47 protein-coding genes and 2 pseudogenes (2 of these 49 only partly in view) are annotated in these 57,671 nt (G+C 62.3%); 35 read left to right on the top strand and 14 right to left on the bottom strand.

The window, feature by feature from the left end; translation table 11 throughout:
* Together PSH76_RS03175 and pbpC are read right to left on the bottom strand one after the other, a co-directional pair.
* Positions 1-159: the 5' portion of a MazG-like family protein gene (locus PSH76_RS03175; protein ID WP_003188211.1), read on the bottom strand. 150 nt of this gene lie to the left of the window's left edge; the window shows 159 of its 309 coding nt (coding positions 1-159); its start codon is at positions 157-159; its stop codon lies beyond the left edge, outside the window.
* A 116-nt stretch (positions 160-275) separates the two neighbouring features.
* Complete coding sequence (gene pbpC, locus PSH76_RS03170; RefSeq protein WP_370874659.1) at positions 276-2,588, bottom strand: peptidoglycan glycosyltransferase PbpC; 2,313 nt, start codon at positions 2,586-2,588, stop codon at positions 276-278.
* Positions 2,589-2,812: 224 nt separating this feature from the next.
* Here pbpC and PSH76_RS03165 point away from each other — a divergent pair, with 224 nt between their 5' ends.
* Positions 2,813-3,106, top strand: a complete 294-nt coding sequence (locus tag PSH76_RS03165) for a hypothetical protein (RefSeq protein ID WP_056782809.1) — start codon at positions 2,813-2,815, stop codon at positions 3,104-3,106.
* A 132-nt stretch (positions 3,107-3,238) separates the two neighbouring features.
* On the opposite strand, the gene PSH76_RS03160 is transcribed toward PSH76_RS03165, so the two are convergent.
* Positions 3,239-8,134, bottom strand: coding sequence for an alpha-2-macroglobulin (locus PSH76_RS03160; RefSeq protein ID WP_305493586.1), 4,896 nt, complete (start codon positions 8,132-8,134; stop codon positions 3,239-3,241).
* Between the two features lie 705 nt (positions 8,135-8,839).
* Between PSH76_RS03160 and PSH76_RS03155 the strand changes: the two genes are divergently transcribed.
* Complete coding sequence (locus PSH76_RS03155) at positions 8,840-10,183, top strand: MATE family efflux transporter (RefSeq protein ID WP_305493585.1); 1,344 nt, start codon at positions 8,840-8,842, stop codon at positions 10,181-10,183.
* Between the two features lie 111 nt (positions 10,184-10,294).
* Here the strand turns inward: PSH76_RS03155 and speA are convergent, their stop codons facing one another.
* The 4 genes from speA to PSH76_RS03135 all read right to left on the bottom strand — a co-directional run bounded on the left by speA (position 10,295) and on the right by PSH76_RS03135 (position 14,636).
* The gene (speA, locus tag PSH76_RS03150) at positions 10,295-12,208 is read right to left on the bottom strand and encodes an arginine decarboxylase (protein ID WP_003188203.1); all 1,914 of its coding nucleotides are present in this window, start codon (positions 12,206-12,208) and stop codon (positions 10,295-10,297) included.
* A gap of 143 nt (positions 12,209-12,351) precedes the next feature.
* Positions 12,352-12,723 (bottom strand): translation initiation factor Sui1, encoded by a 372-nt coding sequence (locus tag PSH76_RS03145; protein WP_032893757.1) that lies wholly within the window; start codon positions 12,721-12,723, stop codon positions 12,352-12,354.
* Positions 12,724-13,029: 306 nt separating this feature from the next.
* Entirely contained in the window at positions 13,030-13,566 is a 537-nt protein-coding gene (locus PSH76_RS03140; RefSeq protein ID WP_305493584.1) for an NUDIX hydrolase, read from the bottom strand.
* 2 nt (positions 13,567-13,568) lie between these two features.
* Entirely contained in the window at positions 13,569-14,636 is a 1,068-nt protein-coding gene (locus PSH76_RS03135; RefSeq protein WP_032893759.1) for a DUF2333 family protein, read from the bottom strand.
* 298 nt (positions 14,637-14,934) lie between these two features.
* Here PSH76_RS03135 and PSH76_RS03130 point away from each other — a divergent pair, with 298 nt between their 5' ends.
* The 13 genes and pseudogenes from PSH76_RS03130 (at position 14,935) to PSH76_RS03070 (ending at position 32,482) form a co-directional block, all read left to right on the top strand.
* A complete protein-coding gene (locus PSH76_RS03130) occupies positions 14,935-16,605 on the top strand; it encodes a PleD family two-component system response regulator (RefSeq protein ID WP_169918268.1) in 1,671 nt (556 codons plus the stop codon).
* Between the two features lie 1,499 nt (positions 16,606-18,104).
* Positions 18,105-18,620: pseudogene (locus tag PSH76_RS30670) on the top strand (methyl-accepting chemotaxis protein); the annotation flags it as partial.
* Positions 18,621-18,883: 263 nt separating this feature from the next.
* On the top strand, positions 18,884-19,339 hold the full coding sequence (gene aroQ, locus PSH76_RS03120; RefSeq protein ID WP_014716732.1) for a type II 3-dehydroquinate dehydratase: 456 nt from the start codon (positions 18,884-18,886) through the stop codon (positions 19,337-19,339).
* 24 nt (positions 19,340-19,363) lie between these two features.
* A complete protein-coding gene (accB, locus tag PSH76_RS03115) occupies positions 19,364-19,828 on the top strand; it encodes an acetyl-CoA carboxylase biotin carboxyl carrier protein (protein WP_003188191.1) in 465 nt (154 codons plus the stop codon).
* A 17-nt stretch (positions 19,829-19,845) separates the two neighbouring features.
* Complete coding sequence (gene accC / locus PSH76_RS03110; RefSeq protein ID WP_003188188.1) at positions 19,846-21,207, top strand: acetyl-CoA carboxylase biotin carboxylase subunit; 1,362 nt, start codon at positions 19,846-19,848, stop codon at positions 21,205-21,207.
* 284 nt (positions 21,208-21,491) lie between these two features.
* Positions 21,492-22,370, top strand: a complete 879-nt coding sequence (gene prmA / locus PSH76_RS03105; protein ID WP_034134793.1) for a 50S ribosomal protein L11 methyltransferase — start codon at positions 21,492-21,494, stop codon at positions 22,368-22,370.
* Positions 22,371-22,400: 30 nt separating this feature from the next.
* Positions 22,401-23,651, top strand: coding sequence for a DUF3426 domain-containing protein (locus PSH76_RS03100; protein ID WP_305493582.1), 1,251 nt, complete (start codon positions 22,401-22,403; stop codon positions 23,649-23,651).
* A gap of 185 nt (positions 23,652-23,836) precedes the next feature.
* Positions 23,837-24,850: a tRNA dihydrouridine synthase DusB gene (gene dusB / locus PSH76_RS03095; protein ID WP_034126416.1), complete on the top strand. Its 1,014-nt coding sequence runs from the start codon at positions 23,837-23,839 to the stop codon at positions 24,848-24,850.
* The gene (fis, locus tag PSH76_RS03090) at positions 24,847-25,167 is read left to right on the top strand and encodes a DNA-binding transcriptional regulator Fis (RefSeq protein ID WP_002555375.1); all 321 of its coding nucleotides are present in this window, start codon (positions 24,847-24,849) and stop codon (positions 25,165-25,167) included. The genes dusB and fis overlap by 4 nt, the downstream gene beginning before the upstream one ends.
* An 82-nt stretch (positions 25,168-25,249) precedes the next feature.
* A complete protein-coding gene (gene purH, locus PSH76_RS03085; RefSeq protein WP_305493581.1) occupies positions 25,250-26,857 on the top strand; it encodes a bifunctional phosphoribosylaminoimidazolecarboxamide formyltransferase/IMP cyclohydrolase in 1,608 nt (535 codons plus the stop codon).
* 151 nt (positions 26,858-27,008) lie between these two features.
* Positions 27,009-28,301: a phosphoribosylamine--glycine ligase gene (gene purD, locus PSH76_RS03080; protein WP_014716727.1), complete on the top strand. Its 1,293-nt coding sequence runs from the start codon at positions 27,009-27,011 to the stop codon at positions 28,299-28,301.
* Positions 28,302-28,417: 116 nt separating this feature from the next.
* Positions 28,418-31,189 carry a hybrid sensor histidine kinase/response regulator gene (locus tag PSH76_RS03075; protein ID WP_305493580.1) on the top strand — a complete coding sequence of 924 codons (2,772 nt, stop codon included), beginning with the start codon at positions 28,418-28,420 and terminating at the stop codon, positions 31,187-31,189.
* Between the two features lie 696 nt (positions 31,190-31,885).
* Positions 31,886-32,482, top strand: coding sequence for a MarC family protein (locus tag PSH76_RS03070; RefSeq protein WP_003171467.1), 597 nt, complete (start codon positions 31,886-31,888; stop codon positions 32,480-32,482).
* Here the strand turns inward: PSH76_RS03070 and PSH76_RS03065 are convergent.
* The 5 genes from PSH76_RS03065 to cobG all read right to left on the bottom strand — a co-directional run bounded on the left by PSH76_RS03065 (position 32,479) and on the right by cobG (position 37,829).
* Positions 32,479-33,258, bottom strand: a complete 780-nt coding sequence (locus PSH76_RS03065; protein WP_305493579.1) for a hypothetical protein — start codon at positions 33,256-33,258, stop codon at positions 32,479-32,481. The two genes, PSH76_RS03070 and PSH76_RS03065, sit on opposite strands and share 4 nt — an antisense overlap.
* Positions 33,259-33,495: 237 nt before the next feature.
* Positions 33,496-35,133 (bottom strand): precorrin-3B C(17)-methyltransferase, encoded by a 1,638-nt coding sequence (cobJ, locus tag PSH76_RS03060; protein WP_305493578.1) that lies wholly within the window; start codon positions 35,131-35,133, stop codon positions 33,496-33,498.
* Entirely contained in the window at positions 35,133-35,864 is a 732-nt protein-coding gene (locus tag PSH76_RS03055) for a precorrin-2 C(20)-methyltransferase (protein WP_138763150.1), read from the bottom strand. The genes cobJ and PSH76_RS03055 overlap by 1 nt, the downstream gene beginning before the upstream one ends.
* Complete coding sequence (locus PSH76_RS03050) at positions 35,864-36,490, bottom strand: precorrin-8X methylmutase (RefSeq protein ID WP_003188162.1); 627 nt, start codon at positions 36,488-36,490, stop codon at positions 35,864-35,866. Before PSH76_RS03050 ends, PSH76_RS03055 begins: the two co-directional genes overlap by 1 nt.
* Positions 36,483-37,829 carry a precorrin-3B synthase gene (gene cobG, locus PSH76_RS03045; RefSeq protein ID WP_305493577.1) on the bottom strand — a complete coding sequence of 449 codons (1,347 nt, stop codon included), beginning with the start codon at positions 37,827-37,829 and terminating at the stop codon, positions 36,483-36,485. The genes PSH76_RS03050 and cobG overlap by 8 nt, the downstream gene beginning before the upstream one ends.
* Positions 37,830-37,867: 38 nt before the next feature.
* Between cobG and cbiE the strand changes: the two genes are divergently transcribed.
* From cbiE to ureC, 20 genes and pseudogenes are all read left to right on the top strand, one after another.
* On the top strand, positions 37,868-39,073 hold the full coding sequence (gene cbiE, locus PSH76_RS03040; RefSeq protein WP_305493576.1) for a precorrin-6y C5,15-methyltransferase (decarboxylating) subunit CbiE: 1,206 nt from the start codon (positions 37,868-37,870) through the stop codon (positions 39,071-39,073).
* Entirely contained in the window at positions 39,070-39,789 is a 720-nt protein-coding gene (locus PSH76_RS03035; RefSeq protein ID WP_305493575.1) for a cobalt-precorrin-6A reductase, read from the top strand. Before cbiE ends, PSH76_RS03035 begins: the two co-directional genes overlap by 4 nt.
* A 287-nt stretch (positions 39,790-40,076) precedes the next feature.
* Positions 40,077-40,334, top strand: coding sequence for a hypothetical protein (locus PSH76_RS03030; RefSeq protein ID WP_305493574.1), 258 nt, complete (start codon positions 40,077-40,079; stop codon positions 40,332-40,334).
* A gap of 726 nt (positions 40,335-41,060) precedes the next feature.
* Entirely contained in the window at positions 41,061-41,453 is a 393-nt protein-coding gene (locus PSH76_RS03025; RefSeq protein WP_305493573.1) for a DUF2946 domain-containing protein, read from the top strand.
* 47 nt (positions 41,454-41,500) lie between these two features.
* Entirely contained in the window at positions 41,501-41,983 is a 483-nt protein-coding gene (locus tag PSH76_RS03020) for a copper chaperone PCu(A)C (protein ID WP_032893776.1), read from the top strand.
* 10 nt (positions 41,984-41,993) lie between these two features.
* On the top strand, positions 41,994-42,395 hold the full coding sequence (locus PSH76_RS03015; RefSeq protein WP_098949702.1) for a DUF2946 domain-containing protein: 402 nt from the start codon (positions 41,994-41,996) through the stop codon (positions 42,393-42,395).
* 93 nt (positions 42,396-42,488) lie between these two features.
* Positions 42,489-44,549 (top strand): TonB-dependent copper receptor, encoded by a 2,061-nt coding sequence (locus tag PSH76_RS03010; RefSeq protein ID WP_305493572.1) that lies wholly within the window; start codon positions 42,489-42,491, stop codon positions 44,547-44,549.
* Between the two features lie 139 nt (positions 44,550-44,688).
* Positions 44,689-46,050, top strand: coding sequence for a PepSY domain-containing protein (locus tag PSH76_RS03005; RefSeq protein ID WP_278918711.1), 1,362 nt, complete (start codon positions 44,689-44,691; stop codon positions 46,048-46,050).
* Positions 46,051-46,244: 194 nt separating this feature from the next.
* Positions 46,245-47,510, top strand: a complete 1,266-nt coding sequence (urtA, locus tag PSH76_RS03000) for an urea ABC transporter substrate-binding protein (protein WP_003188149.1) — start codon at positions 46,245-46,247, stop codon at positions 47,508-47,510.
* Between the two features lie 107 nt (positions 47,511-47,617).
* Positions 47,618-49,120 carry an urea ABC transporter permease subunit UrtB gene (gene urtB, locus PSH76_RS02995; RefSeq protein WP_032893781.1) on the top strand — a complete coding sequence of 501 codons (1,503 nt, stop codon included), beginning with the start codon at positions 47,618-47,620 and terminating at the stop codon, positions 49,118-49,120.
* Entirely contained in the window at positions 49,120-50,187 is a 1,068-nt protein-coding gene (gene urtC, locus PSH76_RS02990; RefSeq protein ID WP_014716711.1) for an urea ABC transporter permease subunit UrtC, read from the top strand. Before urtB ends, urtC begins: the two co-directional genes overlap by 1 nt.
* Positions 50,184-51,017 (top strand): urea ABC transporter ATP-binding protein UrtD, encoded by an 834-nt coding sequence (urtD, locus tag PSH76_RS02985; RefSeq protein WP_169918267.1) that lies wholly within the window; start codon positions 50,184-50,186, stop codon positions 51,015-51,017. Before urtC ends, urtD begins: the two co-directional genes overlap by 4 nt.
* Positions 51,018-51,081: 64 nt before the next feature.
* On the top strand, positions 51,082-51,780 hold the full coding sequence (urtE, locus tag PSH76_RS02980) for an urea ABC transporter ATP-binding subunit UrtE (protein ID WP_032893783.1): 699 nt from the start codon (positions 51,082-51,084) through the stop codon (positions 51,778-51,780).
* Between the two features lie 31 nt (positions 51,781-51,811).
* The gene (locus PSH76_RS02975; protein WP_305493571.1) at positions 51,812-52,651 is read left to right on the top strand and encodes an urease accessory protein UreD; all 840 of its coding nucleotides are present in this window, start codon (positions 51,812-51,814) and stop codon (positions 52,649-52,651) included.
* A 2-nt stretch (positions 52,652-52,653) separates the two neighbouring features.
* Positions 52,654-52,764 (top strand): annotated as a pseudogene (locus tag PSH76_RS02970) (outer membrane lipoprotein carrier protein LolA); the annotation flags it as partial.
* 45 nt (positions 52,765-52,809) lie between these two features.
* Positions 52,810-53,112, top strand: coding sequence for an urease subunit gamma (ureA, locus tag PSH76_RS02965; RefSeq protein WP_003171437.1), 303 nt, complete (start codon positions 52,810-52,812; stop codon positions 53,110-53,112).
* A gap of 9 nt (positions 53,113-53,121) precedes the next feature.
* Positions 53,122-53,634 (top strand): GNAT family N-acetyltransferase, encoded by a 513-nt coding sequence (locus tag PSH76_RS02960; RefSeq protein ID WP_305493570.1) that lies wholly within the window; start codon positions 53,122-53,124, stop codon positions 53,632-53,634.
* A 5-nt stretch (positions 53,635-53,639) separates the two neighbouring features.
* Positions 53,640-54,173 (top strand): GNAT family N-acetyltransferase, encoded by a 534-nt coding sequence (locus PSH76_RS02955; protein WP_305493569.1) that lies wholly within the window; start codon positions 53,640-53,642, stop codon positions 54,171-54,173.
* Positions 54,170-54,475 (top strand): urease subunit beta, encoded by a 306-nt coding sequence (locus PSH76_RS02950; protein WP_034134776.1) that lies wholly within the window; start codon positions 54,170-54,172, stop codon positions 54,473-54,475. The genes PSH76_RS02955 and PSH76_RS02950 overlap by 4 nt, the downstream gene beginning before the upstream one ends.
* Before the next feature lie 111 nt (positions 54,476-54,586).
* Complete coding sequence (gene ureC, locus PSH76_RS02945; protein WP_032893788.1) at positions 54,587-56,287, top strand: urease subunit alpha; 1,701 nt, start codon at positions 54,587-54,589, stop codon at positions 56,285-56,287.
* Positions 56,288-56,350: 63 nt separating this feature from the next.
* On the opposite strand, the gene PSH76_RS02940 is transcribed toward ureC, so the two are convergent.
* Both PSH76_RS02940 and PSH76_RS02935 read right to left on the bottom strand, forming a co-directional pair.
* Positions 56,351-57,289, bottom strand: coding sequence for a DnaJ C-terminal domain-containing protein (locus PSH76_RS02940; protein ID WP_032893790.1), 939 nt, complete (start codon positions 57,287-57,289; stop codon positions 56,351-56,353).
* 230 nt (positions 57,290-57,519) lie between these two features.
* Positions 57,520-57,671 carry the 3' portion of a dermonecrotic toxin domain-containing protein gene (locus tag PSH76_RS02935; protein WP_305493568.1) on the bottom strand. It continues 6,796 nt past the right edge of the window, so only the last 152 of its 6,948 coding nucleotides appear in the window; the start codon falls outside the window, past its right edge; it ends in the stop codon at positions 57,520-57,522.

The raw sequence follows: 57,671 nt of genomic DNA, 5'->3' as shown, positions 1-57,671 counted from the left end.
TTGGCGGGATTGGTCTTCGGTGAGCCATTGGAAGATCTCCACCAGCTCGGCCATTTCCACGCTGGCGGCCATGGCCAGGTTTTTCGGGCTGTGGAACTGCTTCCAGTCGTTGGTATCGCGGATGCGGTGCAGGCGTTCGGTGAGGTGTTCGAGGTTCATGCGGGGGCTCCTGAATGGGTATAGCTTACCCCATGACGGGACGCGGAGCGTCCCAGGCGGCGTTCCCACGCAGAGCGTGGGAACGATCAGCAGAGCGTGGGAACGATCAGCAACGATCAGTCGACGACGCTGAACTCGATCCTGGCGGTTTGGCCGGCCTCATCCAATACGCTGAGCTGATAGCGCCCCAGCCGTTCAAAACTGGCGTTGATGCTGTCCTGATTGGCACTGTCCCCCAACGGCGCGCCATTAAGAAACCACCAACGCCGGCCACTGCCGCCCAACGCCGAGATTTTCAGGCGCAAGGCTTGTTGACTGGCAGCGGGCAGACGCAATTGATCGCCTTCGCGCACGCCCACAATGGACAAGGGCGACGCCGCAGCCAGCGCCGGTGGTGGGCAATCCGGGTCAGCCGCCGGGATGCGTGCTTCACGGCGTTCAATCCTTGGCAACCAGGGCTCCAACGGCGCCGGCCACAGGGCAATGTTTTGCGGGGTTGCGCCAGGGCAATGGGCATCGACCCGCAAGCCTTTGGCGTTAACCCAGATGCTTTCCATCAAGCCCACGCTCAAGGGTTGATCCAGTGCCTGCAAGGTCGGCGGCGTGGTGTTGTCCAGGGTCCAGGCAAAACGCTGGCGGCGGCAGTTCGGGTCGCTGCGGCTCATGGGCTGGCCCAGCGGCCAACAGATCGCCGCCACGCCGATATTGGCCGGCACCGGTTTGACCGGCGCACTGATGCCGCGCTGGCTGTCGCGGTTGGTCAGTACGTCATGCACCTGCAACATCAGCGGCGCTGCCGACGCCAGGCCGAATTGCCCCGGTACCGGCGTGCCATCGGGCCGGCCGATCCATACGCCGATCAGATAACGCGGGCCCACGCCAATCGCCCAGGCATCACGAAAGCCATAGCTGGTACCGGTTTTCCACGCCAGCACCGGGCGTTGGACCAACTCGGCGCGCGGGTCGCGATCGGGGCGCGCCTGGCCGCTGAGGATGCGCCGCACAATCCATGCGGCGCCGGGCGACAGCAACGGCCGCTCTCTGAGCGTATCGTCCGGCTGTAACCGCAGGGTGGCGCTCTTACCATCGCGGGCCAGGGCGCTGTAGCCGCTCACCAGATCTTCCAGGCGACTGCCCGCGCCGCCGAGGATCAGCGCCAGGTTCGGCTCGGCCAACGCCGGCAACGCCAACGGCATGCCACCGATGCGCATCTGTGCGGCAAAGCGCTTGGGCCCGTAGGCTTCCAGCAGTTGCACCGCCGGCAGATTCAACGAGCTGGACAACGCCGTGCTCGCCGGCACCGCCCCGGTAAAGCCCATGGAAAAGTTGCCTGGCCGGTAATCGCCATAACGTCGAGGCACGTCCTGCAACAGCGATTCGGAGTGAATCAGGCCGTCATCCAACGCCATGCCGTAGAGGAAGGGCTTCAAGGTGGAACCGGGCGAACGCAGCGCGCTGATCATGTCCACATGGCCAAAGCGCTTGGTGTCGTTGATATCCACCGACCCCAGGTAGGCGCGTACCGCCATGCTTTCTTCTTCCACCACCAGAATGGCCGCCGAGGTGTGTTCCGGCAGGCGTGCGCGCCAGCCCAACAGCAGGTCTTCGAGACGGCGTTGCAGAGTGGCATCAAGAGTGGTGCGGATCAGTGGCGGGCTGTCGGGGCGGTTCAGGCGGCGCGCCAGCAAGGGCGCCAGGCTCGGTTCCAGGCGTGGGGCGAGCAACAGGGGCTCTTCCAGGGCTTCATCAACCGCCGATTGTGGCCACACCTTAAACTCGGCCAGGCGGCGCAGCACTTTGTCGCGGGCCTCTTGGGCGCGCTGCGGATGACGGTCCGGGCGCAAACGGCTCGGCGCCTGGGGCAACACCGCGAGCAACGCGGCTTCGGCGTGGGTCAGCTGTGACGGTGACTTGCCCAGGTAGGCCCAACTCGCCGCCGCCACGCCCTGCAGCGTGCCGCCGAAAGGCGCGCGGTTCAGGTACAGGTTGAGGATTTCGTCCTTGGACAGGTGCCACTCCAACTGCGCGGTACGCCACAGTTGGCGCAACTTGCCGTGCAGGGTGCGTGAGTGCGGGTCGAGCAGGCGCGCCACTTGCATCGACAAAGTGCTGCCGCCGGAGACCACCCGCGCGCCGCTCAGGTTTTGCCAGGTCGCCCGCACCAGCGCCAACGGGTTTACGCCGGGGTGCTGGTAGAACCAACGGTCTTCATAGGTGAGCAGCGCGTCGAGGTAATACGGTGAGACATCACTGGTGTGTACCGGGTAGCGCCATACGCCATTGGCATCGGCAAATCGCCACAGGGGTGTGCCATCTTCGGCCAGCACCACTCGGGCCAGGTCGTCCTGGGGCAGAGGTAAGGGCCAGATGCGATCGGCCAGCCATAGCAGGGCAACCACCAACACCACACCACCCAAAGCCCAGCGCAATAACTGTGGGAGCTGGCTTGCCTGCGATAGCGCAGGATCAGTCACCTTATCCACAACTGCCCCACCGCTATCGCAGGCAAGCCAGCTCCCACATTGAACTGAGTACATCCGCAGGTGATTAAACTAAAACTCAAACGGGCAAACCTCTATGCTTGCAGGGAACTCGCCTGCGTTATCGACAACCAAAGGCACAGTTACGCCCACCTTCTTATCAGGACACGCACATGCAGGTAGAAAGCTTTTTCGAATGGTTGGGCCAGGCGCTCGGTTCCGTCATCCGTTTTATCGTCGACGGGCTCAGCGGTTTGTTCGGGGCCTTGACCCATGCCGGCGGCAACTTTATCGATGGCCTGTCACGCACCTTGGGCATGGACACCTCGATCATCAGCATCATCACCCTGATCGTCGGCCTGTTGTTCCTCTACTCGGCGGTACGCGCCTTTATGCGGGCCTCGATTATCGCGGGGATCATCTGGTTGATGCTGGGCCTATGGTTGCTGAGCTGGGTCGTACACTGACATTACAACCACTCGATTCCCCTCCTGTAGGAGCGAGCTTGCTCGCGAAAAACTCACAGACGCCGCATTGATTCAGGAAACCGGCGTTATCGTTGACGTTTTTCGCGAGCAAGCTCGCTCCTACAGTGGCTTTCAGCGGCCCTTGATCACCATATCCACTGGCGTCTCACCCACTGCCTGCCAGTTCGGCCGATACATCGACTCCACCTGCGGCGGCGGCACGCGGTAGGTTCCCGGGGTCACCGCGCGCGCCAGGTACAGCAAGTGCGTGGTGCCATAGCCATCCAGATTCATCGCCGCCACATAGCGGTCGTCCCTGAATTCCTGATGCTTGAGCGAGGCATTCTGCATCGACTCACGCCATTCCTTCACCTGGCTGCTGGCGTTCTCAAGGCTCGCCGCGCTTTGGGCCAGGTTCTGGTTTTCCAGCTCCAGGCCGGCAGGCAACAGGTCGACCACCAGAGCATCCGGTACGCGTTGCTTGGCGCTGACCGCCAAGTGCACCAGCACCAGATCACCGCTGTTGAGGTTACGCAGGTTCAACGGCTGGCCGTTCATGCCCAGGTATTCGCGTCGGATACTCAGGTTGTTGCCACCGGCCGCTGGCGGCACTTGTGGGTAACCCGAAACCGTCAATTGTTGGTACACCGGCGCTTCACCCTGATTGCTCAAGGCCAGGTCGCTGGACAACAACTTGCCGTCCAACTCCAACGTCGATTGCTGGTTGTTCAACTCACGCACACCGCCGCTGCCGGTGAGCGACACTTGCCAGTTCGTTTCCGGCTTGGCGAACCCGAGGCGCCCGGCCAGGAACAGCGAATTACGCTCCTGGGTAGACAGGTACGGGCTGGCCGCCAACTGATCCGACAGGGTGAACAACCGCTCCTCGCGCTGGCCCTTGGCCAAGTCGTTCTCCTCCAGCAACGCCAGGATCATCGCCTGGTCGCGCAGCGGGCTGCCGTAGTCGGCCAGCCACTCATTGGCATTGCGCTGCGCCGCCAACCCGGCCAACAGCGCCTGATCCGAACGCGGCTGGTCACCCATTTTCTGCAGCGCAATGGCCAACTGCACCAGCGGCAAGCCGGAGCGTGCGTCGCTGCGCCGTTCGAACAGGCTGCGCAACGCACCCAACGGCGCCTGCTGACTGCGCGCCAACACCATGCCGGCATAGGCCTGCACGGCAAACCGGGTGTGTTCGGCGTTTTCGCTGTACTCCACCTCGATCAGGTTACGTTCCTGCACATACCGCAACAGGCGCTCGCTGGCCTTCTTCAAGGCTTCAGGCGGTACGGCAAAACCCTGGTCGCGGGCGCGCAGCAAGAAGTCGGTGACATAGGCGGTCAGCCAATATTCTTCCTCGCCATCGGCGCCCCACAAACCGAAGCTGCCGTTGTAGCGCTGCATGCCCAGCAGGCGCTCGATGCCCAATTCGATCTTGCGCTTGCGCTCGGCATCCGGCTCGCCCTTGATGCTCAGGCGCTTGAGCAGCGCGTCGTCGGCGTACAGCGAGGGGTACAAGCCACTGGCGGTTTGCTCCAGGCAACCGTAGGGGTAAGCCTTGAGTGCACTGATCTGCGCGCCCAGGTTCAACGGCGGCCGGCTCGACAGGCTCAACAGCGCCTCGCGCCCAGATGCATCGAATTGGTCCAGTGCGCCCGATGGCAAGCTCCACGGCTTGTCCTTGAGCACTGCGCGGTAATGCTTGAGCAAGGCCGGGTACGCCGGGCGTACGCCCAGGGTCCATTCGCGGCTGAACGGCGGCAGGTTTTCACCCGGCAGGTCCAGGCCGTTGACGGTGACCGTGACCTTGCCCTGGCCGAGCCCGCCCCAGGCTTGTACCGGAATACGCAAGGTGGTGCGCTGGCCTTGCTTGAGTTCAACCGACTGCGCGCCGCTGTTGACCAACTGCAACTGACCTTGCGCGGTCAACTGCACATCGAGCTTCTGGGCCTTGCCCGACAGGTTGGAGAGGTCCAGGGCCAAGGTGGTCTGGTCGCCTCCTGCCAGGAAGCGCGGTGCCGACAATTCGGCAATCAGCGGGGCGGCGATCACCGTCTTGCCTTCGGCCATGCCGTAGCGATCCTCGCTCCAGGCTTGGGCCATCAGGCGCAGTTCGCCGTTGAAGTCGGGGATATTGACGCTGACTTCACCCTCGCCTTTCTCGTTCAAGGTCACCGGCGCGCTTTGCAGGGCGACGATGGTTACGCTGGTGTCCGGGCGCTTGCCGCCTTTGGCCAACGCCGCGTCGCCACCAAATGCCAGGCTGGCCAGGCGCCCCTGGCCGGCTTCAATCAACTGGCCGTAGATGTCGAATTGGTCGACGCCATAGGCTTTGCGGCCAAACAGGCTGGCGTACGGATCGGGCGTTGGGTATTCAGTGATATTGAGGATGCCCACGTCCACCGCCGCCAGCAGTACGTGCACCTGTTGGGGCACGCTGCCATCGGCGTTCTTGGCGGCGATCTTCACCGTCAGCGGTTGTTTGGGGCGCATTTTTTCTGGCGCGGTAAGGGTCAGGCCGAGTTTGCGCTGGGTGCGATCCAGCGGCAGGTGCAGCAAGCCCACGGCGCGTTTAGGCGTGATATTGGCTTTGCGCTCGCCGGGGCGAATGACCAGGGCGCTCACATACAGATCGTGGCGCGACCATTTCGGGTCGAGCTTCACCGCAAAGCTTTTGCCTTCGGCCGGCACGTCGATTTCCTGCCACCACAGCGGCCCTTCGGCGGACTCCACCAACAGGTAGCCTTTACCGGCCGCCGGTGGCGTGACGGTGACGTTGGCGGTGTCGCCATCGCCATAGGCGGGTTTGTCCAACGCCAGCTTGACTTGGTCGGGGCGCACGGCGCCGCCTTCGGTGTTGTCCTGGGCCTGGTAGCCGGCCCAGAAGCGCAGGCTGCTGACCAACCCGGTCTGCGGGTCTTCAACCTCCACACGGTAAGGGCCCCACTCCACCTGGAAGCTGACCTTGGCGGTGTCGCCCGCCTTGATGTTCAGGCTCTGCTCATCGAGGTTGAGAAATTTCTCGTTGAAGTGGTAGCTCCAACCGTCATTCTCCGAGTAGTTCCAGTAGTAGTCGCGGCGCTCACGCACCAGGCGCACCTTGAGGTCTTGGGCGGCCAGCTTCTGACCGTCCTGGTTGGCCACCAGCACTTCGAACTCCACCGGGCCATCGCCGTTGGTTTCCTTGCCGTCAAACAGGCCACGCAGGCCCGGCAGTTGCTCGGCCGGCCAGATCGGCTGCACCAGGCGCCGGGTGATCGGCCGCCCGCCGGACTCCTGCAGGCTGGCTTGCACGATCAGTTGCAGCGGCGATTTGGCCTCGGCCCACTTGCTTTCCAGGGTCAGCGCTTGCTCGCCGTTAGCGTCGAGTACACTTTCGTCCAGTTCGAAATCCTGGCTCAGCTCTTCTTCAGTGACAGAACCGAACTGGTAGCCCGGCAGGGATTTGACCGCCTCACGCAGCGGGCGCACATACACTTGGCCACTGACGCGGTTACCGGATGCGGGCGCGCCGTAGAGGTAACGACCGTTGACCTGGATGACCGGGTTTTCCTCCGGGCTCAGCGCCGTGTCACTGCCCTTGAGCTCCAGCGCCAGGCGCTCGGGCAGGAAGTCTTCGACGAGAAATTCATAGAGTTGCGGCTTGCCGTCGCCGAGGTCGAACACCAACTGCCAACGCCCGGTCGGCGCTTCGCCAGCCAGCTGCAACGGGTATTGATACAGGCCGGACGCGTCGGCCTCCCACACGAACTTGCGGCTCACCTGTTCATCCGGGCGCCGCACTTCGACGCTCACTGGCTGAGGCTTCACCGCCTTGCCATCCTTGTCACGCAACAGCGCGTTGAGCAGCACGGTTTCGCCAGGGCGATACAGGTCACGCGGGCCGAACACAAAGAACTGCAACGGGTGGGACGGTTGCCCGCCGATATCGAACTCCGCCAGGTCCAGCGCGGCGCTGTCCAGGCGCAGCAAGCTGGTTTGCTCGCCCTGCTTGGCCAGTAACACCTGGGCTTTTTTCGGCAGCGGCAACTCGGCGTGGCCACCGTCTTCGGTCTTACCCTGGCCGAGCACGCGGCCTTCGGCATCGAGGATTTCCAGTTCGACGCCGTTGAGTGCCTTGCCGCCTTCCAGGGCCTGGGTAAACACATCCAGGCGATTGGCATAGCGGTGCACCGACAGGCCGATATCACTCAAGGTGAACAGGGTGGCCGGTTGCGAATAGTTGTAGGTGCCTGAAGCGCGCATCACCGCCAGGTACACGCCGGGTTGCTGCAGTTGTTTGAGGCCGGCAATCGGCAGCAGCAGGGTTTCGCGGGTGTTGCGCGCCGGGTTCAGGTCGAAACGCCCGCCGTAGACTAGCTCGGCCATCGGCAGCAGTTCACGGGACTCATAGCTTTGCAGGCTGGTATTGCGCCCCCACTGCGCCAGGAACGACGGCAGGGATTCGGGTTTGATCCGGAAGAATTCCACGTCGATCTTGTCGACATTCAACGCGATCACCGGCAGGCCCTCGGCCAGGCGCGTCGGCAACAACGTGCCACGGCTGGCGAAGCCAACGGTGGCTTGCAGGTCGCGGGTTTCCAAGCGGGCGCTGTATTCGGCGGCGAGGCTGTTGCCGTTGACTGCCTTCACCCCGGCGTCCACGGTCAGCACCAGCTTGCGCTGCGGCTCAAGGTGGCGCAGGCGCACTTCCATCAGGTTATCGGACAGTTCCCAGGCGCCATCGACCTTGCCGGACGTGCTGTCTACCAAGTGCAGCTTGTCGGCGAATTTCTGATCGGGGTCCAAGGGGATGGAAAAACTCACCGACAAGGTGCTGGCCCCGTCCAACTGCACCTCAGACACGTCCACCACGCTCAGCTCACGCCCGGCATAACGCTGCTTGAGCGCTGCCACATCTACCGCGGCTTTCACCGGCTTCGGCGCTGCCGCCACGGTGGGCGCAGGCGGTGCAGCGGGTTTATCGGAAGAATCGCAAGCGCTCAGCAGGGCCAGCGCGCAGGCCAGGAACAGTCCTTTGTTAAGCATGGGGCACTCATAGTCAGAGGGAACCGAGGGGTGAACTATATATCAGCGCCGACCAAGCCGCTGCGGTGCCGGTCACATTGACCGACGGAGGGGCGGTTGGTTCTAGGTAGGCATGAAGCCGAGCCAAATCCCACAACCATTGGCGATCAAGATCAACATGTGGGAGCAACTGGCTTGTCTATCCACACAACTTTGCAGCCTGTAGCACCCGACGGTAACCACGATGCGAAGCGAGCCGCTCTTGATCTGCTCTCGATCTGCTTTTGATCTTGATCTTAAGCGCCCCGTCAAACCACGCTGGCCGGAATTCGACAGGGATTTGGGGGGTAAACCGGCAGGGATGCCGGTTTAGCCGCCCCGCGCCATGGATGGCGCGTGGCGGCGGCCCCCCAAATCACTGGCGGATTACGGGCACACCGAGCCTAGGCGAGGTGCCGAGTGGTGGGGCAAGAGCGTTTTGCTTACTTTTGCGCTTTTCAAAAGTGAGCCGCCGTCAGGGCGGAACCCTAAGTAGCCGTTACCGCAGCAATGGATATATACCCAATCCAACTGTGTCGCCTGCCAGGCCGCCTTCGCGAGCAAGCCCGCTCCCACATTTGGATCGCGGCGCGCCAGGTAGAAAGCCGTCGGCTGGGAGGCCGCCATCGCAGGCAAGCCAGCTCCCACATTGGCCGGTTACAATGCCGCTCCCCCGAAGGAGACTGCATGTCCACCTTATTGACCGACTGGCGCCACCGCCCCACCCATCGCCGCGTCTGGGCCCTGGCCGCGCCGATGATCCTGTCGAATATCTCGGTGCCGTTGGTGGCCCTGGTGGACAGCATGGTCATCGGCCACCTGCCCCACGCCCACCAACTGGGCGCCGTGGCTGTCGGCGCCAGCCTGTATACCTTCCTCGCCTGGGCCATGGGCTTCCTGCGCATGGGCTCCACCGGGTTCGCCGCCCAAGCCGCCGGGCGCAACGATGGGGCGGCGTTGCGGCAGATCCTGTTGCAAGGCTTGTTGCTGGCGCTGGGCCTGGCAATGCTGCTGGGCACGGTGGGTATTCCCCTGAGCCACCTGGCCTTGGAATGGATGCAGCCCTCGCCCGAACTGAACCAACTGACCCGGGAGTTTTTCCACACCCGCCTGTTCGGCCTGCCCGCCGCCCTCGCCAGCTATGCGCTGGTCGGCTGGTTCCTCGGCACCCAAAATGCACGAGCGCCATTGGCGATCTTGCTGACCACCAACCTGGTCAACATCGCGCTCAACCTATGGTTCGTCCTCGGCCTGGACTGGGGTGTGGTCGGCTCCGCCCGCGCCTCGGTAATCGCCGAGTGGACCGGCGCCCTGCTCGGCCTGGCGCTCACGCAAAAAGCCCTGCGCGCCTACCCCGGGCATATCGCTTGGGCCGCCTTGAAACTGTGGCAAAGCTGGCGCCCATTGCTGGCGGTCAACCGCGACATCTTCATCCGCAGTCTGGCGTTGCAGTCGGTGTTCTTCATGATCACGGTACAAGGCGCACGTTTGGGCGATGCCACCGTGGCAGCCAATGCGCTGCTGCTTAACGGCCTGTTACTGACGGCTCATGCACTGGATGGCTTGGCCCATGCGGTCGAAGCCCTCTGCGGCCACGCCATCGGCGCCCGTGACAGGCAGGCGTTGCGTCGCTCATTGGTGGTGGCCTGCGGTTGGTCACTGATCGCCAGCGTCGGCTTCGCCCTGCTGTTCACCTTCGGCGGCCATCTATTTATCGCCATGCAAACCGATATTCCCAGCGTGCGCGAAACCGCCGACATCTACCTGCCTTACCTCGCGGTATTGCCGTTGATTGCAGTGTGGAGTTATCTACTTGATGGCTTGTTTATCGGCGCAACGCGCGCGCGGGAGATGCGCAATGGAATGTTGCTGACGGTGCTGCTGGTACTGCCGGTTGCCTGGGCCTTGCAGGGGCTGGGCAACCACGGGTTGTGGATCACCTTCCTGCTGTTCATGGCGGTGCGCAGCCTGACGCTGTGGGCGATAGCCTGGCGCCTGAATCGGCAAGGACTGTGGCTGGGAACAGCCTGAAGGAATACAAACCCAATGTGGGAGCTGGCTTGCCTGCGATGGCGGTGTGTCAGCCCCTTAACTGTTGCCTGACACTCCGCCATCGCGGGCAAGCCCGCTCCCACATTTTTATTACGAGGACAGGTACGAAGAACGGGTCAGGCCCAGGCGCAACGCATCCAGGAACTGGGTGCGCTCCGAGGCCGAGATCTTCGCACTGGCACACTTGTCACGGTAATGCGTCATCAACTCCTCCGGCGACAAGTGCACATAGCGCAGCATGTCTTCGATGGTGTCGTGGGTCTCGATCCCGGCGCTGTACACCGAACCGTCTTCACGCTGGTAGATGTTCACCGAGTCGGTGTCGCCGAACAGGTTGTGCATGTCGCCCAGGATTTCCTGGTACGCGCCGACCAGGAAGATACCCAGCAGGTAGTCCTCGCCTTCGTTCAAACCGTGGACCGGCAGGCTGGTCTCGATGCTCTGCTCGTCGACGTACTGCTTGATCTTGCCGTCGGAGTCGCAGGTCAGGTCTTGCAGCACGGCGCGGCGCAGCGGCTCTTCGTCGAGGCGGTGCAGCGGCAGGATCGGCAGGACCTGGCCGATAGCCCAGGTGTCGGGCAAGCTCTGGAATACCGAGAAGTTGCAGATGTACTTGTCGGCCAGCTTGTCGTTGAGTTCGTCCAGCACCTGGCGGTGCGAGCGCTGGCGGGCTTTCAACGAGTTGTGCAGGCGACGGCACACCGCGAAGTAGCACTGTTCGGCCAGGGCTTTTTCCGCCAGGGTCAGCTTGCCATCGGCGTACTGGGCCGCTACGTCGCTCATGTAGTGGGTGGCGCGCCAGTAGGTTTCGGTGACCATCTCGATGTCGGTCGGGCCCAGCAGGTCCACCAGCCATTGCACGGTTTCGGGCAGGCTTTCCTTGTTTTCGATGGTCGGGATTTCGTCGTTGTGCTTCTCGACGTCCGTCACCTGCACCACCAGCATGGCGTGGTGAGCGGTCAGGGAGCGGCCGCTTTCAGAGAAGATGTTCGGGTGCGGCAGGCTCTGCGCGTCGCAGAATTCCTTGAGCATGCCCACCACCACGCCGGCGTAGTCGTCCATGTCGTAGTTGATCGAACTGGCGTTGCGCGAGTGGGTACCGTCGTAGTCCACGCCCAGGCCACCGCCGACGTCGATGTGGTCCACCGGCAGGCCGAGGTTGCGCAGTTCGCCGTAGTAACGAATGGCTTCCTTGAACCCGTGCTGGTAGTCAGCCAGGTTGGCGATCTGCGAGCCCATATGGAAGTGCAGCAGGCGAATGCCCTGGTCCAGGCCGGCCGCACGGAAGCGCTCGACCACCGACAGCAGCTGCGCCGCCGACAGACCGAATTTGGATTTTTCGCCACCGGTGTCGGCCCACTTGCTCGATGCCAGGGACGACAGGCGCACACGCAGGCCCACCTGCGGCTTGACCTTGAGGCTCGCCGCCTCTTCGATCACCAGCCCCACCTCGGACTCTTTCTCGATCACGATGAACACGTTGTGGCCGAGCTTCTGGCCCATCAGCGCCAGGCGGATGAACTCACGGTCTTTATAACCGTTGCAGACGATGGTGCCGCCCTTCGGCGCCAGGGCCAGCACGGCCAGCAGCTCAGGCTTGGAGCCGGCTTCCAGGCCGATGGAGACGTTCTGGGTAGCAATGATGTTCTCGATCACTGCTTCCTGCTGGTTCACCTTGATCGGGTACAGCGCGGTGTACTTGCTCTGGTATTCCAGGCGCTCGATGTTGGCATCGAAGGCACCGGTCAATTGGCGCACGCGGTCTTGCAGGATATCGGGGAAGCGCACCAGCAGCGGCAACGACAGGCCGCTTTTGCGCAACTCATCGACTTGCTCGTACAGGTCGACGGGCGTGCTGTTCGGGCCGTTCGGACGAACTTCTACGCGACCGGCTTCATTGATCGCGAAATACCCGGCCCCCCAATGGCGAATCCCGTAAACACTGCGGCTGTCCGCAACTGTCCATTGGCTGCCATCGTCTTTGCGTGTGCGTCGTACGGACATCGAAGTCCCCTATAAATGAAGGCGAAGGCGCCACCTCTCGTTCGAGGCTGGCGCAGTCTAAAGAATGAAAATGACGATTTGCCTGCAAGGGAAGTAGACCCCATTGGCAGGACAGAGTTTAGCCACAGGTTGGGAAGAGGCTTTCAGCCGCCGGACTTCTTGGCCTTGTACCCGAGCTTGATCAGCTCGGCCAACAGCAACTCGACGTGATCGCCCTGGATCTCGATGACCCCGTCTTTCAACGCGCCACCGGTGCCACAGCGCTTTTTCAGCGAGGTGGCCAATTCCTTCAGGGCGTCTTCAGCCAGGGGCACGCCGGTGATGGTAGTCACCGTCTTGCCGCCACGGCCTTTGCTCTCGCGACGCACGCGGGCAATACCGTCGCCTTCGGGGATCAGGGTCTGTTTGCAGGTGCACGAATCCACGGGCTGACGACAGTCCGGGCAGTGTCGACCTGCGTCGGTGGAAAATACCAGGCCACCAAGGGCGGCGAAGGATGCGGCTTTTTTGGCCACCGGCAATCCTCTTGGGAGGATGAAGACTGATCGGCGCCGCACAAGGCAGTGACCGACCGCGAAGCCCCACTCAGGCAGGGGCAGCGCTACCGAACCGTCAAGGTAACATCCACTGTAGGAGCGAGCTTGCTCGCGAAAATCGTCAACGATAACGCGGCCATTCAGGCAGCACGCAGTGTCTTGGCGTTTTTCGCGAGCAAGCTCGCTCCTACAGGGTGAAACAATAGCGGTTCGGGTGAAAAGGCGCGCAGTGTAACGGCAAAAAGCCAAGTTGCTAAGAGCCAAATGGCGCCAATTTATACAACTTTAGCGACGCGAGGCCAGATAGCGCCGCAAGCCCTCTTGGGCGTCCGGGCAATAAGGCTTTTGCTCGGCCTCTGCAAGCACCGCTTCGATGGTTAGAAAACGCGCTTCCATGACCTCTTCAGGCTGTAACCGCAGGGGCCCGTCCCAGACCGCCGAGTAGGACTTGCACCAGAGTCGGCTGCCGCCATCCTCAAAGTAGAAATGGTCATGTTCGACCAATTCCACGCCCGCAACCCCCAATTCTTCTTCCAGCTCTCGTGCTGCCGATAACGCATAGGACTCGCCCGCCGCCACCATCCCGCCCGCCGCCGTATCCCAATATCCTGGATACAACGCCTTACTCAGCGTGCGCCGGTGCACACACAGCTCGCCTTTGGAATTGAACAGAAAGATAAAGGTGCAACGGCCAATCAAGCCGCGCTGGCGCAGGTCGGACCTGACCAAGTGGCCGAGCAGGTGGTCCTGCTCGTCGACCCAGCAGATAAGTTCAGCATCGGAAGCCGCTCGGTGTGCGGCCTCCTTTTGAGTAGCGTCCATCATCAACCCTGGTTGAGGAGCTGACGCAAGTCGATCACTGCAGCGTTTGCCCGGGAAATGTAGTTGGCCATCACCAGCGAATGGTTCGCCAGTACACCGAAGCCACTGCCGTTAAGAATCATAGGACTCCATACCGGTTCCTGCGAGGCCTCCAGCTCACGAATGATCTGGCGCACGCTGACGGTGGCGTTTTTCTTGGCCAGCACGTCGGCAAAGTCGACTTCAATGGCACGCAGCAGATGAGACAGGGCCCACGCCTGGCCGCGCGCTTCGTAGAAAACGTTGTCGATCTGCATCCATGGGGTTTCCACCACTTCTTCATCGACCTGGGGCACTTCGCCCGGCGCCAGCGCCTCGGTTTTCAGCGCCGTGTTCAACTTGACCCGGCCCACGCTGGCGGACAGGCGCTGGGACAACGAGCCCAAACGGGTGGCCACATCGCCCAGCCAGTTGTTGAGGTTGTCGGCACGCGCATAAAACAGCGCGCCGCGCTGGTTCGGGTCAGACAGGCGCGCTTCGTAGCGGCTCAGGGAGTTGATGCCTTCCTGGTATTCCGACTCACTGGACGGCAGCACCCAGCTCTTGTTATCGAAGTTGAAGCGCGGCTCGGCCTTGGCTAGGTCCGCGTCTTCAGCCGACTGCGACTGGGAGCGGGCAAAGTCTTTACGCAGGGCACGGGTGAGGTCACGCACCTGCACCAGCACGCCATATTCCCAGCTCGGCATGTTGTCCATCCACAAGCCCGGCGGGAAACGGTCGTTGGAAATATAACCGCCCGGCTTGTTCAGCAAGGTGCCGACCACGGTCTTGAGGGTTTCGACGGTGGTGTAGCCCACCACTATCTGCTTGCCTTCCTTCTCGGCGGCAAGCTGGGCGGTTTGCTGGACCGGAAACAGCGCCGGCTCCTGGCTCCAGTACCAACCCAGGCCACCGGTGACCAGCAGGTACAGGCCGATGATGCTGAGCAAAGCCCGGCTCATCAGCAGGTTGCGAAAATAGCTGCGGTTGGCCGACTTGGGCTCAGGGGCGGGGCCTTTGGCACTGCCTTCGCGGTTTTTCCAGTCCAGCATGGCGATATCCTTTCAATCACTTGAGTTCATGCACGTCAATTGTCCGGGTGCGTTCAGACATTCCGACCACAACCCTACCCCATCGTGCCCATCGGTGCGGGGCTTTTACACGAAAGTGGCGCACCGGGCCGCTTGGACTATAAAGGATGCACACCTTTTACGCTGGGCGACCAGCCGGTCAATAACTGAATCTCAGGCATGCAGACTTAATTGACGTATGACACTCATCTATCAGAAAAGAGGTGCTAGCATAGCGCCATCAGTCGACCTCAGCATGCACCCTCACAGTAGTCAGGATATGACCGAGTCAGAAGACCCCAGCCGCGAGCGTCTCAAGCAGCACTTTGCCCAGCGGGTAATTCATCAGGCACGTCAAATTCTTGAGATCTGGCAGCGCCTGCAGCGCAGCGAGTGGTCGAACGCCGACTTTTCCGAACTCAGCGAAGCCAACCTGCGCCTGCAGCGCTTCGCCGAACGCTTCGAACAGCCCGAACACACGCAACTGGCACGGCATATCAGTCAATCCCTGCAAGCCGTGGACGAGAACCGTGGCCGCCTGAGCAGCCAACTGATCACCGAGCTCAACCGCTTGATGCAACGCCTGTCGCGCACCGGCCTGCGCCAGGGCGATCAGCTTGAGCAAACCTTCCTGCCGCCGATGCGCAAGCCGATCTACGTGATGCTCGCCGACCATGACCGCGCCGAGCGCCTGGCCAAGCAGCTCGAATTCTTTGGCATGAGCGCCCACGCCCTGGACAGCGTCGCTGCCTTTCACGCGGCCATGGCCGAGCGCTTGCCGTCGGCGATTGTGATGGACGTGGACTTCTGCGGTACGGGCCTGGGCCTGAAGCTCGCCGCAGAAGCCCAAGAGGGCCTGGAGCACAAGCTGCCGCTGTTGTTTTTCAGCCTGCACGAAACCGACACCCCGACGCGCCTGGCCGCCGTGCGCGCCGGTGGCGAAGAGTTCCTGACCGGCACCCTGGAGGCTTCAAGCCTGCTGGAAAAGATCGAAGTGCTGACCTGCGCGGCCCAGTATGAACCGTACAAAGTGCTGATCATCGACGACTCGCGGGCCCAGGCGCTGCACACCGAACGCCTGCTCAACAGTGCCGGGATTATCACCCGCACCTTGATCGAACCGATCCAGGCCATGGCCGAGCTGGCGGATTTCCAGCCCGACCTGATCATCCTCGACATGTACATGCCTGCCTGTACGGGCACCGAACTGGCCAAGGTGATTCGCCACAACGACCGCTACGTCAGCGTGCCGATCATCTACCTGTCGGCTGAAGACGACCTGGATAAACAGCTGGATGCGATGAGCGAGGGCGGTGACGATTTCCTCACCAAACCGATCAAGCCGCGCCACCTGATCACTACCGTGCGCAACCGTGCTTCGCGTGCGCGCAACTTGAAGGCACGGATGGTGCGCGACAGCCTCACCGGGCTGTACAACCACACGCATATCCTGCAACTGCTCGAAGATTGCAGCTTCCGCGCCCGCCGCGAGAACAAGCCTCTTAGCTTTGCCATGCTCGATATCGACCACTTCAAGCGCGTCAATGACAGCCACGGCCACCCGATGGGCGACCGGGTGATCAAGAGCCTGGCATTGTTTCTCAAGCAGCGTTTGCGCAAGACCGATTACATCGGCCGCTACGGCGGTGAAGAGTTCGCCATCGTGATGCCCGACACCGACCTGGAATCGGCCTGCAAGGTGCTGGACGACATTCGTCGGCGCTTTGCAGAAATCCACTACCCCGCCCAACCGCAGGATTTGTGGTGCACCTTCAGCGCCGGCCTGGTGGAGCTGTGCGACGATTCCGACAGCCTGATGATGGCCGCCCAGGCTGACGAAGCGCTGTACCGCGCCAAGGACGCCGGACGCAACCGCGTGCAAGCCGCTCGCACATCAAAGCAAAGTGCCATCTTTTCACCAGAATCCACCGATTCGGTCATAACGCTGTAATACAAACGCAATAAATTCAGGCGCTTATCTCTTGCCGTCGGTTGAAACCCCGCATGCGCCTGAAGCTGCTGACCAATCTCAATACCCTTCTGCTGGTGGCCGTGTGCCTGGCGCTCGGGGCGACGCTGTGGTGGTCGCAACGGGCGCTGGAGCGCCCGTACTTGTTGATGGAGCGCTACCTGGGGTTGTCCCAGGTCTTTCAAAACCAGGCTGCCCGTAACATCGACGACTACTTGGCCAGCGGCGATGCCCTGCGCCTGAGCAGTGCCACCCAGAGCCTGGAAAGCCTGCAACTGCAGCTAGCGGAACTGCCGCCCGAATTGGCGCAAAACCTGCGCCCCAGCCTTATGGAGCTGGAAACCTTCAGCAAGACTGACTTGTTGGCCGCCGGTAAATTGGCTGGCGACCCGCAAGCCCTGCTGCTGCAAGCCGAACGTGAACTGGGCGCGAACCTGGAACAACTGAGCCAGTACGCCAGCGGCGTCAATTCCGCGGAGGCTGCGCGCTATATGCCGCCATTGCTCGCCGCCTCACAGCACCTGGGCAAACTGTCCCTGGCCCGCGACAAGCTGGTGAGCAGCGGGCGCGCCGAGTTGGCTGTGGATGTCGAGCGCGAAGTGACTAACCTGCGAACCCAGGCCGACCTGCTCGCGCAACTGCCCTTATTGGGAATAAAGGCCAGCGCAGAATCCAACACCGACGATTTTTCCGCGTTGATGGGCCTGGAAAATACCGAAAAAACCGAAGCCCAAGACACCGGCGTTGACCTCAAGCGCGAGCTCAACAGCCTGCTGACCCGCTACCCTGCTGAACTCCAACGCACCCGTGAACAGATTCAGCAACGCACTGACCTCGCCGCCAGCACCCACCTGAAAATCACCAACGTGCAACAAGCCATCGCCGGCCTCGAACCCGTGGTCCGCGCGCAACATGCGAAGATTCAGGGCGAAGTGCGTGTGATACAAGGCGTGATGATTGGCCTGATCCTGCTGATCGCATTGCTGATCGACACCCTGCAACGCCGCCTGGCGCGCGTGTTGACCAACCTGGCGCCGGCCTTGTCGACCTGGGCCGAAGGCGACTTCAGCCAGCCGATCGCCCTGGGCAAGACCAACCGTGAACTGCACGATATCGAGGCCTCCCTCAACCGCCTGCGCGCCTACCTGGTGGACTTGGTCGGCACCATCCGTGGCAATGCCGAAGAAGTGGCGGGCAGCAGCCGCGCCCTGGCCGAACTGAGCAGCGGCCTGCACGACGGTGCCGAACGCCAGGCCGGCGACACCGCGCAAATCCGTGATTCCCTGGGCGAACTGGAGGCCACCATCCAGCAAGTCGCAGGCGATGCCAGCCAGGCCGCCGGAGCCAGCCGCAGTGCGGGCCAGGCCGTGGAGCAAGGCCAGCGCGTGATCGGCCTGAGCCTCACCGGGCTGCATGCCTTGGTGGGTGAAGTGCAGCAAAATGCGCAGATGATCGAAAAACTCGCCGAAGAGTCCGCCACCATCGGCGGCGTGCTCACGGTGATTCGCTCGATTGCCGACCAGACCAACCTGCTGGCCCTCAACGCCGCCATCGAAGCCGCCCGCGCCGGTGAGGCCGGGCGTGGTTTCGCCGTGGTGGCCGACGAGGTTCGCTCCCTGGCCCAGCGTACCGCCGGTGCCACTGCCGAAATCCAGGGCCTGATCGCCGGCCTGCAAACCGCCGCGCACCAGTCGGTAGAAGGCATGCGCGCGCAGGTCGAACACGCCGAAGCCACCGCCCAGCAAGCCCAGGCGGCGGATGGCGCGCTGGATGAAATCGTCGGCGCGATCCAGACCATCTCCGACACTGCCGTACGTATCGCCGATGTGACCGCGCAACAAAGTGGAGCCGTGAGCGAGATACGCGACAACAGTGAGCGGATTCATCAATTGGGTGAGGATAATCTGCTGCGCATTGGCCAGGGCCGCAGCCAAGGCGAGCACCTACTGGTGCTGGGCGGGCAACTGACTACCGCCGTGCAAGCCTTTCGCGTCTAACCCGATCTGATGTTCCATGATGACCAAAATGTGGGAGCTGGCTTGCCTGCGATAGCGGTGGATCAGCCAACTCATCCCCCACTGATACACCGTCATCGCAGGCAAGCCAGCTCCCACACTGACCGAACGCAGGCTCTTGGTCACAAATTTTGCGCAATCCTCGCTAATCGTGCCGGCTACTGCATAGAACTGGACAGTCACAAAGGCTTTGCGGCATAGTCGCCGGGTTCTGACGCACCCACACCAATAACAAGGAACAGCCAATGGCGACCTTACTGGTTCTTCACGGACCCAACCTGAACCTGCTCGGCACCCGTGAACCGGGCGTCTACGGGGCAGTAACCCTCGATCAGATCAACCTCGACCTGGAACGACGGGCACGTGAAGCCGGCCACCATTTGCTCTACCTGCAAAGCAATGCCGAGTATGAATTGATTGATCGCATCCATGCCGCGCGTGGCGAAGGTGTGGACTTTATTCTGATCAATCCCGCCGCTTTTACGCACACAAGCGTTGCATTACGTGACGCGTTGCTGGCGGTGAGCATCCCATTCATCGAAGTGCATTTATCGAACGTGCACAAACGCGAAGCTTTCCGCCATCACTCTTACTTCTCCGACGTAGCGGTAGGAGTGATCTGCGGCCTTGGCGCCAGCGGTTACCGACTGGCCCTGGAGGCCGCCCTGGAACACATTGAAGAACAGGCTAAACGCCCCTGACCGACCCTTGGGAGTTGATGATTCATGGATATCCGTAAAGTTAAGAAACTGATCGAACTGCTGGAAGAATCCGGTATCGACGAGCTGGAAATCAAGGAAGGCGAAGAGTCCGTACGGATCAGCCGTCATAGCAAGACCCCGGCCCAACAGTTCTACGCGCCACAGATGCAAGCGCCGGCTCCAGCCGCTGCTGCACCGGCTGCCGCACCTGCCGCCGCCGCTGCACCTGCCGCCCCAGCCGCGCCTGCGCTGAATGGTTTCGTGGTCAAGTCGCCAATGGTCGGTACGTTCTACCGCACCCCGGCACCGACCTCGCCAGCCTTCGTTGAAGTGGGCAAGACCGTGAAAGTGGGCGACACCATCTGCATCGTTGAAGCGATGAAAATGATGAACCACATCACCGCGGAAAAAGCCGGCGTCATTGAATCCATCCTGGTAGAAAACGGTCAGCCGGTTGAGTACGACCAGCCGCTGTTCACCATCGTTTGAACCGCGGAGCGCCTTCGATGTTGAAACCTGCGAAGAAACTGCAAAAAGTCCTGATCGCCAACCGCGGCGAGATCGCGCTGCGTATCCTGCGCGCCTGTAAGGAAGAGGGCATCAAGACCGTCGCTGTTTACTCGACGGCCGATACCGAATTGATGCACGTGAAACTGGCGGACGAAAGCATCTGCATCGGCCCGCCACTGGCCACGAACTCGTACCTGAAAGTCTCGAACATCATCGCGGCGGCAGAAGTGACCGGCGCTGATGGCATCCACCCAGGCTACGGCTTCCTCGCGGAAAACGCCGATTTTGCCGAACAGGTGGAAAAATCCGGGTTTGCCTTCATCGGCCCCAAAGCCGAAACCATTCGCCTGATGGGCGACAAGGTCTCGGCCAAGGACGCCATGATCGCGGCCGGCGTGCCAACCGTTCCAGGCTCCGACGGCCCGCTGCCTGAAGACGAAGAAACCGCTCTGCGCATTGGTCGCGAAGTCGGCTACCCGGTGATCATCAAGGCCGCCGGTGGCGGTGGTGGTCGCGGCATGCGCGTGGTGCACAAGGAAGAAGACCTGATCGAAGCCGCCAAGCAGACCCGCTCCGAAGCGGGCGCCTGGTTCGGCAACCCGATGGTCTACCTGGAGAAGTACCTGACCAACCCACGTCACGTGGAAGTCCAGGTACTGTCCGACGGCCAGGGCCACGCCATCCACCTGGGCGACCGCGATTGCTCGCTGCAACGTCGTCACCAGAAGGTATTGGAAGAAGCCCCGGCTCCGGGCCTGGACGAGAAAGCCCGCCAGGAAGTCCTGGCACGCTGCGTCAAGGCGTGCATCGACATCAACTACCGTGGCGCCGGTACCTTCGAGTTCCTCTACGAGAACGGCCGCTTCTACTTCATCGAGATGAACACTCGCGTGCAGGTAGAGCACCCGGTTTCGGAGATGGTCACCGGTATCGACATCGTCAAGGAGATGCTGAGCATCGCCGCCGGTAACGTGCTGTCCTTTACCCAGGACGACGTGAAGATGCACGGCCACTCCCTGGAGTGCCGCATCAACGCCGAAGACCCGAAAACCTTTATCCCAAGCCCTGGCCTGGTCAAGCATTTCCACGCGCCCGGCGGCAACGGCGTACGTGTGGATTCGCACCTGTACAGCGGCTACAAGGTTCCGTCCAACTACGACTCACTGATCGGCAAGCTGATCACCTGGGGCGCCACCCGCGACGAGGCCATGGCCCGTATGCGCAACGCCCTGGACGAAATCGTGGTAGACGGCATCAAGACCAACATCCCGCTGCATCGGGACCTGGTTCGTGATGAAGGCTTCTGCGAAGGTGGTGTGAACATTCACTACCTGGAACACAAGCTGGCCAACCAGTAAGTGCTCCACCCAACAAAACCGCCTTCGGGCGGTTTTGTTGTTTCTGGGCCACCGAAACCCTGTGGGAGCTGGCTTGTGTGGGAGCTGGCTTGCCTGCGATGGCATCGCCTCGGTCTGGCAGAAAAACCGAGGTGCCTGCATCGCGGGCAAGCCCGGCTCCCACACAAGCACCACATTTTGACCGGGTGCAGTCAGTGGTGTCGTCTTCTGCCCGCTGCTCGCGTAAACTTGCGCGCTTTCGCGGCCTGCCCGCCGCACATTCATTTTTTTCAAAGGTGCCCGCCATGCCTTGGCTGCAAGTCCGTCTCGCCATCAGCCCAGAACAAGCCGAAACCTACGAAGACGCGTTCCTCGAAGTGGGCGCCGTGTCGGTGACCTTCATGGACGCCGAAGACCAGCCGATCTTCGAACCAGAACTCAACACCACGCCGCTGTGGTCCCACACTCACTTGCTCGCCCTGTTCGAAGACGGCACCGACGCCGCTGCCGTGCTGGCCCATATGGAACTGCTCACCGGCGGCCCGCTGCCCGAGCATCACAGCGAAGTCATCGAAGACCAGGACTGGGAACGCAGCTGGATGGATAACTTCCAGCCCATGCGCTTCGGCCAGCGCCTGTGGATCGTGCCAAGCTGGCACGCCGCTCCCGAGCCAGACGCGGTGAACCTGCTGCTGGACCCGGGCCTGGCGTTCGGCACCGGCACCCACCCTACCACCGCCCTGTGCCTGGAATGGCTGGACGGCCAGGACCTGACCGACAGCAACGTACTGGACTTCGGCTGCGGCTCGGGGATCCTGGCCATCGCCGCCCTGCTGCTGGGCGCCAAGGAGGCCGTGGGCACCGATATCGACGTGCAGGCCCTGGAAGCCTCCCGCGATAACGCCGGGCGCAACAACATTGCCGAAGGCAAATTCCCACTCTACCTGCCTGAAGATCTGCCCCAGGTTCAGGCCGACGTACTGGTCGCCAATATCCTCGCCGGACCACTGGTGTCGCTGGCGCCGCAACTGTCGAGCCTGGTCAAGCCGGGCGGGCGCCTGGCGCTGTCGGGCATCCTCGCCGAGCAAGGTGAAGACGTGGCTGCGGCCTACGCCAAGGACTTCGAGCTGGACCCGATCGCCAACCGTGATGGCTGGGTACGCATCAGCGGTCGTCGGCGCTAGAATGAGCGCTTGCCTGAATCGGATGGCCGCATGACCGACAGTTTCGTCACCCAGTGCCCACATTGCCAATCGCGCTTTCGCGTCAACCACGCTCAATTGAGCGTGGCCCGCGGCGTGGTGCGTTGCGGCTCGTGCCTGCAAGTGTTCAACGCCGCACGCCAGTTGCTGGAGCAACGGGCCCAGGCGTCTGCGCCGGAGCCTGAAGTGCCGAACACCGCCGAGCCGGCCGTCGAACCGACTGGCGAAACGCCTCCCGAACCACCGCGGGCCATCAGCCAGAAACAGTGGACGGCCGAAGAGCTGGACCTGGATAACCTGGACAAGGAACTGGCCAGGCTGGAACGTCGCGAGATCCAGCACACCCAGGCCGTGGGCGCCGAGCGTCGCCAGCCAGGCGCCGACCGTCGGCAAAAGGAAGAGTCCTTCAGCGCCAGCCGCGATACGGTCAAGGCCGAGGAAGAAAAATGGGCGGCCAGCCTGTTCAGTGAGCCACCCGAAGAGCGCGCCCAGGCACCAGAGCAAGAGCCCGAGCCGGCCAAGGCGCCTGCGTCCAAACAGCGCACCGAACCGTCCATGTCGGCCCACACCGACGACCTCGATGACGAACCGGCTCTGCACACCACCGCCGAGGATGAAGACCTCGACCCGCCGCTGACGCCCACCCTCGACGAGCCGGAACCCGAAGACCGCGCGCAGCCACGACGCAAGCGCGCACGAACAGAAGCCGGCGTACACGACGAACTGCTCCAGGACCTGGAAGACGACCCCCTGCACCTGTATGCGCAGAAGCGTCCGTCAGGCTGGGGCCGCCGTCTGGTCTGGATACTGTTGGTAGTACTCGCCGCCGCAGGCCTGGCCGGCCAGTACATCGCCTACCAATTCGACGACCTGGCCCGCCAGGACGCCTACCGTCCCTGGTTCCAGGCGCTATGCCCGAAACTGGGGTGCACCGTGCCATCGCGGGTCGACATTAGCCATATAAAGAGCAGCAATCTGGTGGTGCGCAGCCACCCCGAATTCGCCGGGGCGCTGGTGGTGGATGCCATCCTCTATAACCGCGCGACCTTCTCCCAGCCCTTCCCGCTGCTGGAGCTACGCTTTGCGGATTTGAACGGCAGCCTGATTGCCAGTCGTCGCTTCAAGCCCGCCGAATACCTGAGCGGCGAGTTGGCCGGTGTGAGCGAAATGCCCTCGCAGACGCCGATCCACATCTCTCTGGACATCCTCGACCCCGGCAACAAAGCCGTGAATTACAGCCTGAGCTTCCATTCGCCCGAGTGAAACGGCGTGCCCACCGAGGTTTGACGGCGGATTATTGACTTGGCCGCCGTCGACCAAACCGATGGCGATAAAAAAGTAACTGTTCAGATTTTATCCAATTCAGCCTTTAACCAGTCATCGAGAGCGGGTATCATGCCAACCCTTTTTCGAACTCTAATGATCCGGCCCCACAACAGGGAAGTCCTATGTCGGCGGTACGCATCGGCCCATACACATTGCAAAACGGCTTGATCCTCGCCCCGATGGCGGGTGTCACCGACCAGCCCTTTCGTCAGCTGTGCAAGCGTTTGGGCGCGGGTCTAGTAGTCTCTGAAATGGTTACCAGCGACATGAGTTTGTGGAACACCCGCAAGTCGCGGATGCGCATGATCCACGAAGGTGATCCCGAGCCACGCTCGGTGCAGATCGCCGGTGGCGATGCGCAGATGCTGGCGGATGCAGCCCGGGCCAACGTGGAGCTGGGTGCACAGATCATCGATATCAACATGGGCTGCCCGGCCAAGAAGGTTTGCAACAAGGCCGCCGGTTCCGCACTGTTGAAAGATGAGCAGTTGGTCGCCGAGATCCTGCAGGCCGTTGTCGGCGCAGTGGATGTGCCGGTGACCCTGAAGATTCGTACCGGTTGGGACCGGGACAACAAGAATGGCCTGACGGTGGCGAAGATCGCTGAACAGGCAGGTATTACAGCGCTGGCGGTGCATGGCCGCACCCGCGCCGACCTTTATACCGGTGAAGCCGAGTACGACACCATTGCCGCGATCAAGCAGGCCGTGTCGATGCCCGTCTTTGCCAATGGCGACATCGACAGTGCCGAGAAAGCCCGGCGCGTGCTGCACGCGACCGGTGCCGATGGCTTGTTGATTGGCCGGGCCGCCCAGGGGCGGCCGTGGATTTTTCGTGAAATCGAGCATTTCCTGCGTACCGGTGAAGTCTTGCCGGCACCAGAGTTGGTCGAGGTGGAACGTATTCTGCTAGAGCATCTGGCCGCCCTGCACGCCTTCTATGGGGACGTGATGGGAGTACGCATTGCTCGCAAGCATGTCGGCTGGTATCTCGCCACCTTGCCGGGCGCCAAGGAATTCCGCGCTCAGTTCAATCGTTTGGATGAAACGCAGGCACAGGTCGCCACCGTTCGTGAGTTCTTCGCCGGACGCGACAAGAGCCTGGGAACAGGGGATGGAGAAGGGGTGGCCGCATGACGATGATGACCGAGACTTTAGTGAGTGGAACAACACCCGTGAGCGACAACGTCAATTTGAAACAGCACCTCAACACGCCGAGCGAAGAAGGCCAGACCCTTCGCGGGAGTGTCGAGAAGGCGCTGCACAATTATTTCGCCCACCTTGAGGGCGCTTCCGTCACGGATGTGTACAACCTGGTGCTCTCCGAAGTCGAGGCGCCCTTGCTCGAAAGCGTGATGAACTACGTCAAGGGCAACCAGACCAAAGCCAGTGAGCTGCTGGGCCTCAACCGTGGCACCTTGCGCAAAAAGCTCAAGCAGTACGATTTGCTGTAAGCATTCAATCAAACCAGAAAGGCGCCCGCGTAAAACCGGTCGCCTTTTTTGCTGACTTCCTTTGCTTTTGATGGAAATTGAGATGACCGACCAGACCACCCGCCTGCCGATCCGCCGCGCCTTGATCAGTGTTTCCGACAAGACCGGGATCCTCGAATTTTCCCGGGAGCTGGAAGCCCTGGGTGTGGAAATCCTCTCCACGGGCGGGACCTTCAAACTGCTGCAGGACAACGGCGTGGCCGCAGTAGAAGTCGCGGACTACACCGGTTTCGCAGAAATGATGGACGGTCGCGTCAAGACCCTGCACCCGAAAATCCACGGCGGCATCCTCGGCCGTCGCGGTATCGACGACGCCATCATGACCGAGCACGGCATCAAGCCGATCGACCTGGTGGCCGTTAACCTCTACCCGTTCGAAGCCACCATCAACAAGCCAGGTTGCGACCTGCCGACCGCCATCGAAAACATCGATATCGGCGGCCCGACCATGGTGCGCTCGGCGGCCAAGAACCATAAAGACGTGGCCATCGTGGTCAATGCCAGCGACTACGCCAGCGTCCTGGAAAACCTCAAGGCCGGTGGCCTGACCTACGCCCAGCGCTTCGACCTGATGCTCAAGGCGTTCGAACACACCGCCGCCTATGACGGCATGATCGCCAACTACATGGGCACCGTGAATCAAGCTGCGGACACCTTGAGCACAGAAGGCCGCAGCCAGTTCCCGCGCACCTTCAACAGCCAGTTCATCAAGGCCCAGGAAATGCGCTACGGCGAGAACCCGCACCAGAGCGCGGCGTTCTACGTGGAAGCCAAGCCGGCCGAAGTGGGCATCGCCACCGCCACTCAGTTGCAAGGCAAAGAACTCTCCTACAACAACGTGGCCGACACTGACGCTGCGCTGGAATGTGTGAAGAGCTTCGTCAAGCCGGCCTGCGTGATCGTCAAGCACGCCAACCCGTGTGGCGTGGCCGTCAGCCCGGACGCTGAAGGCGGTATCCGCCAGGCGTACGAACTGGCCTACGCCACCGACACCGAATCCGCATTCGGCGGCATCATCGCCTTCAACCGCGAACTGGATGCCGAGACCGCCAAGGCCATCGTCGAGCGCCAGTTCGTCGAAGTGATCATCGCCCCAAGCGTCAGCGAAGAAGCCCGCGCCATCGTCGCCGCCAAAGCCAACGTGCGCCTGCTGGCCTGTGGCGAGTGGTCGGCAGACCGCGCCGCCGCCTGGGACTACAAGCGCGTCAATGGCGGCCTGCTGGTACAGAGCCGCGACATTGGCATGATCGGCAGCCAGGACCTGAAAGTCGTGACCAAGCGCGCGCCGACCGAGCAAGAGATCAACGACCTGATCTTCGCCTGGAAAGTGGCCAAGTACGTCAAGTCCAACGCCATCGTCTACGCCAAGAACCGCCAGACCATCGGTGTCGGCGCTGGCCAGATGAGCCGCGTGAACTCGGCACGTATCGCCGCGATCAAGGCAGAACACGCCGGTTTGCAGGTGGTGGGTTCGGTGATGGCATCCGATGCGTTCTTCCCGTTCCGTGACGGCCTGGACAACGCCGCGAAAGCCGGCGTGACCGCCGTGATCCAACCGGGTGGTTCGATGCGTGATGCAGAAGTCATCGCCGCCGCTGATGAAGCTGGCATTGCGATGGTCTTCACCGGCATGCGCCACTTCCGCCACTAAACAGCACCGCTTCTCTACTGTAGGAGCGAGCTTGCTCGCGAAAAACTCAAGAACGCCACGGGGTGTCAATTTACCCTCGTCATCGTTAGCGACCTTCGCGAGCAAGCTCGCTCCTACAGATGAAGCACAGCGTTTCTCAGAGGTTTTTGAAATGAATGTTTTGATCATTGGCAGCGGTGGCCGTGAACACGCCCTGGCCTGGAAAGTAGCCCAGGACCCACGCGTGCAGAAAGTCTTCGTGGCCCCCGGCAACGCCGGCACCGCCATCGAAGCCAAGTGCGAAAACGTCGCCATCGACGTGCTGGCCCTGGAGCAGCTGGCAGATTTTGCCGAGAAGAATGTTTCCCTGACCATCGTCGGCCCGGAAGTGCCACTGGTAGCAGGCGTCGTGGATCTGTTCCGCAGCCGCGGCCTGGATTGCTTCGGCCCTACCGCTGGCGCCGCCCAGCTGGAAGGCTCGAAAGCCTTCACCAAGGACTTCCTGGCTCGCCACAAGATCCCGACGGCCGATTACCAGAACTTCACCGAGATCGAGCCGGCCCTGGCTTACCTGCGTGAGAAAGGCGCACCGATCGTGATCAAGGCCGATGGCCTGGCTGCCGGCAAAGGCGTGATCGTCGCCATGACCTTGCAGGAAGCCGAAGACGCCGTGCGCGACATGCTCGCCGGCAATGCTTTTGGTGACGCTGGTTCGCGCGTGGTCATCGAGGAATTCCTCGACGGCGAAGAAGCCAGCTTTATCGTGATGGTCGACGGCAAGAACGTATTGCCGATGGCCACCAGCCAGGACCACAAGCGCGTCGGCAACGGCGACAGCGGCCCGAACACCGGTGGCATGGGTGCCTACTCCCCGGCGCCGGTGGTGACCGCCGACGTGCACCAGCGCGTCATGGACCTGGTGATCTGGCCAACCGTGCGTGGCATGGCCGATGAAGGCAACGTGTACACCGGTTTCCTTTACGCCGGCCTGATGATCGACAAAGCCGGTAACCCGAAAGTCATCGAGTTCAACTGCCGTTTCGGCGATCCGGAAACCCAACCGGTGATGCTGCGCCTGCAATCGAGCCTGGTGCTGCTGGTGGAAGCCGCCCTCGCCCAGGCCCTGGACAAGGTCGAAGCGCAATGGGACCCACGCCCGAGCGTTGGCATCGTGCTGGCGGCCGGTGGCTACCCTGCCGACTACGCCAAGGGCGATGTGATCGAAGGCCTCGACGCGGCCGCTGCGCTGGAAGGCAAGGTGTTCCATGCCGGCACCGCGCTCAAGGACGGCAAAGTTGTAACCGCCGGTGGCCGCGTATTGTGCGCCACCGCGATGGGTGCCAGTGTCGATGCCGCGCAACAACAGGCTTACAAACTGGCGGCAAAAATCGACTGGAAGGGCTGCTTCTACCGCACCGACATTGGCTATCGTGCCATTGCCCGCGAACGCGGCGAGAACAACTGAGCAGCTACACTTGCAGTAGCTATCCGTTCGGTTAGGTAAGGGCCTTTGGCCCTTGCCGTACCCTGTCGCCCCGCGCATAGTTAACCCGTGCATCCAACTACCGAAGGGATTTCGCCGTGCGCTGGCTCAGGATCGCCATAGGTTTCACAATCAGTCTGCTGACTTTGCTCTGCTTGCTACCGGCCCAGGCCGCCGCGCAAGGCAGTGGCTGGGCGGTATTGCTTGATGAACAGGCCGACCTGCAACTGAGCGACATCCGTTCCGCCCGCTATACCAATCAATTCAGCCCCATCGAACTGGACCGGATCACTGCCGCGCAGCCGGACGGTGCGTTGTGGGTGCGTTTCAAGTTGCAGCCCGGCAAGCACGAACAAGTGCTGCGGGTGTTCGCCCCGGACCTGTCCAGCCTGAGCCTGTACGTGCTGGACGGCGACACCCTGGTGGAGCAACAGATCACCGGCACTCGCCAACCCCAGGCTGAGCGTCCGTTGCCCAGCAGCGACTTCATGTTACCGATGCCCCAGAGCCAACAGCCTCTGGAGGTGTACCTGCGGCTGGTCTCGGAACACGAACTGCGCCCTTATATCACCCTGGAACCTGCGGTCCTGGCCGCTGCCAACCAGAACCAGACGCTGATCTACGGCTTGCTGTTCGGCGTGCTGTCGATGCTGATCCTGCACAACCTCACGCGCTTCGCCTACCACCGCTCGCGCAGCAGCCTGTGGCTGGCCGCGTGCGAGTTCCTGTTGATGCTCAGCCTGGCGCTGCTACTCAACCTGGTGGGGCCGTGGCTGCCGAACTGGCACGCGATCCAGACCCCTGGTGCCTACCTGGCCCTGCTGCTGACCGCGCCCTGCGGGCTGATGTTTGCCTACCGCTTCTTCATGCCCCTGGGCCCGCATCCGCTGAACAAAGTGTTGATGGCTGACATCCTGCTGATCATCCTGTGCGGCCTGTTGCTGTTGTTCGTCAATACCTTGCCGTTGAACATCATCACCTATGCCCTGGTCGCGCTGGCGGGCCTGAGCATGCTGTTTGTCTCGGCCTATCACTGGCAAAAAGGCTACCGCCCGGCGCGCTTGTTCGTGGCGGCCATGGTGGTGTTCAACATCGGCACGCTGATCATCCTGCCCGCCCTGCTCGGCCTCACACTGGTGGCGCCACAAGGCCTGATCGTCACCCTGCTGAGCTTTATCTGCCTCAGTGGCCTGCTGATGAGCCTGGCCCTCGGCGAGCGCCAGCGCGCCATTGTCGAGACCCGCTTCAGCCTCAGCCGCGACCTGGCGGCCAGCAACGCCGAAATCGCCGCCAAGGCCGAGTTCCTGGCGAAGATCAGCCACGAAATTCGCACCCCCATGAACGGTGTGCTGGGCATGACCGAGTTGCTGCTGGGTACGCCGTTGTCGGTGAAGCAACGCGACTATGTGCAGACCATCCACAGTGCCGGTAACGAGTTGCTCACCCTGATCAACGAGATTCTCGACATTTCCAAGCTCGAATCCGGCCAGATCGAACTCGATGATGTGCAGTTCGACCTCAATGCGTTGATCGACGACTGCATGAGTATCTTCCGCGCCAAGGCCGAGCAACAGAATGTCGAGCTGATCAGCTTCATCCAGCCCCAGGTGCCACGGGTGATCAGCGGTGACCCGACGCGACTGCGCCAGGCTTTACTGAGCCTTCTGGAAAACGCCCTGCACAAAACCGATGAAGGCGAAGTGCTGATCGTTGTCGCCCTGGATGAGCGCAGCACCAAGCCGCGCCTGCGTATTGCCGTGCAAGACAGCGGCGTACCCATGGAAGCCGCCGAACGCGACGCCCTGCTGCACAGCGAACTGCACAGCAAGAACTTCCTTTCCGCAACGCGCTTGAGCGGCCACCTGGGCCTGGTCATCGCCCGCCAGCTGATCCTGTTGATGAACGGCGAGTTCGGCGTCAAGAGCGGCAGTCACCAGGGCAGCACCCTGTGGCTGACCCTGCCGCTGGACCCGGAACGCCTGGAGCACCCGACCAGCGACCTCGACGGCCCGCTCAAGGACGCCCGCGTGCTGGTGGTGGACGACAACGACACCTGCCGCAAAGTGCTGGTGCAGCAATGCACGGCCTGGGGTCTGAACGTCAGCGCCGCGCCTTCGGGCAAGGAGGCCCTGGCGCTGCTGCGTACCAAGGCGCACCTGCGTGATTACTTCGATGTGGTGCTGCTGGACCAGAACATGCCCGGCATGACCGGCATGCAACTGGCGGCGAAGATCAAGGAAGACCCGAGCCTGAACCACGACATCCTGCTGATCATGCTCACTGGCATCAGTAACGCGCCGAGCAAGATCATTGCGCGCAACTGCGGGATCAAGCGCATCCTCGCCAAACCGGTGGCGGGCTATACCCTCAAAACCACCCTGGCCGATGAGCTGACCCAGCGCAGCAAAGGTGCCCTCGTGGCCCGCCCGGCCCCCAGCGCACCGGCCGCCATCACCGTGCCCAGCGATTTCCGCATCCTGGTGGCCGAAGACAACAGCATTTCCACCAAAGTGATTCGCGGCATGCTCGGCAAGCTCAACCTCAACCCGGACACCGCCAGCAACGGCGAAGAAGCGCTGCAAGCGATGAAAGCCCAGCGCTATGACCTGGTATTGATGGACTGCGAGATGCCGATCCTCGATGGTTTCTCTGCCACGCAGCAACTGCGGGCGTGGGAAGTCAGCCACCAACGCGTGCGCACGCCGGTGGTAGCGCTCACGGCGCACATTCTCTCGGAACACAAAGAACGCGCACGCCAGGCAGGCATGGACGGGCATATGGCCAAGCCGGTGGAACTGTCGCAGCTGCGCGAGCTGGTGGACTACTGGGTGGCGCAGCGCCAACAACGCCCGGAACACGCCCCATCCTGACCTGAAATACCATCCCCTGTGGGAGCTGGCTTGCCTGCGATAGCGATGTATCAGTCACTGATGTGTTAACTGACCCACCGCTATGGCAGCATAGGTATCTACACAACTTCGGTACGACGCTAACCTGTGGCGAGGGAGCTTGCTCCCGTAACGGCCGGACAGCCTACACTTATCTACCTGCCGCCCCGCGATCAAACTGTGGGAGCTGGCTTGCCTGCGAAGGCGGCCTGGCAGTCAACACAGTTGGATTGTGTACATATCCATTGCTGCGGTAACGGCCACTTAGGGTTCCGCCCTGACGGCGGCTCACTTTTGAACAGCGCAAAAGTAAGCAAAACGCTCTTGCCCCACCACTCGGCACCTCGCTTAGGCTCGGTGTGCCCGTAATCCGCCAGTGATTTGGGGGGCCGCCGCCACGCGCCATCCATGGCGCGGGGCGGCTAAACCGGCATCCCTGCCGGTTTACCCCCCAAATCCCTGTCGAATTCCGGCCAGCGTGGTTTAACGGGGCGCTTAAGATCAAAAGCAGATCAAGAGCAAGATCAAGAGCGGCTCGCTTCGCATCGTGGTTACCGTCTGTTGCTACTGCCCACAAAGTTGCGTAGATACCTATGGCTATCGCAGGCAAGCCAGCTCCCACATTTGATCTCTGTCAGATAGACTCCTCCCCACTTCCCCCGCCCGCGAGCCGCCCCCATGCTCCATGTGTTATTCAGCGTGTACCTGAAGATGCTGGTGCTCTACAGCCCGTTCTTTGTGCTGTCCTGCTTTATCAGCCTCACCCGTGGCTATTCCAGCAAGGAGCGTCGGCGCCTGGCGTGGAAAGTCGCACTGGCCACCCTGGTATCGAGCGTGCTGCTCTACCTGTTTGGCCGGGTGATTTTCAGTGTGTTCGGCATTACCGTCGACGCGTTCCGCATCGGCGCCGGCAGCGTGTTGTTTATCTCCGCCCTGGGCATGGCCCAGGGCAAGTCGGCGGTGCAGACCGACAACGTGCAGCAGGACGTGACCATCGTGCCGCTGACCATCCCCCTCACCGTCGGCCCCGGCACCATCGGCGCCTTGCTGGTGATGGGCGTCAGCCAACCGCACTGGGATGACAAACTCACCGCCATCCTCAGTATTGCCCTGGCCAGCCTGACGGTGGGCGTGGTGCTGTACCTGTCCAACCGTATCGAACGCATTCTCGGCGACCAGGGCTTGCAGATTGTCAGCCGCTTGATGGGCCTGTTCGTCTGCGCCCTGGCCGCGCAAATCATTTTTACCGGGGTACGCGGCTACCTGGTGCCCTAGATCCGGTATTTGGCGATCGCCATTTCGACTTTGTCACCGGCGCTTTCACGCATCAGCTGGATGGTTTTCTCGTTGACCATCGAGGTATTGAGCACTAGGCAAGTCTGCCCGCTGAAGGCCTCGAACGAGGAGCTGTCCCACTCCAGGAACGGCAGGCCCACCTGTTTATCCACACCATGGGTGCTGTAGGTCACCAGCACCATGATCAATTCGCCGTCTGTTTCAGCGCAGGAGGCCAGGCCGAAATCGCCGCCCTCGCGCACCGCGCAATTGCGCTTGAACAGCTCGAAAGACGCTGGCTGACGCTTCAATGCGTCCAGCGCATCGGCGGCCAGTTCTGGCAATGCGCTGAGCAACGGCCCGGACAGCGCCGTCGACGTCAGCATCGAGGCGATGATATTCAGCGCCGCCAGTTGCACGGTCAGGCCCTTGCCCGCACGCGAGACCCGCTCAAAGCGACTGCGCAGCGGCAGCCAGCCCAGGCTGACCATGACCTTGATAAATTCCTCGTACCACGCCTCGCTGCCCCGCTGGACGTTCAGCACATCGCTCACATAACTGCTGGCCAGCAAATAGCTTTTGCGCACGTATTCGCGGTTCAACGCCGATAACCCTTCGGCAAACGAAATCACCCCGTTGTTGACCACGGCCGCGTTGCAATCATCCTCGCGATCCAACGCGCAAATGGCCTGCCGTGCAGGTGCGCCCGGCAATTTGTAGGCGGCAATCAACTTGCGCCTTTTTTTGCTGTTGATCCTTCTGTGACGTCGCTCCATTTTCTGTTCTCCACAAGCACCCCACATGGGGCTTGTCTCCACCCTAGTCCAGGGAGCTGCTCGCTTTCCATGCGACAAACATCCCTTGGCCTGCCCCACCCAAAACCAGCGCCCAGCAATAACAAGGCGCGGCGGGCAGGTGTGCGGTTTTCATCGCAAAAAAAAGAAAAAGCCCCGAACAACGCCAGGGGAATCCCTGGGTTATTCGGAGCTTTCCGGCAGCCAACGGGGCTGTTTTCAGGAGTTGGGTTTGTCGCCATACCAACGTGGCGTGTACACCCACTCGCCCCCACCGGCGCGCGGGAACACACAGGTGGTGGATGAACCGATCAGCACCATGGTGCGCATGTCCACCTGCTCGGGGGTCAGTTGCCCCAAGGTGGTGACGCGCAGCGTCTGGCCTGGGCGGCCGATGTCGCGGCCCAGCACCACTGGCGTCTGTGGCGTGCGATGCAGCGCGACGATCTCCAGGGCACGCCCCAGTTGCCAAGGCCGGGAGCGCGAGATCGGGTTGTAGAACGCCAAGGCCAGGTCGGCCTGGGAAGCCAGGTCCAGGCGTTTTTCGATGATCGACCAGGGCTTGAGGTTATCCGACAGTGACATCACACAGAAGTCATGCCCCAGCGGCGCGCCCGCCTGGGCAGCGGTGGCCAGCGAAGCGGAAACCCCCGGCAGGATTTCCAGGTCGACCTGATGCCAGGCCGGCTCGCTGGACTCGTGCAGCGCTTCGATCACTGCCGCAGCCATGGCGAATACGCCAGGGTCGCCGGACGACACCACCACCACCGAACGCCCCTGCGCAGCCAACTCGAAAGCGTGGCGGGCGCGCTGCATTTCTTCGCGGTTGTCAGTGCAGTGTTGCACTTGGTCGTCCCGGAACGGCCCGGCCATGCGCACGTAGGTTTCATACCCCAAAACATCGGTGCAACGCGCCAGTTCCGCCTTCACCGCCGGCACCATCAGTTCAGCGGCGCCGGGGCCCAGGCCGATCACCGCCAGACGCCCGCGCGGGCGCCCCACCTGTGTCAGGTCCAAGGGCTGTTCGGCCACGGTAATGCTGATATCCGCAACGGGTGTCAGCGCGGCAAAACGCAGCGGTACGCCCAGAGCCGACGCGGCTTCATGCAAGGACGCGTCAGCCATCTGCAGGTCGCTGGCCAGCAGGCAGGCCAGGGACTGCACGGCCACACCCGCCTCGTGCAACGCTGTGCGCACACGCTCGGCCAACTGCGCACCCGGCCGGCAAGTGACGTAGATATTCTGCGGGTAAATCAGCAACTCGTTGGCTGCCGGTGTGCGCTCGGCACTGCCTACATGAATCGCCAGGCGCGCTTGTTGATCCTGAGGCAGGTTAGCCTCCTCCAGCCATGGCGCCGCACCTTCGATACGCACGCTTTCGCCGGCCAGAAGGTCGGAGACAAAGCGTTTGCCCAACTCGATATCGGCCAATTGATAGCCCGCCGGCGGGTTGAGCAAGCAGGTGCCAAAACGCAGCTCGCCACTGGTGGTGATTGCCGCGGATACGCCGAGTGCCGCGGCGATATCCCGTGCCATCACATTCACACCGCCCAGGCCTCCGAGCAATGGCACCACGGCGCTGCCGTCTTCGGCCACGGCCAGCACGGCGGGCTCTTCGCCCTTTTCCAGCAGCAACGGCGCCAGGGTGCGGATCACAATGCCCGCGGCGCACAGGGCAATCAGTGGCGTGCCCTGCTGATAAAGCTGACGCAAGGTCGCGCCGAATTCGCTGTAGCTGCGGTCTGCACCTTCAACCCGTGTGGCCAGGCCGTGGATCAACGCGCCGGGGTAAACCTGCTGGAGCGTGCGCGCAGTCGCCAGGCTGCCCTGGCCCAGAATCACAATCGCCGGGGTCATCAACCTTGCCACCGTTCACCGGGCACGATGATCAGCGAGAAGTACGGCGAAGACATCGGTTCCACCTGATCCAGCGGCACGATCTTCTGGTTGGCCATGGTGGCGCGCTCCACATACAGCGCCCGCTCGGCCAGGCCCAACTCCTCCAACACCTGGCGCACCTTCGGAAAGTTGCGCCCCAGCTTCATGATCACGGCGGCATCGGCATCCGCCAGGCGGCGCTTGAGCTCCTCATGGGGCAATACGCCGGAGAGCACCGACAAACTCTGGTTGCGATACACCAACGGCGCGCCAAGTACCGAGGCGCCCCCGAGCATCGAGCACACGCCTGGAATCACCTCGGCGTCGTAGCGCTCGGCCAGGCGGTCATGCAGGTACATGTAGGAGCCGTAGAAGAACGGGTCACCTTCGCAAATCACCGCCACGTCACGGCCTGCATCCAGGTGCGCGGCCACGTCGAGGCTGGCGTTGTCGTAGAAGTCGCTGATCACCTGCTCGTAGGACAGCGGCGCCGGCAGCACTTCGGTGGTCACCGGGTACACCAGCGGCATCAGGGTCTGTTGCGGTACCAAGTGGTCCTCGATGATGCCGAAGGCATTGCCCTTCTTGCCCTTGGCCACAAAGTACGCCACCACCGGCGATTCACGCAGCAGGCGCAAAGCTTTGAGGGTAATCAGTTCGGGGTCACCGGGGCCGACGCCCAGGCCGATCAAACGTCCGCGCACCTGCATTATTCGACCTCCGTGGCCAGGGCATTGACGGCGGCGGCCGCCATGGCGCTGCCGCCCAGGCGGCCTTGCATGATCACGAACGGCACCCCACGGCTGTCAGCGGCGAGCATCGCCTTGGATTCAGCGGCGCCAACAAAACCCACCGGAAAACCGAGGATCAACGCCGGTTTCGGCGCGCCGGCGTCGAGCATTTCCAACAGGTAGAACAACGCGGTCGGCGCGTTGCCGATCACCACCACGCTGCCTTCCAGGTGCGGGCGCCACAGCTCAAGGGCGGCGGCGGAACGGGTGTTGCCCAGCTCCCGCGCCAGCTCCGGCACGCTGTCGTCGCGCAGGGTGCAGATCACCTGGTTATTGGCCGGCAGGCGTGCGCGGGTCACGCCTTCGGACACCATCCGCGCATCGCACAGAATCGGCGCGCCAGCGGCCAACGCGTCACGCCCAGCCTTGCCGGCCCCTTCGGAGAATTGCAGGCCGTCGATGGCCTCGACCATGCCGCACGCATGAATCACCCGCACCGCGAGCTTTTCCAAGTCAGCCGGGATGCGGTCCAACTTGGCTTCCGCGCGAATAATGGCGAAGGAGTTGCGATAGATCTCCTGACCGTCGCGGATGTAATCAATCATCGGTGTTGCTCCGTGGACGAGCGCGCAACAGGGCGCCCGCCGCTTCAATGGAAAGAGTGCGCGCGTGCAGCCGGCCAAAACCTGGCTGGGCTGCATCGCGAAAATAGAGGTCGTAGTGGCCGGGGCCCACCGCCAGCAAGGTGACGGGCGCGGTGTGTGCGGCAGCGCAGGAGCGCGGGCAGCCGGACAGATGCACCTCAACGCCCGGTTGCAGAGCGGCCAGTTGCACGGCGTCGGCCTTGGTGTCGGCCAGGCCTTTTGCGCAGCCACTGGAGCCGGTGCAGGCAATCATGCGCGCCAGCGGGTGGCCGAGGGAGCAGATAAAGCCCAGTTGCGCCAGGCGTTCGGTCACGGCGTGAGGCTTTTCGACGTTGGGCACCAGCACGCCTTGCCAGGGGGTGAAGCGCAAGGTGCCGTCGCCAAAGTCGCTGGCCAGTTGTGCGGCGCCCTTGAGCATCGTTGGGTCCAGACGGCCCAAGGGCGCGAGGGCGGCGACGTAGAACTGATTCTTTTGCGCTTGTGGATAAGTGCCCACCTGCAGCGACGCGTCGCTGGGCGGGCGAGTGAAGCGGTCGACTGGCAGCAACGACACACGCAAATGGCTCAACACGTTATCCACAGGCAAATGGCGCATGCGCGTTTGCTCAGGGGTGGCGAGGTCCAGAAAGGCTTCCAGCACGGCCACTACCAACTCAAGCCCTTGGCTCAATGGCACGGCGGCCAGGGGCGCATCCAGACCCGGACAGCCGGCCAGGCCGAACGCGAGCAGGGTTTCGCCATGGCGTACGAAGGCCGACAACCACAGATCGTGGTGATGTTCGAGCATCGCCAGGTCTTCGCCGCCATCGAGTTGCACCGCGAACTTGGCAGACAGTTGATGGAAACGCGGATGGTTTTCCAGGGTGGCGAGGATCTGCGCGGCCAGCGGGCGGGTGTCGAACAGCATCTGCGGGTCGATGCCGGCGCTGGGGCTGAGCATCAGATTGCGCACGTCGTCACCGCCCGCGTTGCTGGGCCCCAGGCCCGCCGCCAGCAGCCGGGCGATCAACGCTTCCTGCTCGGCGCCGATGCCGCGAATCTGCAAGTTGGCGCGGTTGGTCGCCTCAATCACCCCGCCCGCATAGGCCTGGGCCGCGTCTGCCACGGCGTGGGCCTGGGCGGCGGTGATCGCGCCACCCGCCAATTTGACCCGGCAAATGCCGCCGTCCAACGCCTGGACAATACGCAGCAACCCCGGACAAGCCGAGGGGCGCAAGGTATTCACAGCGGGCGTTGGGTTCACGGGGCTACCGGTTGACGGGTAAAGGCGCGGTATTATGCCTGCTTTGTCCGGCGGCATGAAAAGCCTGCCCGTCGGATGTCGTTCAAGGAATTGATATGTCGCCCTGGCTGACGGTTGTAGGCATCGGTGAAGACGGCTTCAAAGGCCTGGGCAGGAATGCCCGGCATGCCTTGCTGCGCGCCACGCGGATTATAGGTGCTCAGCGCCAGTTGGACCTGCTGCCGCCGTGTCTGGGTGGCGAGCGCCAGCTATGGCCGAGCCCGTTTTCTCTGGAGCCGGCGTTGTCGCGGCGTGGGGAGCCTGTGTGCGTATTGGCCAGTGGCGACCCGATGTTCTATGGCGTCGGCGCCAGCCTGGTCCGGCACGTGGCGGCTGAGGAGTTGACGATTTTGCCCGCGCCCTCGTCGGTATCCCTGGCGGCGGCACGCTTGGGCTGGCCGTTGCAGGAGGTGGTGACAGTGTCCGTGGTGGCGCGGCCATTGGCAGCGATCAACGCACACCTGGCCAGTGGCGTGCGCTTGTTGGTATTGAGCAATGACGGCAGCAGCCCCGCCCTGATTGCCGCGCTACTGGCCGAGCGCGGTTTTGGCCCCAGCCGCATCCGTGTGTTTGAACACTTGGGCGGCCCGGCTGAACGGCGTATCGACGGGCACGCGCAAACGTGGGAGCAGGCTGCGGTTGCCGATTTGAACCTGGTCGCCATCGACTGCCTGGCAGATTCCCACGCACCGCGCCTGTCGCGTCTTGCCGGCTTGCCGGACTCGGCCTTCCAACACGACGGCCAACTGACCAAGCGCGATGTCCGCGCCATGACCCTCGCCCGCCTCGCGCCCATGCCGGGCGAACTGTTATGGGACGTGGGCGCGGGCAGCGGCTCCATCGGTATTGAATGGATGCGCACCCATCCCAGCTGTCGCGCCTTGGCGATTGAAGCCGACACCGGCCGCCAGGGCTTGATCGATCACAACCGCGACGCCCTCGGCGTGCCCGGCCTGCAACTGGTGCGTGGCAAGGCGCCGGAGGCGTTAACCGGCCTGGAAACACCGGACGCCATCTTTATCGGCGGCGGTGTCACCCGCGACGGCGTGCTCGACACCTGCTGGCAACACCTGCGCCCCGGTGGTCGGCTGGTTGCCAATGCCGTGACCCTGCAAAGCGAAATGACCTTGATGAACTGGCGCGCCCAACATGGCGGCGAACTGACCCGCATCCACGTCGCCCAGGCCCAGCCATTAGGCGAGTTCGATACCTGGCGCCAGGCGCTGCCGATCACGTTGCTGGAAGTGATCAAACCGTTATGAAAAGGATTCTTTTACTGGGCGGCGTCACCGAAGCGCTGGCCATCGCCCGCACCTTGGGGCCGCAGCATATCTACAGCCTGGCCGGCGTGGGCCGTGTGCCAACCGACCTCACCTGCCAGGTTCGCGTCGGGGGTTACGGAGGTGCTGAAGGGTTAGCGCAGTTTATTCGTGACGAACGTATCAGCCTGATCCTTGATGCCACCCATCCGTATGCAGCGCAGATCAGCCAAAACGCGGCCCACGCGGCGCGATTGAGCGATGTGCCTTGCTGGGCATTGCGCCGCCCGGCCTGGCAGCCGCAGCCGGGGGACGATTGGCGCGAGGTCGCTGATTGGGCCGAGTTGGTCGAAGCGCTCAAACCCTTCAAGCGCCCGCTGTTCACCTTGGGTCGCGAACCCTTGCAGCACCTCGACGAAATCCCCGCCGAGCAGTTCTGGACCTTGCGCGCGCTGGATGTGTATCCGGGCAATGAGCGCTGTGAAGTGATCGGCGCACGCGGGCCGTTCCTCATCGCGGACGAGCGGGCGTTATTCCAAGAACTGCGGATTGATGTGCTGATCAGCAAGAACAGCGGCAGCACCGCCACCGAGCCGAAGCTGGAAGTGGCGCGTGAGCGGGGGGTGCCGGTGTTGGTGTTGAAGCGGCCGGTGTTGGCAGCAGTGGATCGAGAGTTTACGGCAGTGCCAGCGTTGCTAGAGGCAATCACCCTTTTCTAAACACCACCTATCCAATGTGGGAGCGGGCTTGCTCGCGAAGGCAGTGTGTCGGCCAAAACAGCCAGCGACTGACACACCGCTTTCGCGAGCAAGCCCGCACTTTGGAATTGCGCTATCAAACGGCGGTAGTAGATCAGCCAGCAAAGGCTGCTAGCTCAATCAACTGCGCAAAGGTTCCATGAGAAGTTACCTACAGACGCACCGGAACCCGCTGACTACTGAGACGTGCAGCCAATGGCGATGATCCTCAATATTTCGTCAATCGACGTAAACATGAGGTTCAGCACATGAATGACAGGCCCGATAAGCATCCCTTAACTCGACCGGCCGAAGGCACGATAATCAAACACATAATCGCGAATCCAGAGTTTGCACATGCACTACGCCTTGAAGCCGACGCGCTGAAACCGGATGAGCCCGAGGTCGCAGTACGATTAAACCATTGGCTGGGGAAAGCCCTGTACCTTGCTGAAAAAAAGACAACGTTCATGCGTTTTGATGTTGCCGACATCTCTGCTCCCAAGAAGAGATGGATGACTTTCTAGAAACCTGCTCCGAAGAAGCCCTAGGTGACGATTCATTGATCAAAAAGGCGCTCGGCGACATTGCTCGTGCAACCAGCAGGCTCAACGGCAAGCAATAGTCGAGCACAGTCCAAACTGTGGGAGCTGGCTTGCCTGCGAAGACGGCCTGACAGTCAACACAGTTGGACAGTGTACATATCCATTACTGCGGTAACGGCCACTTAGGGTTCCGCCCTGACGGCGGCTCACTTTTGAGAAGCGCAAAAGTAAGCAAAACGCTCTTGCCCCACCACTCGGCACCTCGCTTAGGCTCGGTGTGCCCGAACGCAGACTTGAATCCGTGGGCCGCCGCCACGCGCCATCCATGGCGCGGGGCGGCTAACCCGGCGTCCTGCCGGGTTACCCACGAATTCAAGCCTGCGTTCGGCCAGCGTGGTTTAACGGGGCGCCTAAGATCAAAAGCAGATCAAGAGCAAGATCAAGAGCGGCTCGCTTCGCATCGTGGTTACCGCAGGCTGCTACGGGCTGCAAAGTTGTGTAGATACCAATGGCTATCGCAGGCAAGCCAGCCCACAGTGTTCAGCGTCGCTTGGTGCGCTGCGTCCCTTTTGCAAAATTGGCAAGCGGCCGTTCTCGTCTATCCTCAAACCCACCACTGCGACACCAAACCACACCCGCCCTTTTTACTTATCCCCCCCGATCAGGCTAAATACCCGCCTGATCGTTTAACCCTACGGATTATCCGCCATGGCCCGTCAACGCTTTGCAATTGCCTGGATCGCCTGCCTTGCAGTGCTGTTCAATGCGTTTGCCATGCCGTTGGCCAGTGCGATGCAGCAGACGGAGGACCCGGTCAAGCGTCTGATGTGGGGCGGGTTCTGTTCGTCCAATGGAGCCAGCCTCAAGGCGATTGCCCTGGGCAAGCTGGAAATCCCGGCGCCGCCGGATGATCACTCGGCTATGCAGCATTGCTGGTGTTGCTCGGGTTCGGCGCCGTTGGTGGCGTTGCCGGGGCATGTGCCGCAGTTGTATGTGACACGCTTCGAGGCGGTGCAAAGCCTGCCGCCGCGCTTATTGCGCAATCCCACCCCGCGCCAGCAATGGCCAAGCCTTAACCCCCGCGCCTCTCCAACGGTCTGAGCTTCTTCGCAAGTGAACTGCGTTTAGAACCGTTCTGGAGAACTGCCATGCTCAAATCTTCCCTGCTTCTGGCTGCGTTGCTGCTGCCGGTGTTCAGTGCTGCCAATGCCGAGGACTACAAGGCCGGCGACTTGGAGGTCAGCAATCCCTGGTCCCAGGAATTGCCGCCGAATGCGCCCACCGTCGCGGCCTATTTTGTGATTCATAACACCGGGGCTACCCCGGATCGCCTGCTCAGCGTTGAAACCAGCGTCGCCGAAAAAGCCGAGCTGCATGAACATGTAATGCAGGGCGACTTGATGAAGATGCAACAAGTGCCCAGCGTCGCCGTACCGGCCAAGGGTGAGCTGACCTTCGCGCCAATGGCCTATCACGTCATGCTGCAGGGCATCAAAGACCGCAGCCTGCTGGCCGATGGCAAGCAATTCCCGCTGACCTTAACCTTCGAGAAAGCCGGCAAGGTCGAGGTGCAAGTGTCAGTGCACAAAGCACCACCGATGGCCGGCCACGAGCATATGCACGCTCAGTAAGCCAACCTCGATGGGCGCCCCTCGCGCCAGGTTGTCTCCCCACTACCGCGTGAAGCGCGGCAGTTGGATCAGCCTGTTCGCCATGCTGATGATCTTTATCGGTCCGCTGATTTCCCAGGCGATGCCGATGGATCATCACGCCGGTATGTCCATGGAAATGCCCATGGAGATGCCGAGCGACCACGGCGAATCCCATCACACCAAAGCCCCCGCCGAACACCACGCACTCTGGGCCAAGTGCGGCTATTGCGACCTGCTATTCAGCTGCCCGGCCCTGCCCGGCAGTGTGTCGTTCGTGGCCCTCGGCACCCCGCCGCCCGCCAACGCCCTCACCCCCGCCACGCGCCTGGGCCATGCCCGGCAGAGCATCTTCCCCGGCGCCCGTAGCCGTGCGCCGCCCATCGTTTCGTAAGCCCTTCACCGCGTTACTTCACCCCGGCCGACTTTAGACAGACAGCCGCAGGCTGCTGGCCGTGTTGTTTACGATTGATTGATGGAATTTTTCATGTCCAGGTTTTCTGCTGACACCCGTTTGGGAAGTACTGCCCTGCTCACCGCGTTATGCGGCGCACTATTGGCTGCCCACGCTCACGCCGACGAGCATGAGCTGAGCCCCACGGTCATCACCGCGATTGCCCCCAGCTCGCCGCTGACCGTGGTCACCAACCCCAAAGACCCACGCCAACCGGTGCCCGCCAGCGATGGCGGCGACTACCTCAAGACCATCCCCGGCTTCGCCCTGGTGCGCAACGGCGGCACCAATGGCGGCCCGGTGCTGCGCGGCATGTTCGGCTCGCGCCTGAATATCCTCACCAACGGCGGCATGATGCTCGGCGCCTGCCCGGGCCGCATGGATGCGCCAACTTCGTATATTTCGCCGGAAACCTACGACAAGCTCACCGTGATCAAAGGCCCGCAAACCGTGCTCTGGGGCCCTGGCGCGTCAGCGGGCACCATCCTGTTCGAGCGTGAGCCGGAGCAGTTCGGCGAGCTGGGCACGCGGGTCAACGCCAGCGTATTGGCCGGCTCCAACGGGCGCTTCGACAAGGTCATCGATGCCGCTGCCGGCGGCCCATTGGGCTACGTGCGGGTGATCGGCAACCAGGCCCACGCCGACGATTACAAGGACGGCAACAACGACACCGTCGCCTCGCGCTATGACAAGTGGAACGGTGACGTGGCCGTGGGTTTCACGCCCGACGCCGACACCCTGCTGGAACTCACCGCCGGGCGTGGCGACGGCGAGGCGCGCTACGCCGGGCGCGGCATGGATGGCTCGCAGTTCCTGCGCGAAAGCCTGGGGCTGCGTTTCGAGAAGTCCAATATCGGCGAGGTGCTGGATAAGGTCGAGGCCCAGGTCTACTACAACTACGCCGACCATGTGATGGACAACTACAGCCTGCGCGTCCCTTCGGGCACCGGCAGGATGGCGGGGCCCATGGCGTCCAACGTCGACCGCCGCACCCTCGGCGCACGTATCAAGGCGACCTGGCGCTGGGCCGATGTGCAATTGATCAGCGGCCTGGATGCACAGACCAATGAACACCGTGCGCGCAGCGGCATGGGCATCGACACCTATAAGGATGCGCCGCGTAACAAGGACGCCAATTTCCACAACTACGGTGTGTTCGGCGAACTGACCTGGTACGCCGCCGACAATGATCGCCTGATCACCGGCGCACGCCTGGACCGCGCCTCGGCCAAGGACTTCCGTCAACGCACCGGCTCGGGAATGATGTCGCGCCCGAACCCGACTGCCGGCGACACCCGCGCCGATACGTTGCCCTCGGGCTTTGTGCGCTATGAACACGACCTGGCGGACAGCCCCACCACGCTGTATGCCGGCCTGGGCCACGCGCAACGTTTCCCGGATTATTGGGAACTGTTTTCCCCCAACACCGGCGCGGCGGGTTCGGTGAATGCCTTCGACGGCGTGAAACCGGAGAAAACCACCCAGCTCGACTTCGGTGCCCAATACAAGAGCGCCGACCTGGAAGCCTGGGCCTCGGGCTACGTCGGCCAGGTACGCGACTTCATTCTGTTCGACTACAGGCCCGGCATGATGGGCACCACCTCCCAGGCGCGCAATGTGGACGCACGCATCATGGGCGGCGAACTGGGCGCGGCGTACAAGCTGAGCCAACACTGGAAAGCCGACGCCAGCCTGGCCTATGCCTGGGGCAAGAACAGCAGCGACGGCAAGGCCCTGCCACAAATGCCACCGCTGGACACGCGCCTGGGCCTGACCTACAGCGAAGACGATTGGAGCGCTGGTGCATTGTGGCGGGTAGTTGCTGCGCAACACCGCATCGACCCGAACAAGGGCAACGTGGTCGGCAAGGACTACGACAAAAGTGGCGGCTTTGGCGTGTTCTCGCTGAACGCGGCATACCGCATCAACAAGCACTTCAAGGTCAGTACCGGAGTCGACAACCTGTTCGGCAAGGCTTATGCCGAGCACTTGAACCTAGCCGGTAACGCAGGCTTCGGTTACCCAGCCAACGACCCGCAGGCCATCAAGGAACCGGGGCGTACGCTCTGGACCAAGGTGGACATGAGCTTCTAAACAGAGCCCTGTAGGAGCGAGCTTGCTCGCGAAAAACGTCAACGATAACGCAGCGCGCTCAGGTTTTTCGCGGGCAAGCCCGCTCCTACAGTTTTCAGCGCTCACGACCCAACACATAACAAGCCTTGCGGAGCACCTGATGACCACACAAAAAATTTCCTTCTACAACCTGGCCTGGCGCTGGCACTTTTACGCCGGCCTCTTCGTCGCCCCCTTCATGGTGCTGCTGGCCCTCACCGGCATCATCTACCTGTTCAAACCCCAACTCGACCCGCTGATGTACGGCCACCTGCTTACCGTGCCCGCCGCCGAACACGCGCTGAGCGCCGACGAGCAACTGCAGCGCGCCCAGGCCGCCTACCCTCACGCCGCGATCAGTAAATACCTGCCCCCTGCCGACGCTACCCGCAGCGCGCAGTTTGTGATGCGCAACGACGCCCACGAAGTGACAGTGTTCATCGACCCCTATCGCGGCACCGTCCTCGGTGAGCAAGACGCAAACAACAACCTGCAAGCCATCGTCCGCGCCCTGCACGGCGAGCTGATGATCGGCACCGTCGGTGATCGCCTGATCGAACTCGCCGCCGGCTGGGGCGTGATGCTGGTAGTGTCCGGCCTGTACCTGTGGTGGCCGCGGGGCAAGTCTTCGGCCGGGGTGTTGTGGCCGCGCTTCGGCAACCGTGGCCGCTTGTTCTGGCGCGACCTGCACGCTGTCGCCGGGTTCTGGGGCGCGGCGTTCCTGCTGGTGATGCTGCTCAGCGGCATGACCTGGACCGGCTTCTGGGGCAAGCAATACGCCGACCTGTGGAACACCTTCCCGGCAGCGATGTGGAACAACGTGCCGCAGTCCGACCAGCAAGCCCGTGTGCTCAACACCGCCACCCAGCAAACCGTGCCCTGGGCCCTGGAAAACACCCCTATGCCGATGTCCGGCGACCACGCCGAGCATATGAATCACGGCGCGATGCACGCAGGCCCGGCTGCACCCACCGTACGCCTGCAACAGGTGGTCGACCTGGCCAATGCGCGCAAGGTCGAGCCCGGCTACAGCATCACCTTCCCCACCACCGCCACCGGTGTATTCACCGTCGCGGTGTTCGCCGACGACCCGCGCAACGACGCCACCCTGCACGTGGACCAGTACACCGGCAAAGTCCTGGCCGATGTGCGTTGGGATCATTACAACCTGGTCGCACGCGCCACCGAGACCGGCGTGATGCTGCACGAGGGCAAAATGTTCGGCTGGGTCAACCAACTGATCGTGCTGGTGATCTGCCTGATGATCCTGCTCAGCGCGGTCAGCGGCATGGTGATCTGGTGGAAGCGCCGGCCACAAGGCGGACTGGGCGTGCCGCCGCTGCGTCATGACTTGCCGAAATGGAAAACCGCGATGGCGATCATGCTTGGGCTTGCGATCATTTTCCCGTTGGTAGGGGCTTCGTTGGTCCTGGTATGGGCGCTGGATCGCTTGCTGCTGTCACGCATTAGCGCAACCGCCTGAAGCATTGTCGCGCAACGCCCTCTTTTGAAGCCTGCCGTGCACTCAACGGCCTGCGTGGCGCCAACCTGGTGCGCCACGCAGCGGCTTTACCTCCTGAACCCGCCGGTAAACCCGTGTCTGGCGTAGCAGGCACAGCCCTTGCAAAGCCCTGTGTATCTGCCCCACAACAATTATCGGTACACGGAGATCGCACCATGAAGCGTCGCAGCTTGATCAAGGCTTTCACTTTGTCGGCATCCATTGCCGCCATGGGTTTGACCTGGACCGTCCAGGCCGCCGAGACCATCAAGGTCGGCATCCTGCACTCGTTGTCCGGGACCATGGCGATCTCCGAAACCTCGCTCAAAGACATGGCGCTGATGACCATCGACGAGATCAACGCCAAAGGCGGGGTGAACGGCAAGATGCTCGAACCGGTGGTGGTAGACCCGGCGTCCAACTGGCCGCTGTTCGCCGAGAAAGGCCGGCAACTGCTGACCCAGGACAAGGTCGCCGTGGTGTTCGGCTGCTGGACCTCGGTGTCGCGTAAATCGGTGTTGCCGGTGTTCGAAGAACTCAACGGCTTGCTGTTCTACCCAGTGCAGTACGAAGGCGAAGAAATGTCGCCCAACGTGTTCTATACCGGTGCGGCGCCAAACCAGCAGGCGATCCCGGCGGTGGAATACCTGATGAGCGAAGAAGGCGGCAGCGCCAAGCGTTTCTTCCTGCTCGGCACCGACTACGTGTACCCGCGCACCACCAACAAGATCCTGCGCTCGTTCCTGCATTCCAAAGGCGTGGCGGATAAAGACATCGAAGAGGTCTACACCCCGTTCGGCCACGCCGATTACCAGACCATCGTTGCCAACATCAAGAAGTTCTCCGCCGGTGGCAAGACGGCTGTGGTCTCCACCGTCAACGGCGACTCCAACGTGCCGTTCTACAAAGAGCTGGCCAACCAAGGCTTGAAAGCCACCGAGGTACCGGTGGTGGCGTTCTCGGTGGGTGAAGAAGAACTGCGTGGCATCGACACCAAGCCGTTGGTGGGCAACCTCGCGGCCTGGAACTACTTCCAGTCGGTGGAGAACCCGGTGAACCAGAAGTTCGTGGCCGACTGGAAAGCCTATGCCAAGAAACACAACCTGCCGGGCGCCGACAAAGCCGTGACCAACGACCCGATGGAAGCCACCTATGTGGGCATCCATATGTGGGCGCAGGCGGCGGAAAAAGCCAAGTCCACCGACGTCGACAAAGTGCGTGAAGCCCTGGGCGGCCAGACCTTCGCCGCGCCGTCGGGCTTCACCCTGACCATGGACAAGACCAACCACCACCTGCACAAGCCGGTGATGATCGGTGAGATCCAGGCCGACGGGCAGTTCTCGGTGGTGTGGCAGACCGAAGCGCCGATTCGTGCACAGCCGTGGAGCCCCTACATCCCGGGCAATGACAAGAAGCCGGACTATGCCGTGAAGAGCAACTAAAGCCCCCACAGCTCGAATGTGGGACATGGGCACTGTGGGAGCTGGCAAGCCAACTCCTACAGGCAACCAGCTCCCACACTGTCCCCGCATGACCAGGACATTTTTATATGCCCACTGCCCTCCACCGCCTCATCCTCGCCGTGCTGCTGTTGCTGCCCTTTGGCGCACACGCCAGCGACGCCGAAGACTTCCTTGCCGCCAACCCGGTGCAGCAAGCCAAACTCCTACAGGACTGGGCCGCCCAACCCGACCCAACGCGTATCGAGTTGGTGGATGCCCTTGAGCAAGGCCAACTCACGCTCAATGGCGAAACCAAGACCGTGCGCCTGAACAACCGCCTGCGCGGCTTGATCAATAACGTGCAAGCCAGCCAGCAACTGCTCGCCGCCGACCCCAAGGTGCGCCTGGAGGCTGCGCGCACCCTGCAAAAAAGCGCGGTGCCTGCACAACTGAAATTCCTCGACCAGCAGGTCGCCGCCGAGACGGATGAGCAGGTGCACAGCGCCCTCAGCCTGGCCCTGGCCAACCTGCAATTGGTCGACCCCGACCCGGTGGTGCGCCTGGCGGCCGTGCGCTTGCTCGGCAGCACCGGCGACCCGCTGGCCCGCACGCGCCTGGAAGCGCTGCTGGCACCCGGCGTGGAAGCCGACGCCGCCGTGCATACCGCTGCTGAAACCAGCCTGGCCCAGGTCAAACGCAAACTGATGATGGGTGAGATCCTCGGCCAGGCGTTCAGCGGTATGTCCCTGGGCTCGATCCTGCTGCTGGCGGCCCTAGGCCTGGCGATCACCTTCGGCCTGCTCGGCGTGATCAACATGGCGCACGGCGAGATGCTGATGCTCGGCGCCTACTCCACCTATGTGGTGCAGTTGATGATGCAGCGCTATGTGCCCCAGGCCATCGAGTTCTACCCATTGATCGCGTTGCCGGTGGCGTTCTTTGTCACTGCGGCCATCGGCATGGCGCTGGAACGCACAGTCATCCGTCACCTGTACGGCCGCCCGCTGGAAACCCTGCTCGCCACCTGGGGCATCAGCCTGATGCTGATCCAGCTGGTGCGCCTGGTGTTCGGCGCGCAGAACGTCGAAGTGTCGAACCCGGCCTGGCTGTCCGGCGGCATCCAGGTGCTGCCCAACCTGGTGCTGCCGTACAACCGCATCGTCATCATTGCCTTTGCGCTGTTCGTGGTGGTGCTCACCTGGCTGCTGCTGAACAAGACGCGCCTGGGTCTGAACGTGCGCGCCGTCACCCAGAACCGCAACATGGCCGCCTGCTGCGGCGTGCCCACCGGGCGTGTGGACATGCTCGCCTTCGGCCTCGGTTCCGGCATCGCGGGCCTTGGCGGCGTGGCGCTGAGCCAGATCGGCAACGTCGGCCCGGACCTGGGCCAGAGCTACATCATCGACTCGTTCCTGGTGGTGGTGCTCGGCGGTGTCGGCCAGTTGGCCGGCAGTGTCATGGCCGCCTTTGGCCTGGGGATCGCCAACAAAATCCTCGAACCCCAGATCGGTGCCGTGCTCGGCAAGATCCTGATCCTCGCGCTGATCATTCTGTTTATCCAGAAACGCCCGCAAGGACTCTTCGCACTGAAAGGACGGGTGATCGACTGATGAACCAGCCATTGATGCTTACGGCCACGCAAAAGGCCGGCCCCAAAGTCACGATTGCAGTCGGTGCGGTCATCCTGCTCCTGCTGCTGGCGTTGCCCCTGTGTTCGCTATTGTCTGCCGACAACCCGCTGCATGTGTCGGCCTACACCTTGACCCTGGTGGGCAAGATTCTCTGCTACGCCATCGTCGCCCTGGCGCTCGACCTGGTGTGGGGTTACGCCGGAATGTTATCCCTGGGCCACGGTTTGTTCTTCGCCCTGGGCGGCTACGCCATGGGCATGTACTTGATGCGCCAGGCGTCGGGCGATGAGTTGCCGGCGTTCATGACCTTTTTGTCCTGGACCGAATTGCCCTGGTACTGGGCCGGCACCGACCATTTCCTCTGGGCGTTGTGCCTGGTGGTACTGGCCCCCGGTGTGCTGGCGTTGGTGTTCGGTTTCTTCGCCTTCCGCTCGCGGATCAAGGGCGTGTATTTCTCGATCATGACCCAGGCCCTCACGTTCGCCGGGATGCTGTTGTTCTTTCGCAACGAGACCGGGTTCGGCGGCAACAACGGCTTTACCAATTTTCGCAGCATCCTCGGTTTTGGCATCACTGAACCGGGCACGCGGGCGGTGTTGTTTATCGCCACGGTGCTGTTGCTGGTGGCCAGCCTCTACATCGGCTGGCGCCTGGCGAAGAGCAAGTTCGGCCGTGTGCTCACCGCCCTGCGCGATGCCGAGAACCGCCTGATGTTCTGCGGTTACGACCCACGCGGTTTCAAGCTGTTCGTGTGGGTGTTGAGCGCGGTGTTGTGCGGCCTTGCCGGCGCGCTGTATGTGCCGCAGGTGGGCATCATCAATCCCAGCGAAATGTCACCGACCAACTCCATCGAAGCCGCCGTGTGGGTGGCGTTGGGCGGGCGTGGCACGTTGATCGGGCCGTTGCTCGGCGCCGGTGTGGTCAACGGCATGAAGAGCTGGTTCACCGTGGCGTTCCCCGAGTACTGGCTGTTCTTCCTAGGGGCGCTGTTCATCATCGTCACCCTGTACCTGCCCAAGGGCGTTATCGGCCTGCTGAAGAAATGAGGAACGTCATGCTTGAACCTATTTTCGACGCAGGCAGCGGCCGCGATGCGATTGGCATCGGCCAGGTGGCGGGCAAAGGGCTCAACACCCGCCACGGCACCATTCTGACCCTGGAAGATATCAGCGTCAGCTTCGACGGTTTCAAGGCCCTCAACGACCTGAACCTGTACATCGGCGTCGGCGAATTGCGCTGCATCATCGGCCCCAACGGCGCCGGCAAGACCACACTGATGGACGTGATCACCGGCAAGACCCGGCCCAGCCACGGCAAGGCCTGGTTTGGCGAAACCCTGGACCTGACCCGCATGAGCGAAGTGCAGATCGCCCAGGCTGGCATCGGGCGCAAGTTCCAGAAACCCACGGTATTCGAAGCCCTCAGCGTGTTCGAAAACCTGGAGCTGGCGCAGAAGACCGACAAGTCGGTGTGGGCCAGCCTGCGTGCGCGCCTGAGTGGCGAGCAAAAAGACCGCATCGCAGAAGTGCTCGACACCATCCGCCTCACCGCTTCCGTGCATCGCCCCGCCGGTTTGCTGTCCCACGGCCAGAAGCAGTTCCTGGAAATCGGCATGTTGCTGATGCAAGACCCGCAACTGTTGCTGCTCGACGAGCCGGTAGCGGGCATGACCGATGCCGAAACCGAGTTCACCGCCGAACTGTTCAAGCGCCTGGCCGGCAAGCATTCGTTGATGGTGGTGGAGCACGACATGGGCTTTGTCGGCTCTATCGCTGATCACGTCACCGTGTTGCACCAGGGCAGTGTATTGGCCGAAGGGTCGCTGGAGCAGGTGCAGGAAAACGAGCGGGTGATCGAGGTTTACCTCGGTCGCTAACGCTGACACGAACGGCTGATCGTTCCCACGCTCCGCGTGGGAATGCCAAGTTGGAGAATCAAACATGCTGCAAGTCGACAAGCTGCACCAATACTACGGCGGTAGCCACATCCTGCGCGGGCTGTCTTTTGATGTGAAGATCGGCGAAGTCACCTGCCTGCTCGGGCGTAACGGCGTGGGCAAGACCACCCTGCTCAAGTGCCTGATGGGCCTGTTGCCCGCCAAGGAAGGCGCGGTGAACTGGGAAGGCAAGGCCATCACCGGCTTCAAGCCGCACCAGCGTGTGCATGCCGGCATCGCCTACGTGCCCCAGGGCCGGGAGATATTCGGGCGGCTGACGGTGGAAGAAAACCTGCTGATGGGCCTGTCGCGCTTTCCCGGCTCCGAAGCCAAGGAAGTGCCGGCCTTCATCTACGAACTGTTCCCGGTGTTGCTGCAAATGAAGCATCGGCGCGGCGGTGACTTGTCCGGTGGTCAGCAACAACAGTTGGCGATTGGTCGCGCCCTGGCCAGCCGCCCGCGCCTGTTGATTCTCGATGAGCCCACCGAGGGCATCCAGCCGTCGGTGATCAAGGAAATCGGCGCGGTGATCAAGAAGCTCGCGGCGCGCGGCGACATGGCGATCCTGTTGGTGGAGCAATTCTATGACTTTGCCGCTGAACTGGCAGACCAGTACCTGGTGATGTCCCGCGGCGAAATCGTGCAGCAGGGCCGTGGTGAAAATATGGAAAGCGACGGTGTGCGCGGGCTGGTAACCATCTAATCTGTAGCCTCCTAACGATAAGCACACGCTCATGAACCTGCCCGTTTCCCCTGCCCTGTTCACCCCCAGCTGGCACGCCGCGCTGGAACTCGGCTACGCGCGTGTCGACAACACCACGCGCCCGGTACTGCGCCGCCACCTTGGCCCGTTGCGGGTGCAAAAACACCTGTACGCCGAAGGCCCCGAGGTGTGCCAGCACATCATCGTGCACCCGCCCGGCGGGATTGCTGGTGGCGATCGCCTGGACATCAGCGCCCATGTGGGCACCGGAGCCTGGGCCCAACTGACCAGCCCTGGCGCCGCCAAGTGGTACCGCGCCAGCGGCCCGGCGTTTCAACAACTGGAACTGACCGTCGAAGCCGGCGCGACCCTGGAATGGCTGCCTCAGGAAACCATCGTGTTCAGCGCCGCCCAGGCCGAACTCACCACGCGGATCGAGCTGTCGGGCGATGCGCGGTTGTTCTACTGGGATGTGGTCGCCCTGGGCCGCCCGGCCAGTGGCGAACGGTTCGACCTGGGCCACTTTCAATCGCACCTGGACATTCGCCGCGACGGCCAGTTGCTCTGGCACGAGCGCCAGCGCATTGTGGGCGCCGATGGGTTGCTGGATTCGCCTATCGGGCTGGATGGACAGCCGGTGTTTGCCACGTTGCTGGTGACCGGTGAAGTCGATGCGCAATTGCTGGAACAATGCCGCTCACTGCCCCACGCGGTGCGCGGTGATCTGACCCAATTGCCTGGCTTGCTGGTGGCGCGGTGTTTGGCCAGTGAAGCGCTGCTGGCGAGGGGTTGGTTGATTGATTTATGGCGGCTATTGCGCCCCGCCATGCTTGGACGCGAAGCCGTATCACCCAGAATCTGGAGCACATGAACATGCGCCCTTCTGTAGGAGCGAGCTTGCTCGCGAAGATCGTTAACGATAACGCGGGCATCCTGAATGCACGCGGGGCCCTCAGGTTTTTCGCGAGCAAGCTCGCTCCTACAGGGGTGAGTGCTCGCCCTTTTAATTGCCTTACGACGGACTGAACCATGGACCTGACCCCACGGGAAAAAGACAAACTGCTGATCTTCACCGCAGGCCTGGTCGCCGAGCGGCGCCTGGCGCGCGGGGTGAAGCTCAACTACCCGGAGACCATCGCCTATATCTCCGCCGCCTTGATGGAAGGCGCCCGCGATGGCCGCACCGTGGCCGACCTGATGCACTACGGCACCACCCTGCTCAGCCGTGAACAAGTGATGGAAGGCATCCCGGAAATGATCCCGGATATCCAGGTGGAAGCCACGTTCCCCGACGGCACCAAGCTGGTCACCGTCCACCAGCCCATTGCGTGAGGCGCGGCCATGATTCGTGATGCAACCGAACACGACCTGCCGGCAATTCACGCCATCTACAACGACGCGGTGTTGAACACCACGGCGATCTGGAACGAGCAACCGGTGGACCTGGCCAACCGCCAGGCCTGGTTCAGTGCGCGCCAGGCCCAGGGCTATCCGATCCTGGTCGCTGTAGAAAACGACGAAGTCACCGGTTACGCCTCGTTCGGCGACTGGCGCCCCTTCGAAGGCTTTCGCTACAGCGTCGAGCACTCGGTGTATGTGCGCAGCGACCAACGTGGCAAAGGCCTCGGCCCACGGCTGATGGCGGCGTTGATCGAGCGCGCTCGCACCGGTGGCAAACACGTGATGGTCGCGGCCATCGAAAGCGGCAACCTGGCCTCGATCCGCCTGCATGAACGCCTGGGCTTTATCACCACCGGGCAAATGCCCCAGGTGGGTATCAAGTTTGGCCGCTGGCTTGACCTGACCTTTATGCAACTGACTTTGAACCCGGGCGCACAACCGCCCAAGGAGTGACATCGATGAGCGTTGCACAACTGCGTCGAGTCAATGCGGAAAGCTTTGCCCATTACCGGCGGGGCTTGATCGAGCTGTTGCTGGACGCGGTGCAGCATGGCGCTTCGGTGGGCTTCATGGCCGACTTCGATGAGGCCCAGGCCCGGGACTACCTTAGCGGCGTGCAAGGCGGTGTCGAGGACAGCAGCCTGCTGCTGTGGGTGGTGGTGCGCGACGAGCAGGTGATCGCCAGCGTGCAACTGGCGCTGTGCCAGAAAGCCAACGGCCTGAACCGCGCCGAGGTGCAAAAGTTGCTGGTGCACAGCAGCTCCCGTCGCCATGGCCTGGGCCAGCAATTGATGAATACCCTGGAACTCGCCGCGCGTCAGCACAAGCGTGGCCTGCTGTACCTGGACACCGAGGCCGGCTCCGGCGCCGAAGCCTTTTACCAGTCGCTGCGCTACACCAAGATCGGTGAGCTGCCCGACTATTGCCAAAGCCCGGACGGGCGCTACAGCCCGACCGCCATCTACTTCAAGACCCTGGGGCAACCTGCATGATTCCTGGTGAATATCAGATCCAGCCTGGCGAGATCGAACTGAATGTCGGTCGCCGCACCCTCACCCTCGGCGTGGCCAACAGCGGCGACCGCCCGATCCAGGTGGGTTCGCATTACCACTTTTTCGAGACCAACGACGCGCTGGAGTTTGACCGCGCGGCCAGCCGTGGCATGCGCCTGAATATTCCGGCGGGCACGGCGGTGCGGTTTGAGCCGGGGCAGCGGCGAGAAGTGGAGTTGGTGGAGTTGAGTGGTGCAAGGCGGGTATTTGGGTTTGCAGGGCGGGTCATGGGCGACCTTTAGGGCCTCATCGCAGGCAAGCCAGCTCCCACAGTTGGAATGCAATCCCCTGTGGGAGCTGGCTTGCCTGCGATAGCGATTTCACATTCCACACCTATTGTTCAGGGCACACACATGAAAATCACCCGCCAAGCCTACGCCGACATGTACGGCCCCACCGTCGGTGACAAGGTGCGCCTGGCCGACACCGAACTGTTCGTCGAAGTGGAACAGGACTTCACCGTCTACGGCGAAGAGGTCAAATTCGGCGGCGGCAAGGTAATCCGCGACGGCCAGGGCCAGAGCCAATTGCTCGCCCATGAAGTGGTCGACACGCTGATCACCAATGCATTGATCATCGACCACTGGGGCATCGTCAAGGCTGACGTCGGCTTGAAGAATGGCCGCATCCACGCGATTGGCAAAGCCGGCAACCCGGACATCCAGCCCGGCGTGACCATGGCCATCGGCGCCAGCACCGAAGTGATTGCCGGGGAAGGCATGATCCTCACCGCCGGCGGCATCGACTCCCATGTGCATTTCATTTGCCCACAGCAGATCGAAGAGGCGCTGACCAGCGGCGTCACCACCATGATCGGCGGCGGCACCGGGCCGGCCACCGGCACCAATGCCACTACCTGCACCTCCGGCCCGTGGCACCTTGCGCGGATGCTGCAGGCCAGCGATTCGTTCCCGATGAACATTGGCTTTACCGGCAAGGGCAACGCCAGTTTGCCCGAGCCGTTGATCGAGCAGGTCAAGGCCGGTGCTATCGGCTTGAAGCTGCACGAAGACTGGGGCACAACGCCGGCGAGCATCGATAACTGCCTGAGCGTCGCCGATGCCTACGACGTGCAGGTGGCAATCCACAGCGACACGCTCAATGAGTCGGGCTTCGTCGAAACCACCCTCGCCGCGCTCAAGGGCCGCACCATCCACACGTACCACACCGAAGGCGCCGGTGGCGGCCACGCGCCGGATATCATCAAGGCCTGCGGCTTCCCCAATGTGCTGCCCAGCTCCACCAACCCGACGCGGCCGTTCACGCGCAACACCATCGACGAGCATCTGGACATGCTGATGGTGTGTCACCACCTGGACCCGAGCATTGCCGAAGACGTGGCCTTTGCCGAAAGCCGTATCCGACGCGAAACCATCGCCGCCGAAGACATCCTGCACGACCTCGGCGCGTTCTCGATGATCAGCTCCGACAGCCAGGCCATGGGCCGTGTCGGTGAGGTGATCACACGCACCTGGCAGACCGCCGACAAGATGAAAAAACAACGTGGCCCCCTGCCGGGCGACGGCGCGGGCAACGATAACTTCCGCGCCAAACGCTACATCGCCAAGTACACCATCAACCCGGCGATCACCCACGGCATCAGCCATATCGTCGGCTCCATCGAAGTCGGCAAATGGGCCGACCTGGTGCTGTGGCGCCCGGCGTTTTTCGGCATCAAGCCGACGCTGATCCTCAAGGGCGGCGCCATTGCTTCGAGCCTGATGGGCGACGCCAACGCCTCGATCCCGACGCCACAACCGGTGCATTACCGCCCCATGTTTGCCAGCTTCGGCAGCTCCCTGCACGCCACCAGCCTGACGTTTATCAGCCAGGCAGCACAGGCCGCAGGCCTGCCCGAGGCCCTGGGTTTGAAAAAGCAGATTGCAGTGGTCAAGGGTTGCCGCGATGTGCAGAAAACGGACCTGATCCACAACGACTATTTGCCGGATATCGAGGTGGACCCGCAGACGTATCAGGTCAAGGCCGATGGTGTGTTGCTGTGGTGTGAACCGGCTGAAGTGTTGCCGATGGCGCAGCGGTATTTCCTGTTCTAGCTTCGCCCCATGTGGTGAGGGAGCTTGCGCCCTCACCACAGGTACAGCGTGTTCGCGTAGGCCTCAGAACTGCTCGCGTGGGTTAAAAGCGGCTTTTTGCGCCAGCTCCTGCCACAACGCTTTCACATCGTCGTTACCCGCCGCAGGCATGACCGCCTTCAGCTGAATGAACAGGTAGCCGCGTTGCCCGGCCTTGTTCAGCAAACCATGGCCCTTGGCACGCATGCGCTGGCCGTTCTGGCTGCCCGCTGGCACCTTGAGGTTGATCTTGCCGGTGAGGGTCGGCACGGCCACTTCCGTGCCCAGCGCCAACTCCCAGGGTGCCAGCGGCAGGTTGATGATCAGGTTTTCGCCGTCCACCTCGAACTTGGGGTGGGGTGCAAACTTGATGATCAAGTACAAATCACCGTTGGCCCCGCCACCGATGCCCGGTGCGCCCTGAGCCTTGAGGCGAATGCGCTCGCCATCGGCCACACCGGCCGGGATCTTCACGTTCAGGCTTTTGGTGGTATTGCTCACATGCCGACCGGAGGCATCGTATTGCGGCACCTGGAAGCTGATCTGCTTGGACTCGGTGGACAGGGTTTCCTCCAGGGAAACCGTGAGCTGCATCTCCACGTCCTGGCCCTTGCGCCCGGTAGGACGGCGCTGGCCGCCACCGAAAGCATCGCCGCGCGAGCCGAAGATCGAACTGAAAAAGTCCGAAAAGTCGCCCGCGTCCTGGCCGCCACCAAAGCCGCCACGGCTCTGCCAGCCCGGCGGGCCCTGGAACGGCTGGCCATGCTGGCCGTATTTGCGCAGTTCATCGTATTCGGCGCGCTTGTCGGCGCTTTTGAGCGCTTCATAGGCCTCGGACGCATCCTTGAACTTGGATTCGGCATCCTTTTCCTTGCTGACGTCCGGGTGATATTTACGCGCCAGCTTGCGATAAGCCGACTTGATCTCCTTGTCGTCAGCCGTCGGCTCGACACCGAGAATCTTGTAATAGTCTTTGAAATCCATGGGGGCATCACCATCCGTTATCGATATCGCGCAGCCCGCCACACGGCACGCCATGGCTGGCAGCCTGGGAATTGATGTCAGGGCGCGTCATAAGTTAAGCGGCGGCACACAGGTTTAATGCAATGGCTGTGTACCGCCTGGATATGCCCACAAGATTGGGGCAAAACGCGGTCTTTCAAGATGCGATACCGCTATTTACGACGACGGACGGGTTACCGACCTGCGTAGGATCAAGCGAACAGCTTTTTTATCATCCCCTCGGTGTATTGGTAGTCCAATCGCAGCTCGGTGCCCGCGGCGATGTCTTCAGTGGCGAAAAGGGTGTTGAGGATGAACGGCTTGCGCTTTATCTGCGCCCCTGGCCCCACGCCCAGCCACATGT

The sequence above is a fragment of the Pseudomonas sp. FP215 genome, assembly GCF_030687795.1.
GTDB lineage: Bacteria > Pseudomonadota > Gammaproteobacteria > Pseudomonadales > Pseudomonadaceae > Aquipseudomonas > Aquipseudomonas salmasensis.
Note: the sequence above shows the minus strand (reverse complement) of the source record. Positions and strands in the feature narration are given on the sequence as shown.

Coding starts and splice junctions, on each gene's coding strand:
- PSH76_RS03160 (WP_305493586.1), bottom strand. CDS start 8,134: ATGCTTAACAAAGGACTGTTCCTGGCCTGCGCGCTGGCCCTGCTGAGC.
- PSH76_RS03005 (WP_278918711.1), top strand. CDS start 44,689: ATGACCACACAAAAAATTTCCTTCTACAACCTGGCCTGGCGCTGGCAC.
- urtD (WP_169918267.1), top strand. CDS start 50,184: ATGAGGAACGTCATGCTTGAACCTATTTTCGACGCAGGCAGCGGCCGC.
- fis (WP_002555375.1), top strand. CDS start 24,847: ATGACGATGATGACCGAGACTTTAGTGAGTGGAACAACACCCGTGAGC.
- urtA (WP_003188149.1), top strand. CDS start 46,245: ATGAAGCGTCGCAGCTTGATCAAGGCTTTCACTTTGTCGGCATCCATT.
- PSH76_RS02975 (WP_305493571.1), top strand. CDS start 51,812: ATGAACCTGCCCGTTTCCCCTGCCCTGTTCACCCCCAGCTGGCACGCC.
- PSH76_RS03035 (WP_305493575.1), top strand. CDS start 39,070: ATGAAAAGGATTCTTTTACTGGGCGGCGTCACCGAAGCGCTGGCCATC.
- PSH76_RS02940 (WP_032893790.1), bottom strand. CDS start 57,289: ATGGATTTCAAAGACTATTACAAGATTCTCGGTGTCGAGCCGACGGCT.
- dusB (WP_034126416.1), top strand. CDS start 23,837: ATGTCGGCGGTACGCATCGGCCCATACACATTGCAAAACGGCTTGATC.
- PSH76_RS03050 (WP_003188162.1), bottom strand. CDS start 36,490: ATGATTGATTACATCCGCGACGGTCAGGAGATCTATCGCAACTCCTTC.
- PSH76_RS03140 (WP_305493584.1), bottom strand. CDS start 13,566: ATGGACGCTACTCAAAAGGAGGCCGCACACCGAGCGGCTTCCGATGCT.
- accB (WP_003188191.1), top strand. CDS start 19,364: ATGGATATCCGTAAAGTTAAGAAACTGATCGAACTGCTGGAAGAATCC.
- PSH76_RS03025 (WP_305493573.1), top strand. CDS start 41,061: ATGGCCCGTCAACGCTTTGCAATTGCCTGGATCGCCTGCCTTGCAGTG.
- PSH76_RS03055 (WP_138763150.1), bottom strand. CDS start 35,864: ATGCAGGTGCGCGGACGTTTGATCGGCCTGGGCGTCGGCCCCGGTGAC.
- cobJ (WP_305493578.1), bottom strand. CDS start 35,133: ATGACCCCGGCGATTGTGATTCTGGGCCAGGGCAGCCTGGCGACTGCG.
- purH (WP_305493581.1), top strand. CDS start 25,250: ATGACCGACCAGACCACCCGCCTGCCGATCCGCCGCGCCTTGATCAGT.
- PSH76_RS03070 (WP_003171467.1), top strand. CDS start 31,886: ATGCTCCATGTGTTATTCAGCGTGTACCTGAAGATGCTGGTGCTCTAC.
- PSH76_RS03165 (WP_056782809.1), top strand. CDS start 2,813: ATGCAGGTAGAAAGCTTTTTCGAATGGTTGGGCCAGGCGCTCGGTTCC.
- PSH76_RS02960 (WP_305493570.1), top strand. CDS start 53,122: ATGATTCGTGATGCAACCGAACACGACCTGCCGGCAATTCACGCCATC.
- accC (WP_003188188.1), top strand. CDS start 19,846: ATGTTGAAACCTGCGAAGAAACTGCAAAAAGTCCTGATCGCCAACCGC.
- PSH76_RS03065 (WP_305493579.1), bottom strand. CDS start 33,258: ATGGAGCGACGTCACAGAAGGATCAACAGCAAAAAAAGGCGCAAGTTG.
- PSH76_RS03155 (WP_305493585.1), top strand. CDS start 8,840: ATGTCCACCTTATTGACCGACTGGCGCCACCGCCCCACCCATCGCCGC.
- ureA (WP_003171437.1), top strand. CDS start 52,810: ATGGACCTGACCCCACGGGAAAAAGACAAACTGCTGATCTTCACCGCA.
- prmA (WP_034134793.1), top strand. CDS start 21,492: ATGCCTTGGCTGCAAGTCCGTCTCGCCATCAGCCCAGAACAAGCCGAA.
- PSH76_RS03010 (WP_305493572.1), top strand. CDS start 42,489: ATGTCCAGGTTTTCTGCTGACACCCGTTTGGGAAGTACTGCCCTGCTC.
- PSH76_RS02955 (WP_305493569.1), top strand. CDS start 53,640: ATGAGCGTTGCACAACTGCGTCGAGTCAATGCGGAAAGCTTTGCCCAT.
- speA (WP_003188203.1), bottom strand. CDS start 12,208: ATGTCCGTACGACGCACACGCAAAGACGATGGCAGCCAATGGACAGTT.
- urtE (WP_032893783.1), top strand. CDS start 51,082: ATGCTGCAAGTCGACAAGCTGCACCAATACTACGGCGGTAGCCACATC.
- ureC (WP_032893788.1), top strand. CDS start 54,587: ATGAAAATCACCCGCCAAGCCTACGCCGACATGTACGGCCCCACCGTC.
- cbiE (WP_305493576.1), top strand. CDS start 37,868: ATGTCGCCCTGGCTGACGGTTGTAGGCATCGGTGAAGACGGCTTCAAA.
- PSH76_RS03015 (WP_098949702.1), top strand. CDS start 41,994: ATGGGCGCCCCTCGCGCCAGGTTGTCTCCCCACTACCGCGTGAAGCGC.
- urtB (WP_032893781.1), top strand. CDS start 47,618: ATGCCCACTGCCCTCCACCGCCTCATCCTCGCCGTGCTGCTGTTGCTG.
- purD (WP_014716727.1), top strand. CDS start 27,009: ATGAATGTTTTGATCATTGGCAGCGGTGGCCGTGAACACGCCCTGGCC.
- cobG (WP_305493577.1), bottom strand. CDS start 37,829: ATGCCGCCGGACAAAGCAGGCATAATACCGCGCCTTTACCCGTCAACC.
- urtC (WP_014716711.1), top strand. CDS start 49,120: ATGAACCAGCCATTGATGCTTACGGCCACGCAAAAGGCCGGCCCCAAA.
- PSH76_RS03130 (WP_169918268.1), top strand. CDS start 14,935: ATGACCGAGTCAGAAGACCCCAGCCGCGAGCGTCTCAAGCAGCACTTT.
- PSH76_RS03135 (WP_032893759.1), bottom strand. CDS start 14,636: ATGCTGGACTGGAAAAACCGCGAAGGCAGTGCCAAAGGCCCCGCCCCT.
- PSH76_RS03030 (WP_305493574.1), top strand. CDS start 40,077: ATGAATGACAGGCCCGATAAGCATCCCTTAACTCGACCGGCCGAAGGC.
- PSH76_RS02950 (WP_034134776.1), top strand. CDS start 54,170: ATGATTCCTGGTGAATATCAGATCCAGCCTGGCGAGATCGAACTGAAT.
- aroQ (WP_014716732.1), top strand. CDS start 18,884: ATGGCGACCTTACTGGTTCTTCACGGACCCAACCTGAACCTGCTCGGC.
- PSH76_RS03020 (WP_032893776.1), top strand. CDS start 41,501: ATGCTCAAATCTTCCCTGCTTCTGGCTGCGTTGCTGCTGCCGGTGTTC.
- PSH76_RS03100 (WP_305493582.1), top strand. CDS start 22,401: ATGACCGACAGTTTCGTCACCCAGTGCCCACATTGCCAATCGCGCTTT.